At 64.3% G+C, this 53167-nt stretch carries 65 protein-coding genes (1 of these 65 cut by a window edge); 13 read left to right on the forward strand and 52 right to left on the reverse strand.

Going from position 1 to position 53167, the window contains the following annotated elements; all coding sequences use genetic code 11:
• A partial coding sequence (locus tag AABA86_RS07010; RefSeq protein WP_338306287.1) for a hypothetical protein occupies positions 1 to 187 on the forward strand: 187 nt, incomplete at its 5' end.
• A 222-nt stretch (positions 188 to 409) separates the two neighbouring features.
• Here AABA86_RS07010 and AABA86_RS07015 read toward each other — a convergent pair.
• Positions 410 to 3901 carry an indolepyruvate ferredoxin oxidoreductase family protein gene (locus AABA86_RS07015; RefSeq protein WP_338306288.1) on the reverse strand — a complete coding sequence of 1164 codons (3492 nt, stop codon included), beginning with the start codon at positions 3899 to 3901 and terminating at the stop codon, positions 410 to 412.
• Positions 3902 to 4185: 284 nt separating this feature from the next.
• Between AABA86_RS07015 and AABA86_RS07020 the strand changes: the two genes are divergently transcribed.
• A complete protein-coding gene (locus AABA86_RS07020) occupies positions 4186 to 5409 on the forward strand; it encodes a c-type cytochrome (RefSeq protein WP_338306289.1) in 1224 nt (407 codons plus the stop codon).
• Between the two features lie 149 nt (positions 5410 to 5558).
• On the opposite strand, the gene AABA86_RS07025 is transcribed toward AABA86_RS07020, so the two are convergent.
• Positions 5559 to 6203 carry a trimeric intracellular cation channel family protein gene (locus tag AABA86_RS07025; RefSeq protein WP_212248970.1) on the reverse strand — a complete coding sequence of 215 codons (645 nt, stop codon included), beginning with the start codon at positions 6201 to 6203 and terminating at the stop codon, positions 5559 to 5561.
• Between the two features lie 176 nt (positions 6204 to 6379).
• Here AABA86_RS07025 and AABA86_RS07030 point away from each other — a divergent pair, with 176 nt between their 5' ends.
• Complete coding sequence (locus AABA86_RS07030) at positions 6380 to 6772, forward strand: hypothetical protein (protein ID WP_028140977.1); 393 nt, start codon at positions 6380 to 6382, stop codon at positions 6770 to 6772.
• Between the two features lie 63 nt (positions 6773 to 6835).
• Here the strand turns inward: AABA86_RS07030 and AABA86_RS07035 are convergent, their stop codons facing one another.
• The 3 genes from AABA86_RS07035 to AABA86_RS07045 are packed head-to-tail and all read right to left on the reverse strand — an operon-like array spanning position 6836 to position 8380.
• Positions 6836 to 7645 (reverse strand): isocitrate lyase/PEP mutase family protein, encoded by an 810-nt coding sequence (locus AABA86_RS07035; RefSeq protein WP_338306290.1) that lies wholly within the window; start codon positions 7643 to 7645, stop codon positions 6836 to 6838.
• Between the two features lie 51 nt (positions 7646 to 7696).
• A complete protein-coding gene (locus tag AABA86_RS07040) occupies positions 7697 to 8047 on the reverse strand; it encodes an antibiotic biosynthesis monooxygenase family protein (protein WP_212248972.1) in 351 nt (116 codons plus the stop codon).
• A gap of 24 nt (positions 8048 to 8071) precedes the next feature.
• A complete protein-coding gene (locus AABA86_RS07045; protein ID WP_212248973.1) occupies positions 8072 to 8380 on the reverse strand; it encodes an NIPSNAP family protein in 309 nt (102 codons plus the stop codon).
• Positions 8381 to 8627: 247 nt separating this feature from the next.
• Between AABA86_RS07045 and AABA86_RS07050 the strand changes: the two genes are divergently transcribed.
• Positions 8628 to 9326 (forward strand): winged helix-turn-helix domain-containing protein, encoded by a 699-nt coding sequence (locus AABA86_RS07050; protein WP_212248974.1) that lies wholly within the window; start codon positions 8628 to 8630, stop codon positions 9324 to 9326.
• 249 nt (positions 9327 to 9575) lie between these two features.
• Complete coding sequence (locus tag AABA86_RS07055; protein ID WP_026202719.1) at positions 9576 to 9824, forward strand: GCG_CRPN prefix-to-repeats domain-containing protein; 249 nt, start codon at positions 9576 to 9578, stop codon at positions 9822 to 9824.
• A 159-nt stretch (positions 9825 to 9983) separates the two neighbouring features.
• Here AABA86_RS07055 and AABA86_RS07060 read toward each other — a convergent pair whose 3' ends face one another.
• Positions 9984 to 10259: a twin-arginine translocation signal domain-containing protein gene (locus tag AABA86_RS07060; RefSeq protein WP_338306291.1), complete on the reverse strand. Its 276-nt coding sequence runs from the start codon at positions 10257 to 10259 to the stop codon at positions 9984 to 9986.
• Positions 10260 to 10465: 206 nt separating this feature from the next.
• Positions 10466 to 10780, reverse strand: coding sequence for a hypothetical protein (locus tag AABA86_RS07065; RefSeq protein WP_338306292.1), 315 nt, complete (start codon positions 10778 to 10780; stop codon positions 10466 to 10468).
• A 130-nt stretch (positions 10781 to 10910) separates the two neighbouring features.
• Here AABA86_RS07065 and AABA86_RS07070 point away from each other — a divergent pair, with 130 nt between their 5' ends.
• Positions 10911 to 11567, forward strand: coding sequence for a glutathione S-transferase family protein (locus AABA86_RS07070; RefSeq protein WP_338306293.1), 657 nt, complete (start codon positions 10911 to 10913; stop codon positions 11565 to 11567).
• Between the two features lie 33 nt (positions 11568 to 11600).
• On the opposite strand, the gene AABA86_RS07075 is transcribed toward AABA86_RS07070, so the two are convergent.
• The gene (locus AABA86_RS07075) at positions 11601 to 11948 is read right to left on the reverse strand and encodes a hypothetical protein (protein WP_338306294.1); all 348 of its coding nucleotides are present in this window, start codon (positions 11946 to 11948) and stop codon (positions 11601 to 11603) included.
• 622 nt (positions 11949 to 12570) lie between these two features.
• Positions 12571 to 14103 (reverse strand): acyl-CoA carboxylase subunit beta, encoded by a 1533-nt coding sequence (locus tag AABA86_RS07080; RefSeq protein ID WP_338306295.1) that lies wholly within the window; start codon positions 14101 to 14103, stop codon positions 12571 to 12573.
• 138 nt (positions 14104 to 14241) lie between these two features.
• On the opposite strand from AABA86_RS07080, the gene AABA86_RS07085 reads away from it, so the two are divergent.
• The 3 genes from AABA86_RS07085 (at position 14242) to AABA86_RS07095 (ending at position 16462) form a co-directional block, all read left to right on the forward strand.
• A complete protein-coding gene (locus AABA86_RS07085) occupies positions 14242 to 14646 on the forward strand; it encodes a DUF4260 domain-containing protein (protein ID WP_338306296.1) in 405 nt (134 codons plus the stop codon).
• 153 nt (positions 14647 to 14799) lie between these two features.
• On the forward strand, positions 14800 to 15393 hold the full coding sequence (locus AABA86_RS07090) for a hypothetical protein (protein ID WP_338306297.1): 594 nt from the start codon (positions 14800 to 14802) through the stop codon (positions 15391 to 15393).
• Positions 15394 to 15469: 76 nt separating this feature from the next.
• Positions 15470 to 16462, forward strand: a complete 993-nt coding sequence (locus tag AABA86_RS07095) for a dienelactone hydrolase family protein (RefSeq protein ID WP_338306298.1) — start codon at positions 15470 to 15472, stop codon at positions 16460 to 16462.
• A gap of 40 nt (positions 16463 to 16502) precedes the next feature.
• Here AABA86_RS07095 and AABA86_RS07100 read toward each other — a convergent pair whose 3' ends face one another.
• The 5 genes from AABA86_RS07100 to AABA86_RS07120 form a co-directional block, all read right to left on the reverse strand.
• Complete coding sequence (locus AABA86_RS07100) at positions 16503 to 17159, reverse strand: carboxymuconolactone decarboxylase family protein (protein ID WP_338306299.1); 657 nt, start codon at positions 17157 to 17159, stop codon at positions 16503 to 16505.
• A gap of 66 nt (positions 17160 to 17225) precedes the next feature.
• Positions 17226 to 18044, reverse strand: coding sequence for a class D beta-lactamase (blaOXA, locus tag AABA86_RS07105; RefSeq protein WP_338306300.1), 819 nt, complete (start codon positions 18042 to 18044; stop codon positions 17226 to 17228).
• Between the two features lie 74 nt (positions 18045 to 18118).
• Positions 18119 to 18382, reverse strand: a complete 264-nt coding sequence (locus tag AABA86_RS07110; RefSeq protein ID WP_018322289.1) for an EscU/YscU/HrcU family type III secretion system export apparatus switch protein — start codon at positions 18380 to 18382, stop codon at positions 18119 to 18121.
• The gene (fliK, locus tag AABA86_RS07115) at positions 18379 to 19980 is read right to left on the reverse strand and encodes a flagellar hook-length control protein FliK (RefSeq protein WP_338306301.1); all 1602 of its coding nucleotides are present in this window, start codon (positions 19978 to 19980) and stop codon (positions 18379 to 18381) included. Before fliK ends, AABA86_RS07110 begins: the two co-directional genes overlap by 4 nt.
• Positions 19981 to 20037: 57 nt before the next feature.
• Entirely contained in the window at positions 20038 to 20832 is a 795-nt protein-coding gene (locus AABA86_RS07120) for an ATP12 family chaperone protein (RefSeq protein ID WP_212248986.1), read from the reverse strand.
• Between the two features lie 107 nt (positions 20833 to 20939).
• On the opposite strand from AABA86_RS07120, the gene AABA86_RS07125 reads away from it, so the two are divergent.
• Entirely contained in the window at positions 20940 to 21386 is a 447-nt protein-coding gene (locus AABA86_RS07125) for a hypothetical protein (protein ID WP_338306302.1), read from the forward strand.
• Between the two features lie 256 nt (positions 21387 to 21642).
• Here AABA86_RS07125 and AABA86_RS07130 read toward each other — a convergent pair whose 3' ends face one another.
• The 3 genes from AABA86_RS07130 to AABA86_RS07140 are packed head-to-tail and all read right to left on the reverse strand — an operon-like array spanning position 21643 to position 25662.
• Positions 21643 to 22872, reverse strand: coding sequence for an RluA family pseudouridine synthase (locus tag AABA86_RS07130; protein WP_212248988.1), 1230 nt, complete (start codon positions 22870 to 22872; stop codon positions 21643 to 21645).
• Positions 22873 to 22924: 52 nt separating this feature from the next.
• Positions 22925 to 24259, reverse strand: coding sequence for a replication-associated recombination protein A (locus AABA86_RS07135; protein WP_338306303.1), 1335 nt, complete (start codon positions 24257 to 24259; stop codon positions 22925 to 22927).
• A complete protein-coding gene (locus AABA86_RS07140) occupies positions 24256 to 25662 on the reverse strand; it encodes a DegQ family serine endoprotease (RefSeq protein ID WP_338306304.1) in 1407 nt (468 codons plus the stop codon). The genes AABA86_RS07135 and AABA86_RS07140 overlap by 4 nt, the downstream gene beginning before the upstream one ends.
• Positions 25663 to 25976: 314 nt before the next feature.
• Between AABA86_RS07140 and AABA86_RS07145 the strand changes: the two genes are divergently transcribed.
• A complete protein-coding gene (locus AABA86_RS07145) occupies positions 25977 to 27590 on the forward strand; it encodes an OprO/OprP family phosphate-selective porin (RefSeq protein ID WP_338306305.1) in 1614 nt (537 codons plus the stop codon).
• 195 nt (positions 27591 to 27785) lie between these two features.
• Here AABA86_RS07145 and AABA86_RS07150 read toward each other — a convergent pair whose 3' ends face one another.
• Entirely contained in the window at positions 27786 to 28163 is a 378-nt protein-coding gene (locus tag AABA86_RS07150) for a winged helix-turn-helix transcriptional regulator (protein ID WP_212248991.1), read from the reverse strand.
• 135 nt (positions 28164 to 28298) lie between these two features.
• Between AABA86_RS07150 and AABA86_RS07155 the strand changes: the two genes are divergently transcribed.
• The gene (locus tag AABA86_RS07155; protein WP_338306306.1) at positions 28299 to 29312 is read left to right on the forward strand and encodes a zinc-binding alcohol dehydrogenase family protein; all 1014 of its coding nucleotides are present in this window, start codon (positions 28299 to 28301) and stop codon (positions 29310 to 29312) included.
• 132 nt (positions 29313 to 29444) lie between these two features.
• On the opposite strand, the gene AABA86_RS07160 is transcribed toward AABA86_RS07155, so the two are convergent.
• The 34 genes from AABA86_RS07160 to rpsL all read right to left on the reverse strand — a co-directional run bounded on the left by AABA86_RS07160 (position 29445) and on the right by rpsL (position 51627).
• On the reverse strand, positions 29445 to 30233 hold the full coding sequence (locus AABA86_RS07160; RefSeq protein ID WP_212248993.1) for an SDR family NAD(P)-dependent oxidoreductase: 789 nt from the start codon (positions 30231 to 30233) through the stop codon (positions 29445 to 29447).
• A 203-nt stretch (positions 30234 to 30436) separates the two neighbouring features.
• Positions 30437 to 31276, reverse strand: a complete 840-nt coding sequence (locus AABA86_RS07165; RefSeq protein ID WP_338306307.1) for a c-type cytochrome — start codon at positions 31274 to 31276, stop codon at positions 30437 to 30439.
• 119 nt (positions 31277 to 31395) lie between these two features.
• Entirely contained in the window at positions 31396 to 31812 is a 417-nt protein-coding gene (gene rplQ, locus AABA86_RS07170; protein WP_094895374.1) for a 50S ribosomal protein L17, read from the reverse strand.
• Positions 31813 to 31977: 165 nt separating this feature from the next.
• Positions 31978 to 33009 (reverse strand): DNA-directed RNA polymerase subunit alpha, encoded by a 1032-nt coding sequence (locus AABA86_RS07175; protein ID WP_212248995.1) that lies wholly within the window; start codon positions 33007 to 33009, stop codon positions 31978 to 31980.
• 113 nt (positions 33010 to 33122) lie between these two features.
• Positions 33123 to 33512: a 30S ribosomal protein S11 gene (gene rpsK / locus AABA86_RS07180; protein ID WP_007603045.1), complete on the reverse strand. Its 390-nt coding sequence runs from the start codon at positions 33510 to 33512 to the stop codon at positions 33123 to 33125.
• 123 nt (positions 33513 to 33635) lie between these two features.
• Positions 33636 to 34004: a 30S ribosomal protein S13 gene (rpsM, locus tag AABA86_RS07185; protein WP_008549231.1), complete on the reverse strand. Its 369-nt coding sequence runs from the start codon at positions 34002 to 34004 to the stop codon at positions 33636 to 33638.
• 187 nt (positions 34005 to 34191) lie between these two features.
• On the reverse strand, positions 34192 to 35070 hold the full coding sequence (locus AABA86_RS07190; protein ID WP_338306308.1) for an adenylate kinase: 879 nt from the start codon (positions 35068 to 35070) through the stop codon (positions 34192 to 34194).
• On the reverse strand, positions 35067 to 36179 hold the full coding sequence (locus AABA86_RS07195) for a preprotein translocase subunit SecY (protein ID WP_338306309.1): 1113 nt from the start codon (positions 36177 to 36179) through the stop codon (positions 35067 to 35069). The genes AABA86_RS07190 and AABA86_RS07195 overlap by 4 nt, the downstream gene beginning before the upstream one ends.
• A 119-nt stretch (positions 36180 to 36298) precedes the next feature.
• Positions 36299 to 37630 carry a preprotein translocase subunit SecY gene (gene secY, locus AABA86_RS07200; RefSeq protein ID WP_028141002.1) on the reverse strand — a complete coding sequence of 444 codons (1332 nt, stop codon included), beginning with the start codon at positions 37628 to 37630 and terminating at the stop codon, positions 36299 to 36301.
• A 150-nt stretch (positions 37631 to 37780) separates the two neighbouring features.
• Positions 37781 to 38266: a 50S ribosomal protein L15 gene (rplO, locus tag AABA86_RS07205; protein ID WP_028141003.1), complete on the reverse strand. Its 486-nt coding sequence runs from the start codon at positions 38264 to 38266 to the stop codon at positions 37781 to 37783.
• 15 nt (positions 38267 to 38281) lie between these two features.
• The gene (rpmD, locus tag AABA86_RS07210; protein ID WP_212248998.1) at positions 38282 to 38488 is read right to left on the reverse strand and encodes a 50S ribosomal protein L30; all 207 of its coding nucleotides are present in this window, start codon (positions 38486 to 38488) and stop codon (positions 38282 to 38284) included.
• 24 nt (positions 38489 to 38512) lie between these two features.
• On the reverse strand, positions 38513 to 39109 hold the full coding sequence (gene rpsE / locus AABA86_RS07215) for a 30S ribosomal protein S5 (protein WP_018322271.1): 597 nt from the start codon (positions 39107 to 39109) through the stop codon (positions 38513 to 38515).
• 44 nt (positions 39110 to 39153) lie between these two features.
• On the reverse strand, positions 39154 to 39516 hold the full coding sequence (gene rplR / locus AABA86_RS07220; protein WP_007603036.1) for a 50S ribosomal protein L18: 363 nt from the start codon (positions 39514 to 39516) through the stop codon (positions 39154 to 39156).
• 11 nt (positions 39517 to 39527) lie between these two features.
• Positions 39528 to 40061, reverse strand: coding sequence for a 50S ribosomal protein L6 (rplF, locus tag AABA86_RS07225; protein WP_212248999.1), 534 nt, complete (start codon positions 40059 to 40061; stop codon positions 39528 to 39530).
• A gap of 16 nt (positions 40062 to 40077) precedes the next feature.
• A complete protein-coding gene (gene rpsH, locus AABA86_RS07230; protein ID WP_027535303.1) occupies positions 40078 to 40476 on the reverse strand; it encodes a 30S ribosomal protein S8 in 399 nt (132 codons plus the stop codon).
• 14 nt (positions 40477 to 40490) lie between these two features.
• Positions 40491 to 40796, reverse strand: coding sequence for a 30S ribosomal protein S14 (gene rpsN, locus AABA86_RS07235; protein ID WP_212249000.1), 306 nt, complete (start codon positions 40794 to 40796; stop codon positions 40491 to 40493).
• A gap of 46 nt (positions 40797 to 40842) precedes the next feature.
• The gene (gene rplE, locus AABA86_RS07240; protein WP_018322267.1) at positions 40843 to 41400 is read right to left on the reverse strand and encodes a 50S ribosomal protein L5; all 558 of its coding nucleotides are present in this window, start codon (positions 41398 to 41400) and stop codon (positions 40843 to 40845) included.
• Positions 41393 to 41707: a 50S ribosomal protein L24 gene (gene rplX / locus AABA86_RS07245; protein WP_007603031.1), complete on the reverse strand. Its 315-nt coding sequence runs from the start codon at positions 41705 to 41707 to the stop codon at positions 41393 to 41395. Before rplX ends, rplE begins: the two co-directional genes overlap by 8 nt.
• Positions 41707 to 42075, reverse strand: coding sequence for a 50S ribosomal protein L14 (rplN, locus tag AABA86_RS07250; protein WP_007603030.1), 369 nt, complete (start codon positions 42073 to 42075; stop codon positions 41707 to 41709). The genes rplX and rplN overlap by 1 nt, the downstream gene beginning before the upstream one ends.
• A gap of 83 nt (positions 42076 to 42158) precedes the next feature.
• Positions 42159 to 42407 carry a 30S ribosomal protein S17 gene (gene rpsQ, locus AABA86_RS07255; protein WP_007603028.1) on the reverse strand — a complete coding sequence of 83 codons (249 nt, stop codon included), beginning with the start codon at positions 42405 to 42407 and terminating at the stop codon, positions 42159 to 42161.
• Between the two features lie 13 nt (positions 42408 to 42420).
• A complete protein-coding gene (rpmC, locus tag AABA86_RS07260) occupies positions 42421 to 42627 on the reverse strand; it encodes a 50S ribosomal protein L29 (protein WP_026202715.1) in 207 nt (68 codons plus the stop codon).
• A 5-nt stretch (positions 42628 to 42632) separates the two neighbouring features.
• Positions 42633 to 43046 (reverse strand): 50S ribosomal protein L16, encoded by a 414-nt coding sequence (gene rplP, locus AABA86_RS07265; protein WP_008136349.1) that lies wholly within the window; start codon positions 43044 to 43046, stop codon positions 42633 to 42635.
• 30 nt (positions 43047 to 43076) lie between these two features.
• Positions 43077 to 43802: a 30S ribosomal protein S3 gene (rpsC, locus tag AABA86_RS07270; RefSeq protein ID WP_014494500.1), complete on the reverse strand. Its 726-nt coding sequence runs from the start codon at positions 43800 to 43802 to the stop codon at positions 43077 to 43079.
• 17 nt (positions 43803 to 43819) lie between these two features.
• Positions 43820 to 44206: a 50S ribosomal protein L22 gene (gene rplV, locus AABA86_RS07275; protein WP_008136353.1), complete on the reverse strand. Its 387-nt coding sequence runs from the start codon at positions 44204 to 44206 to the stop codon at positions 43820 to 43822.
• Positions 44207 to 44216: 10 nt separating this feature from the next.
• Positions 44217 to 44495, reverse strand: coding sequence for a 30S ribosomal protein S19 (rpsS, locus tag AABA86_RS07280; protein ID WP_008136357.1), 279 nt, complete (start codon positions 44493 to 44495; stop codon positions 44217 to 44219).
• 12 nt (positions 44496 to 44507) lie between these two features.
• Complete coding sequence (gene rplB / locus AABA86_RS07285) at positions 44508 to 45341, reverse strand: 50S ribosomal protein L2 (protein ID WP_091957434.1); 834 nt, start codon at positions 45339 to 45341, stop codon at positions 44508 to 44510.
• A gap of 12 nt (positions 45342 to 45353) precedes the next feature.
• The gene (locus tag AABA86_RS07290) at positions 45354 to 45656 is read right to left on the reverse strand and encodes a 50S ribosomal protein L23 (RefSeq protein WP_063195096.1); all 303 of its coding nucleotides are present in this window, start codon (positions 45654 to 45656) and stop codon (positions 45354 to 45356) included.
• Positions 45653 to 46273, reverse strand: a complete 621-nt coding sequence (gene rplD, locus AABA86_RS07295; RefSeq protein ID WP_020508797.1) for a 50S ribosomal protein L4 — start codon at positions 46271 to 46273, stop codon at positions 45653 to 45655. Before rplD ends, AABA86_RS07290 begins: the two co-directional genes overlap by 4 nt.
• A gap of 1 nt (position 46274) precedes the next feature.
• Positions 46275 to 46991 carry a 50S ribosomal protein L3 gene (gene rplC / locus AABA86_RS07300; protein ID WP_018322262.1) on the reverse strand — a complete coding sequence of 239 codons (717 nt, stop codon included), beginning with the start codon at positions 46989 to 46991 and terminating at the stop codon, positions 46275 to 46277.
• 52 nt (positions 46992 to 47043) lie between these two features.
• Positions 47044 to 47352 carry a 30S ribosomal protein S10 gene (rpsJ, locus tag AABA86_RS07305; protein ID WP_002712302.1) on the reverse strand — a complete coding sequence of 103 codons (309 nt, stop codon included), beginning with the start codon at positions 47350 to 47352 and terminating at the stop codon, positions 47044 to 47046.
• 83 nt (positions 47353 to 47435) lie between these two features.
• Positions 47436 to 48626 (reverse strand): elongation factor Tu, encoded by a 1191-nt coding sequence (gene tuf, locus AABA86_RS07310; protein WP_008136415.1) that lies wholly within the window; start codon positions 48624 to 48626, stop codon positions 47436 to 47438.
• Positions 48627 to 48666: 40 nt separating this feature from the next.
• Positions 48667 to 50739, reverse strand: a complete 2073-nt coding sequence (gene fusA, locus AABA86_RS07315; RefSeq protein WP_038950207.1) for an elongation factor G — start codon at positions 50737 to 50739, stop codon at positions 48667 to 48669.
• Positions 50740 to 50769: 30 nt separating this feature from the next.
• On the reverse strand, positions 50770 to 51240 hold the full coding sequence (gene rpsG, locus AABA86_RS07320) for a 30S ribosomal protein S7 (protein WP_166342284.1): 471 nt from the start codon (positions 51238 to 51240) through the stop codon (positions 50770 to 50772).
• 15 nt (positions 51241 to 51255) lie between these two features.
• Positions 51256 to 51627, reverse strand: a complete 372-nt coding sequence (rpsL, locus tag AABA86_RS07325) for a 30S ribosomal protein S12 (RefSeq protein WP_007603006.1) — start codon at positions 51625 to 51627, stop codon at positions 51256 to 51258.
• A 685-nt stretch (positions 51628 to 52312) separates the two neighbouring features.
• Here rpsL and AABA86_RS07330 point away from each other — a divergent pair.
• Positions 52313 to 53167, forward strand: partial view of an FAD-dependent oxidoreductase gene (locus tag AABA86_RS07330; RefSeq protein ID WP_338306310.1) — the 5' portion only. It continues 390 nt past the right edge of the window; only the first 855 of its 1245 coding nucleotides appear in the window; its start codon is at positions 52313 to 52315; the stop codon falls past the right edge of the window.

A 53167-nucleotide genomic window follows, 5' to 3' on the forward strand; every position in this document is an offset into this window, starting at 1 on the left:
CACTATTGCCCCCGTCGCCTTGCAATTGCTCGCAAGACTTGACGCCAGCCTGCGGGCGTCAGGACCACACGATTTTGCCGTACGCGAGACCGCGCCCGTCGTGCACGAGACATTGCCTCGTGCGACGCAGCCCGCGTCCACCGCCACCCACCCCGCGTTTCGTGACGATCGCGATACGCCCCTTTGAGAGGGATGGGATGGCGGGGTGATACGACAATTCCGAATTTCGGTAAAGCGGAATGTTTTTATGCCGGCGGATTGACCCACGGAATGGGTGTTTTGCCCGGCGCCGACGCAACGGATGGTGTCGTAGGGTGGGCAAAGCGAAAGCGTGCCCACGTCTTTTGCGCAATCATGGAGAGGTCGTGGGCACGGCGCGTTGCGCCTTTGCCCACCCTACGAGACCTCCCTACTCCGCCGCGATCTGCCGCGGCGCGGGCGGCGGGCTCGCGAGGTCCGCCGCGAGCTGGGCGTAGCGAACCTTCGCATCCGCCACCGCCTTCTCCTTCACAGGGCCGTAGCCGCGGATGCGGTCGGGGAGCGATAGCAATTCCACGGCGGTATCGATCGTGACCGGCGACAAGAGACCAAGCACGGTCGTGACGTCCTTCTCGTAGCCGGCGATCAAATCGCGCTCGAGCTTGCGGTCGGCGCTGCGGCCGAAGATGTCGAGCGCCGTGCCGCGCAGGAATTTGAGCTTCGCGAGCACGCCGAAGACGTTGAGCATCCACGGGCCGAAGGCGCGCTTCTTCGGACGTCCCAGCGCGTCGAGGCCGCCGCCGAGGATCGGCGGCGCCAGGTTGAAGCTGAACTTGAAGTCGCCTTCGAACTGATCGCGGAGCTGCTGCGCGAAGGCGCCGTCGGTATAGAGGCGCGCGACTTCATACTCGTCCTTGTAGGCCAGCAGCTTGGCGTAGTTCACCGCGACCGCGCGCGGCAACGCATCGCCATAGCCGCCCTTCGCCGCGGCATCGCGCACCTGGTCGATCAGCTTGCGGTAGCGCTTGGCGAGACGGCTGTTCTGATAGGCAGTGAGGTGCTTGGCGCGGTGCTCGATGACTTCATCCAGCGTCATCGCTTCCAGGGTCTTCGGCGCAACGACTTCATCGGTGCCCTTCAGCATGTCGGCAAGACGCGTGGGGTCGGCGACCGCAAGGCGGCCGAGGCGGAAGGCTTCCTTGTTCATCTTGATCGAGACGCCGTTGACCTCGATGGCCTGCTCGATCGATTCCGCCGACAGCGGGAACAGGCCCTTCTGATAGGCATAGCCCATCATCATCATGTTGGTGGCGATGGCATCGCCGAGCAGCTGCTCGGCCGGCTTGGTGAAATCGAAGAAGACGGAGTCCTTGTGCAGCGCCGTTTCCAAGAGCTCGTTCAGCTTGCGGGTCTGGAAGTTAAAGTCGCGGTTGAGGACGAAATCGGCGGTCGGAATGACGTGGCTGTTGATGACGCCGCGGGTCCGGGTGGAGTCGCAGAGCGAGATCGTGTCCTTGGCGACCGCGACCACCTCATCGGCGGCGAGCACGAGGTCAGCCGTGCCGGTGACGATGCGCGAACAGGTCACCTCGGCCGGATGATCCGACAGGCGGACGTGGCTGAGCACCGCGCCACCTTTTTGCGCGAGGCCCGACATGTCGAGGATCATCGAGGCCTTACCCTCGATATGGGCGGCCATGCCGAGCAGCGCGCCGATGGTGAGCACGCCGGTGCCGCCGACACCGCCGACCGCGATGTTATAGGGCTTGTCGAGTGTCGGCCGCGACGCCGGCTCCGGCAGCTCGCCGATATCGGCAAGCTCGCTAGGCGCGCGGTGGCGCGGCTTGCCGCCGTCGACGGTGACGAAGGACGGACAGAAACCCTTGAGGCAGGAATAGTCCTTGTTGCAGGACGACTGGTTGATGGCGCGCTTGCGGCCGAACTCGGTCTCCAGCGGCTCGACCGAGATGCAGTTCGACTGCACCGAGCAATCGCCGCAGCCTTCGCAGACGGCCGGATTGATCATGACGCGACGCGCCGGATCCTCCATCAGGCCGCGCTTGCGGCGGCGGCGCTTTTCGGCGGCGCAGGTCTGCACGAAGACGATCGCCGAGGTGCCCTTGTACTCGCGGCACATCTTCATGACGTTGTCGAGTTCGTCGCGGTGATACTTCTTCACGCCGGGCGCGATGGTGTCGGCAGGATAGGTGTCGGGCGCCTCCGAGACCAGATAGATCTCGCGGATGCCCTCGGCGTGGAGCTGGAAGGTGATCTGCTGCGGCGAGAGGTCCCCGTCATGGCGCTGGCCGCCGGTCATGGCGACGGCGTCGTTGTAGAGGATCTTGTAGGTGATGTTGGTCTTGGACGCCACCGCCTGCCGGATCGCGAGAAGGCCGGAGTGGAAATAGGTGCCGTCGCCGAGATTCGCGAAAATGTGGTTCTCGTTCGTGAAGGGCGCGATGCCGACCCACGGCACGCCCTCGCCGCCCATATGCGTAAAGGTCTCGGTCGAGCGGTCCATCCACAGCGCCATGAAGTGGCAGCCGATGCCGGCGAGCGCGCGGCTGCCTTCGGGAACTTTCGTCGAAGTGTTGTGGGGGCAGCCGGAGCAGAAATATGGGGTGCGGGAGACAGGTGCGACCGCCTGCATCTGGCTCGCCTGGCGGCCGTTGAACCAGTCGGCCTTGGCGCGGAGCATCGAAGCGATCTCGGGGTTGAGATCGAGCTTGAGAAGTCGCTCGGTGAGCGAGGTCGCGAGCGAGGCGACGCTGAGCTCGGCGGCGAAGGTCAGGAAGCGCTTGTCGTGCTCGTCCATCTTGCCGACGATGCGCGGGCGGACGTCGTCGCGCCAGTTGAACAGCACCTGCTTGACCTGGTTCTCGACGATCTCGCGCCGCTCCTCGACGATGAAGATCTCCTCCAGGCCGACGGCGAATTCATGCACGCCTTCCGGCTCCAGCGGCCACGGCATGCCGATCTTGTAGAGGCGAAGGCCGATCTTGGCGGCGACCTCTTCGGTGATCCCGAGCTCGCGCAGCGCCTGACGGACATCCTCGTAGCTCTTGCCCGACGCCATGATGCCGAAGCGGGCGTTCGGCGAATCCATGGTGACGCGGTTGACCCTGTTGGCGCGCGCAAAGGCGATCGCGGCAAAGCCCTTGTAGTCCTGCAGGCGGCGGTCCTGCTCGAAGCGGTCGTCGGGCCAGCGCAGATTGAGTCCGCCTTGCGGCATCTCGAAATCGGCGGGGATGATGAAGGGCTTCATCTCGTCGGTGAGGTCGATCTCGGCGGTGGTCTCCACCGTCTCCGTGATCACCTTCATGCCGACCCAGCAGCCCGAATAGCGCGACATCGCGATGCCGAGCAGACCCATCTCGATCATCTCGTGGATGCTCGAGGGATAGAGATAAGGCATCAAGGCCGACATGAAGGCGTGGTCGGATTGATGCGGGACGGTCGACGATTTTGCGCCATGGTCGTCGCCGGCAAGGCACAGGACGCCGCCGTTCTTGGCCGAGCCCGCGGCATTGCCATGGCGGAACACGTCGCCGCAGCGATCGACGCCGGGGCCCTTGCCGTACCAGATGCCGACCACGCCGTCATATTTGGCGCCGGGCGAGAGGTTGAGCTGCTGCGAGCCCCAGACCGCGGTGGCCGCGAGATCCTCGTTCACGCCGGGCTGGAACTTGATGTTGTACTGCTCGAGATGCTTGCGGGCGGCAAACAGCTGCTGGTCGTAGCCGCCGAGCGGCGAGCCGCGATAGCCGGAGATGAAGCCCGCGGTGTTGAGGCCGCTGGCACGGTCGCGCCGGATCTGGGCCATGGGCAGGCGGACCAGGGCCTGGATGCCCGTGGTGAAGACATGCCCGGTTTCCTGGGTGTATTTTTGATCGAGACTGATCGGACCCTGGTTAATGCCCATGCCGTCCTCTTTTTGCGCCCTGTTCAGGTCTTGCTGACTTAAGCCGTTGCCTTCCCGTTGTTTTTAGCTAGGGCGCGCCGACCAGTTTCGCCACTCTATGTCGGATATTTCAGGATCCGCATCACAAATCTGGACCAAAGGGAGCGCCGGGTAAAAATCGCAACTTCGTGGCCTGAAACACGCCGGGCATTTTCAATTTGTGTCACCATACCCCCACTGTGGCGAAACGAACTGATGCCCCTGTCGTGCCGAATGCGGGCGATTGGTCGCAGGAGAGACTTTCGATGCGGACGATTCTGGCTGGCTTGGCTCTTGCCGGTTTGGCGTTGTGCAGTGCGGTTGCAAGCGCAGCCCGCGCCGCCGAGCCGTCGCCGGAGCTGATCGCCTACGGCAAGACGCTGGTCGAGGCCGGCGACTGCGCGGGCTGCCACACCGCCGATCCGGCAAAACCATTCGCGGGTGGCAAGCGCATCGATACGCCCTTCGGCGCCATCTATGCGCCGAACCTGACCCCGGACCGCGACACCGGGATTGGCGCCTGGCTGGATGCCGATTTCACCCGCGCATTGCGCACCGGCGTCGCGCCCGACGGCTCGAACTACTATCCGGCGTTCCCCTATCCCTACTTCACGAAGATGACAAAGGACGACACGCTGGCGATCCGCGCCTATCTCGGCACGCTTGCGCCCATCGTCAGCCGCAACAAGCCGCCGGAACTGCGCTGGCCGTTCGGCTATCGCGGCCTGATGCGGGTCTGGAACGCGATGTATTTCAAGCCCGGCCTGTTCGAGCCGGACCAGAGCAAGAGCGCGGCCTGGAACAGAGGTGGCTATCTCGTCACCGGGCTCGGTCATTGCGGCGCCTGCCACACGCCGAAGAATTATTTCGGCGCCGACAGGGACGCGCAAGCCCTGTCCGGCAACGAGGTCGGTGGCTGGTTTGCCCCGCGCCTCGATGGCGCTTCCCGCACGGGGCTGAAGTCGTGGAGCGCGGCCGACATTGCCGAATATCTGCAGAGCGGGCGCAACGCCAGGAGCCATGCCGGCGGGTTGATGGCGGAGGTCGTCGTCGACTCGACCTCGAAGATGAGCGATGCCGATGTGCGTGCGATCGCGGTGTACCTGAAAGGCCTGCCGCCGACGCGGCGTGAGACGATCGTGACGCCGCCTGATGATGCCGAGATGAAGGCGGGCCAGGCGGTCTACGCAAAGCTCTGCATCGCCTGCCATGAAGCCGACGGCTCCGGAGCCCCACGGATCTATCCGCCGCTGCCGGGCAATGCGCTGCTGCAATCGATCAATCCGTCCTCGACTTTGCGCATCATTCTCGACGGCGCCCACACCGTGACCACCGCGCGCGCGCCCAACACCGGCGAGATGCCGCCCTACGCCAAGCAGCTGTCCAATGAGGAGATCGCGGCGGTGACGAACTACATCCGCAACGCCTGGGGCAATACCGCGCCACTGGTGACGCCGTCGCAGGTGGCGAAAGCCAGGAAGCAGGAGTAGCTCCATCCCCCGTCATTGCAAGCGCAGCGAAGCGATCCAGAGTCCCTCCGCGGAAAGATCCTGGATTGCTTCCGCCTTCGCCCAAGGCTTCGGCGGACGAGTCGCCACGCTCGCGATGACGATGTGGATGGGGTGAGGTCAGGTAACCTCTACCTGTCCTCATCCCCGGTGAACACGAATTTCGGCATCTCCCATTTGTAGCGCACCGCGAGCAGGCGGAAGCTGATACCGAGCACGAAGGTCAGGATGGTCCAGAGCTCGGCGTTGACATGGAGGCCGAAGGCGGTGGCGTAGAACAATCCCGTCACCACCGAGACGCTGGCGTAGAGTTCGGATCGGAACAGCAGCGGCACGTCGTTGCAGAGCACGTCGCGCAACACGCCGCCGGCGCAGCCGGTCACCATGCCCGAGACGATCACGATCGGCAGCGAAGCATCCATCTGCCAGGCGACGTCGCAGCCGGCCATGGTGAAGACGACGAGCCCGATGGCGTCGAGCACGAGGAAGGCGACCTTCAGCCGGTGCACGAGGCGCGCGAACAGAATGGTGAGGAAGGCCGCACCACCGGCCAGCGCCAGATAGATCGGATTGGCGACCCAAACCAACGGATAGTGCCCGAGGAAGAGATCGCGCAACGTGCCGCCGCCAAGCGCGGTGATGCAGCCGAGGAAGCACACACCTAACCAGTCCATGCTGCGGCGTCCGGCAGCAAGTGCAGCCGTCATGCCCTGGGCGGCTATCGCAACCAGGGACAGGAAATGCAGCACGGTATCGCTTGGCGGCAGACTCCACATTGGCTTGTTCCCTCGCGCTTGTCCTCGTCGCAGCCATGGAACTCGCGTCCAGTTCCCGAATGAACAGGTTCCCGATTCCCGGTGGCGGGGCAACATGCGACGAAAGCATAAGGAGGCGCGGAACAGAATCTCGCATCCACGGGTTGTCCGGGCGTCATAACCGAGGAGATCAATCGATGGCTGACGACCGTTTTCCCAACGATCCGTACCGCCCGAACCTCGCCGACGATGAGTATCTTCGCGCGGCGCGCCGGGATGGCGACCTTCAGGCCGATCCCGAGCTTGGCGAAGGCCCCGCCTCCAGCGGCAAGGTTGCGTTATTCGCCGTTGCGATTGCACTGGTGCTGGGTGCCGTGTTCTACGGCCTGAACAATACGACCACTGGCAACCAGGCCAGCAACGCGCCGGCGACGCAGACCGCACAGCAGGCGCCTCCTGCCAATCCGGCTGCGCCTCCCGGTATGCGCGACGTGACGCCGCGCAACAACACCGAGCCGGGCGTAACGACGGGTGCGGCGCCGACCAAGCCGGCCCCGGACACCCAGAAGCCGTCTGACGGCGCGAAGTAACACTTCGCAATAGCGCGTGAAGCGGCGGGACTCAAAAAGTCCCGCCGCTTTTTCGTTGCGTCCCTAGCCGAACATCTTGTTGAGCTCGCCGCCGGGATAACCGCTGCCGAGCTCGGTGAACGTCCCCTTCTCCGCCATCTCCTTTGCCGCACGCATGAAGCCGCCCCAGGCGGCGCGGGCGAGCGAGCCGCCGACGCTGATCCGGCGCACGCCGAGATCCTCGGCTTCCTTCAGCGACAGGCCGGACGCGCCGATCAAGAGATTGAACGGCTTTGGATGCACCGCCTTCACCACGGCAGTGATGTCCTCGCGGGTCTTCAGGCCCGGCGCATAGAGGCAATCGGCGCCGGCGTCGGCGTAAGCGGTAAGCCGGTCGATGACGAGCTTCAAGTCGGTCACGCCCCACAGATAGGCTTCGCAGCGGCCGACCAGCAGCGCGCCGCTGTCGCCGATCGCCTTGCGCGAGGCCTTGATGCGCTCGACCGCGAGCGCGCGATCGTAGAGCGGCTTGTCCTTGTCGCCGGTGGAATCCTCGATCGACAGGCCGGCGACGCCGGTGCGCACGCAGCGCTCGACATTGTCCGCGACCCTATCCGGCTCGACCGCAAAGCCGCCCTCGAAATCGGCGTTGACGGGGATGTCGGCAGCCGAGCTCAATGCTGCCAGATGCTGACAAACGTCCTCGACGTTGACGTGGTTGTCAGCCTTGCCGATGGTCCAGGCAAAGCCCGCGCTCGATGACGCAATCGCCTTGAAACCGAGATGCTGCAACGCCTTGGCGCTGCCGATATCGACCGGATTGGGCAGGATGAAGCAGCCGCTTTCGTGCATCTTCCTGAAGGTCGCGCGCTTGTCCGCGGTCGTGACGTGCATGTTTTTCTCCCTTGTTGGCCGCGCAGACATAGGCGCGCGTGAATACGAACGCTAGTGCGCGTCGTGCACGGCGCGGCTGTCCTTCGGCGCTTCGTCGCGATCATTCATGCCGTAGTCCCTGACGACGCTGGCAATGCGCAAATGATAGTCGGCGAAGATTTTTGCGCGGCCCTTGGCCTGGGTGCGGCGGTGCTCCATCGTGTTGCGCCAGGCCTGCACCGCCGCCTCGTCCCGCCAGAACGACACCGACAGGATCTTGCCCTTCTCGGTCAGGCTCTCGAAACGCTCGACCGAGATGAAGCCGTCGATGGTTTGCAGGATCGGCTTCAGATCGGCTGCGAGGTCGAAATAGTCCTGGCGGTGTTCCGGCTTCGGCCAGACCTCGAAGATCACGGCGATCATGGGCATCTCCTGCTGCTATTGGACCTACAATACCACCTTGCGCAGGAAGGTGCGCTCTTCGGCGAGGATGAATTTGTGTTCCTCGGCGAAATGGAAATTCGCCAATCCCTCCGCGTCCTGCCGCAGCCGGGCGCGATAGGCCTCGTACGCGGCCAGACTCTCGAAGCTGATCAGCCCGAAGGCGATGTTGTTGGTGCCCTCATGCGGCATGAAATAGCCGATCAGGTCGCCGCCGCATTTCGGGATGATGGTGAGCCAGCGCTTCGAATATTCCTCGAACTGCGCGCGCTTGAACGGATCGAGCTGGTAGCGGATGAAGACGGTGACGGACATGAAGGCGCTCCTGGGTTTCCGTCGTCACTGCAAGCCGCGAAGTCTCGTAGGGTGGGCAAAGCGACTTGTCCGCCGTAGCTCGAAGAGCGAAGGCGGAAGCGTGCCCACCTCGCTTCTTCGCAAGCACGGTTGATGGGCACGTCGCTACGCTCCTTTGCCCACCCCACGGCTTCGCTGCGCGCGCAATGACGACTTGGTGAGAGGCTACGCCCTTGCCCGACCACAATGCTTCGGCTACCATCGAAGCATGAAATCAGGACCCGACATCGCCCTGGTCGCCTCGCTGGTCGGCGATCCCGCGCGCGCCAACATGCTCACCGCGCTGATGAACGGCCGCGCGCTCACGGCGAGCGAGCTGGCGCAGGAGGCCGGGATCACGCCGCAGACCGCGAGCTCGCACCTGGCCAAGCTCGAGGCCGGCGGGCTGGTCGAGCCGGAGAAGCAGGGCCGCCACCGCTACTATCGCCTCACCGACGACGACGTTGCCAGCGTGCTCGAAGGCCTTGCAGGCCTTGCCGCGCGCACCGGCCACATGCGCGTGCGCACCGGGCCGAAGGATCCGGCGTTGCGGCGCGCGCGGATCTGCTACGACCACCTCGCCGGCGATCTCGGCGTGCAGATGCTCGATTCCCTGCGCGAGCGGAATCTGGTCAGGCAGAAGAAGCAGGACATCGAGCTGACGGCCGAGGGCGAACGCTTCCTCGCCAAGCATCTGCAGATCTCGCCCGGCATGCTCACCCATCCGCGGCGGCCCGTGTGCAAGGCCTGCCTCGACTGGAGCGAACGGCGCCATCATCTCGCCGGCACGCTGGGGGCCGCCATGATGCAGCGCTTCGCCGAGCTGAAATGGGCGGCGCGCGACGCCACGCCCGGCAGCCGCGTCGTCAACTTCACCCGCACCGGCGAGAAGCAGTTTGCCGCGCTGTTCGGCGACGGGAAGGACTAACGAGCCGGCCGCCGGCGCCAGTACCTTGTCGCGCCAAGCCGCACGCAGGGAACGTTCATGCCGCATTCAGGTCATGATTGGCAGATTTGGATCGCACCGTCTCGGCATGTTGCAAAATTTAACATGTCGAATCGTGTCTTTTGATTCATTGTGCGCCGCAAGCGCCAAGCCGCTAAAGACTTGCTCCAAAGACTTGCCCCAAAGACCTGCCCCCAAAAGACCTGCCCCAAGGACGAGAAGGAAGATCACATGAAATACCTGTTCGCCGCCGCCATGCTCGCCAGCGCGGTTGTCGGTTTCAGCGAGGCCGCCAGCGCCGCGCAGGGTTGCGGCCCGGGTTGGTATCGTGGCGCCTACGGTGGCTGCCGCCCGATGCGCGGCGCGGTCGTCGTGCGCCCCGCCCCCGTGGTGGTCGCTCCGCCCGTCGTCGTCGTGCCGCGCGCGCGCGTTTGCCCCTATGGCTTCCGCTGGTACGCCGGCCGCTGCCGCCCGTTCTGATCTCTTTGCATCGCAAGATGGCCGCGCAGGTTCAGCCTGCGCGGCCATTTTCGTTTCCGGCTTGCTGCCGACGATTCGTCCGCCGTGGAATTTGAGCGGCCTGGAATCGAAACGGGGACCGCGGCTGCGATCTCCGTCCAAGTCGCGGCTTGCCGCGGCTTACCAGTGACGGCGATGCCAGCGGCGGCGACGCCAGCCCCAATGACGGTGACCCCACCCCCGGTGGCGGCCATGCCAGTGAACCTGTTCCGGCGTCAGCTTGGCGGCTTCCTCGCCGGTGGTGACGGCAGGATGAGCAGCGGGATTGCCTTGCGGCATGCGCGCGGGATCGCCGGCCGGCTGCGGCGACAACGGCGCGGCCTGCGCGGTCGCGGCGAAGGCGGCGGCGCCCGCCGTCACTCCCAATGCAAGTTTCAAAAAGTTCCGGCGCTCCATGACATGTCCTCTAGGCTACCTGGCAAGTGATGCAGAGGGAGTGTCGCGGTCACGACATGAACCAAGGCTGAATCCTGTGTTCAGATTCAAAAATGAAGTGAGGTGGAGAATTCGTAGCCTGGATGGAGCGTAGCGCAATCCAGGATTCGTGCTTCGGGCGAAGACCCCGGATTACGCTTGCGCTCCATCCGGGCTACAGGACCGCGCTACTTCGCAAACTCCTGCGCCAGCACGAGCGTCTCGCGCGAGCGCTTGACGTCGGGCCAGTCGCGGTTGAAATCGGCGACGAGCTGCTTGAGCGCATCGCCCTTCAGCATCGCCGCAAGCTTGGCCTCGTCATCGAACTGATACATCGCCTGATGCAGCGAGGGATCGTCCAGGCTCCAGAACCGCCAGGCTTTGCTCACGCCGAATGCTTTCACCGCGTCGGGCACATGTTCCGACTCGTACCACTTGTCAAAAGCAGCGCGCTGGGCGGGATCGGCGACGTTGGCGCGGACGACGAAGAAAGCTGATGGCATCGGGTTTCCTCCTGTTGTTGGGCGCGAGCCTAGCCGGATAACCCGCCGCCGACAAAAAGAGTTGGCGCGGGTGTCGGAATGCGCGTCCGTCGCTCGTCCTTCGTTTCGAACCAGGACACGGAGACAGCAAATGGCCGACCTCACCCTGACCACCTTCAATTGGGTTCCCGAACCGCCGCGAGGATTCGTGCGCGACCTTCGCGTGCGCTGGGCGCTCGAAGAGGCCGCCTTGCCCTATCGCGTCGCCAGCGCCCCATTCGACGATCGCGGGCCTGCGCATCTGGCGCACCAGCCGTTCGGCCAGGTGCCATGGCTGACCGACGGCGACCTCTCGATCTTCGAGACCGGCGCAATCCTGCTGCATCTGAGCGGGCTCAGCGCGAGGCTGATGCCGACCGATCCGCGCGGTCGCAGCGAGACGACGGAGTGGGTATTCGCCGCGCTCAATTCGGTGGAGATGGCCAGCCTGCCCTGGGGAATGTCGAAATTCATGGGACATCCGACCGACACAGCGGCGTGGAAATTCGTCGACGACTTCCTCAAGCTGCGCCTGAAGCACCTTGAGCCGGTGCTGGCCGGCCGCGAATGGCTGGCCGGCCCCTTCTCCGTCGCCGACATCCTGATGTCGGACGTGCTGCGCGTCGTCGACGGTTTCGGCGGGCTGGCCGACAGTCCCGCCTGCCGCGCCTACGTCGCGCGCGCCACAGCCCGCCCGGCGTTCATCAAGGCCCATGCCGACCAGATGGCGCATTTCGCCGCCGCGGATAAGGCGCGCACCGGTGCGTAGGGCGGATTAGCGGAGCGTAATCCGCCCTGCACCTCACACCAATTTCAGCGGCGCATCGGCGACCACGCGCAGGTCGATGCTGCCGATCAACGCCGCACGGCGCGCCTCCGCAGCGCTGATGGCATCGTCCGTCTGCCGCAGTGTACTGACGTTCGAGCCGAGCGACACGATCCCGCCCAGCACCAACGCAATCGATCCGAGGGCTGCGGTCTGACCGAAGCCGAACAGACCGAGGATCGTGACCAACAACAGCGCCGCCCCGCCACCGATCGCGATCTTGGACGCCAGGATGTACTTCCGGCACCGCTCGGCGATCTCGGCCAGCCGCTCGATGCGATCTTCGATGTCGGAGATTTCGTCGGTTGGATCGTCTTCGGTCATTGGATTCGTGAGCGAGCAGATCGGGGGACAAACGAACTTCGGTTACAGGGCACGGTAGCGCCTAGGACACCGGCACAACGCACGCAGGGAGAGGCCCAAGCGACATAGCAGGCTCGCGCGAAGAATCACCAGGGCTGGCCGCTGCATCGGAAGCGTTGGCAGGGTCGGGCAAGACCCTGACGCGAACAGCCACTCGGTCCCGCCTTCGATCGGTGATCGCTTCGTATCGCAGACTATCCGGCCCGCTATAACCAGGTCGTGCCAGGTAGAAAATGCTTATGCCGCGGATCCAGCGCCCGATACAGGCTTGATCCCTTCCAGAGTCGCCCGCCACCTCGAAATCCTCAATACGATAACAGACGATTCCATGTTCTGGTGACTTCATGAGCAAGAGCTGGGGGAGCTCGATAGGCGCGCACGTATTGTCGGCGTCGGCGTAGCCTTCGATAACGGTCTCCTCCGACGTCCGGGCGGTGACGGACATCTCGCTGTCTTGCGCGAAGCACGGTATGTCCATCGCCAGGACTGCCGACGACACGCTCAATATCAGGCCGCACGATCCAATGGAGCGCCGCCGTAGTCTCGATCGACGACGCCAAATTGCCACCGACCTGCCCTTCCCTCACAACGGCAAATTGTCGTGCTTCTTCGCCGGCGTTTCCACTTTCTTGTCCTTCAGCATCGCCAGCGCCCGCGCGATGCGCTTCCGCGTCGAGTGCGGCATGATGACGTCGTCGATGTAGCCGCGTTCAGCGGCGATGAAGGGTGACAGGAAGCGGTCTTCGTATTCCTTGGTGCGCGCGGCGATCTTGTCGGGGTCGCCGATGTCGGAGCGGAAGATGATCTCGACCGCGCCCTTGGCGCCCATCACCGCGATCTGGGCGGTCGGCCAGGCGTAGTTCATGTCGGCGCCGATCTCCTTGGAGGCCATGACGTCGAAGGCGCCGCCATAGGCCTTGCGGGTGATGATGGTCACCAGCGGCACCGTGCACTGCGAATAGGCGAACAGCAGCTTTGCGCCGTGCTTGATCAGGCCGCCATATTCCTGCGCGGTGCCCGGCAGGAAGCCCGGCACGTCCACGAAAGTGACGATCGGAATGTTGAAGGCGTCGCAGAAGCGGACGAAGCGCGCGGCCTTGCGCGAAGCGTCGCTGTCGAGCACGCCGGCCAGCACCATCGGCTGGTTGGCGACGAAGCCGACGGTGCGGCCCGCGATGCGGCCAAAGCCGGTGACGATGTTCTTGGCGAACATGTCCGCGATCTCGAAGAAGTCGCCCTCGTCCACGACCTTCAGGATCAATTCCTTCATGTCATAGGGCTTGTTCGGATTGTCGGGGATCAGCGTGTCCAGGGACATGTCGACGCGGCCGATGTCGTCGAAGCTCGGCCATTCCGGCACGCCGTCGCTGTTGTTGGACGGCAGGAAGTCGATCAGACGCCGCATCTGCAGCAGCGTCTCGACGTCGTTCTCGAACGCGCCGTCGGCGATCGAAGAGCGCGTGGCGTGCACCGAGGCGCCGCCGAGCTCTTCGGCGGTGACGACCTCGTTGGTCACGGTCTTCACGACGTCCGGGCCGGTGACGAACATGTAGCTGGTGTTCTTCACCATGAAGATGAAATCGGTCATCGCGGGCGAATAGACGTCGCCGCCGGCGCAGGGGCCCATGATGACGGAGATCTGCGGGATCACGCCGGAGGCGAGCACGTTGCGGCGGAACACGTAGGAATAGCCGGCGAGCGCAGCGACGCCCTCCTGGATGCGGGCGCCGCCCGCGTCATAGAGGCCGATGATGGGCGCCCGCGCCTTCATCGCCATGTCCTGGAGTTTCGTGATCTTCAGCGCGTGCGTCTCCGAGAGCGAGCCGCCGAACACCGTAAAATCCTTGGCGAACACGAACGTCTTGCGGCCGTTGACGGTGCCCCAGCCGGTGACGACGCCGTCGCCGGGGATCTTGTTCTTCTCCATGCCGAACTCGGTGGAGCGGTGCTCGACGAACATGTCGAACTCCTCGAACGATCCCTTGTCGAGCAGCAGCTCGATACGCTCGCGCGCGGTCAGCTTGCCGCGGGCGTGCTGCGCCTCGATGCGCTTCTCCCCGCCGCCGAGCTTTGCGCCGGCGCGACGATCTTCAAGGGCGTCCAGGATGTGTTTCATTTGCTCCCGCCAGTTCTTAAGTGATGCGGGGTTCTAACACGGCATTTTGCGGACCGGAAAGCGCCTTTCCGCGCCGCAGGGCTGCCCTGTCCGGGCTAAAAGCGTGAGAGATTACAAAGTTTTGCCCGGGAGGCGAGCATGGACGAGAGAATGGCCGAGACCGGTGCGGCAACGGGCGGCGTCAACATCCTGCTGCGGCTGGAGGGCCTCACCCTGTTTGTCGGGATGGTGATGCTTTACTGGGCCTGGGACGGCTCCTGGCTGGTCTTTGCCCTGCTCTTCTTCGTCCCCGATCTCAGCTTCCTGGCATACCTGTCCGACGCGAAATTCGGCGCGCTGGTCTACAACGCCGCCCACAGCTACATGGCACCGGTGTCGCTGCTGACGCTGGGCTTTGGCCTCGGCTCGCCGCTCACCTTGTCCATCGCCTTGATCTGGCTCGCCCATATCGGCATCGACCGGGCCCTCGGCTATGGCCTGAAATATTCCGCCGGGTTCGGCTTCACCCATCTGGGCCGGATCGGGCGGCAAAAGGACGCCTGACGTCGGCAAATTTGGTGGCCCGGCCCGGTTGACCGGGCCTGCCGATTCAGGCTTGCTTCGACCTCGCGATCAGGCGCCGAATGTTGCGTGAGCCCAGTTGGTACGGCGGCGGTCATTACGCCTTGGCTCGAGCATCACGCAAGCATCACCGAGATGTCCGCGACGGTCGTCCCCCTGCCGCCGAACTCGTCGTCCGAAACCATCGACTTCCTGCGGCGCATGGCCAGCATGGTGTCGGGGCGGAACGGCCAGATGCTGCTGCGTGCCGCGAGCCTGATCGAGTCGCTGGCACAGCGGGCGATGTCGGCCGAGCGGCTCTATCATGAGCAGCAGGATGCGAGCACGCGCAACGCCGAGCTGCGCGAGGCCGCCGAGCTTGCCTCCGATGCCATGGTCGGCCAGATCGAGGTGCTGCGGGCGCAGCTTGCCGAGGTCACCGCGGCAGCCGCCGCCGAGCGCGCCGCCTTCGATGCGGAGCGCGGCAAGCTGATCGGCGTGATGCAGAATGCCGAGAGCCATATCGGCAAGCTCACGACCGAGCTGGACGGCTTGCGCACCTCCGTCGACAGCTTCAACGCGACCGCGGTCTCGGTGCCGATCGAGGTGCTGCGGCTGGCACGGACGCAGTTCGATTTCCTCTCCGCCGGATTTGCCCGCAAGGGCGACGTGATCTCGCAGGCGATGAGCGAGATCGGCGGCTTTGCGATCGACCAGGCGCTGACGGCGAAGAAGACCGACACCGCCTGAGACGGTCGCCCCCTTGTCAAATTGACAGTGCGCGGACGCCTTGTTCTACTGGCTCAAAATCATCAGGGAGGATCCGATGCCGACGGCATTCCGCGTCGCTGCCGCGCTCATCGCGCTTTGCGTTTCAACTGAGCCGGCAAGCGCGCAATCCCTGCCCAAGGAAGTCGCCACCCGGGCCGAGATCTCTCCGATCCCCTCGCTCACTCTCTCCGACCAGCAATTTCTCAGCGGCGATGCGGCGGCCGGCAAGCCAGTGACGGTGGCGGGCGAATTCCGCGTCGCGCAAGGCAGCGGAAAGCTTCCCGTCGTGGTGCTGATGCACGGCTCAAGCGGCGTCGGCGCCACCACCGAGGCCTGGGTGCACGCGTTCAACGCCATGGGCATCTCGACCTTCGTGATCGACGGTTTCACCGGCCGCGGGCTGACGGTGGTCGGGCCGAACCAGGCGCTCCTCGGCCGGCTCAACCTGATCGTCGACATCTACCGCTCGCTGGAAATCTTGGCGAAACACCCGCGCGTCGATCCGGACCGCATCGTCCTGATGGGCTTCTCCCGCGGCGGACAGGCGACGCTCTATGCGAGCCTCGCGCGCTTCAACAAGCTCTGGAACAAATCCGGCATCCAGTTCGCCGCCTACATCCCGTTCTATCCGGATTGCTCGACGACGTATCGGAGTGACGACGAGGTCGCGGCGCGCCCGATCCGCATCTTCCACGGCACGCCTGATGACTACAACCCCGTCAAGAGCTGCAAGGATTTCGTCGAGCGGCTCAAGGCCGCGGGGCGCGACGTGGTGCTGACGGAATATCCTGATAGCGCGCACGGGTTCGACAGCGGCCTGCTTGGTGCCAACACCGTGGCCGTATCAGCCAATTCGCAGACCGTACGCAATTGCCGAATCAGGGAAGGCGACGGCGGCGTGCTGATGAACGGCGATACCAACGCGCCCTTCACCTACAAGGACGCCTGCGTCGAGCTGAACCCGCATGTCGGCGGCAATCCGAAGACAGCCGCCGAGTCGCGCAAGGCGGTGGAGGAGTTTTTGCAGGCGCTGTTCAAGTTGGGTTAGGCGGTGGAGAGAGCTGTGCTCGCAACAACAATGACGAGTCTTACGGCTCGCCCGGCTTGAACGGCTCCTGCTTGTCCGGCGGCACCGTCTCTTCCGCCATGGCGAGCAGCATCGCGACCATCACGTAATTGCCGGCGAGCGCGGTGAGATCGACGATCTGCTGGTCGTTGAAGATCTTCTTCGCGCGCGCGTAGGTCTCGTCGGTGACCTTCCTGGATGTGGTGAGCTCAGTGACGAAATCGTAGACCACGGCCTCGTCCTCGGCCATCTTCGACGGCCGCTTGTTGGCCTTCAGCTCCGCGATGATGTCGGACGAGAGGCCTGCCTTCGCCGCCAGCGGCGCGTGCGCGAACCACTCGACCTGTGAGCGCCACTGCCGCCCGATGATCAGGATCGCAAACTCGTTGAGCTTGACCGGGACCGACGTTTCCCAGCGCAGATAGTGGAACAGGTCGAACAGGCGCTGGCCGAGCACCGGGCTGCGGATCATGGGATTGTAGGGGCCACCAATGCCGACGCTCGACACCTTCATGATCTGCTCGCCGAGCGGCTTCTGCTTGGCATCTAACTGATCCATGGTCAGCTGCGGAAAGCGCGGCTCCTTGCTGGTCGCAGGTGCTGCGAACATGGTCGCGGCAAGCCAACCGCCAACTGCGGCAAGCGTGAGCGACGACAGCCAGAGCGGTGTTGAGTTCATTGTGATCCTCCCGGTTTTCGTTCTTGGCCGGAAGGATGCTAGTCGAGCGGCGCTGGCGCGACAGCGCTATATCGCACCGATCTCGGCAAGGCAGGCTTGCGTCAGCGTCATGCGCTCGCCGACGAGACGCGGCTCCCTGCAATCCATGTTCAGCGCAAACACGGTGTGCGCCTCGCCCTTCTCGGCCCAGCCGACCATCCAGCCGAGCGACGGCTCGCCGCGCTCGGCGCCCAAGAGGCCGGACTTGGCGCGGATGACGCTGTCGCCCACCTTTGTCACCGGTAGGATGTCGGCAACGAGATCCTGGCTACGCTTGCTGACCGGCAACGTGCGGCGCCGCAGCCGGTCGACGAAATCGATCTGCTCGACCGGATCGATGCGCAAGGCCCCGGTGAGCCAGAACTGGTCGATGCCGCCGCCGATGTCACGGTTGCCATAGTCGAACTCGTCGACATACTTCTGCATCCGCTCCTGCCCGATCCGTCGCGCGATCTCCTGATAGACCGGCACCGCGCTCACGGCGATCGCACTGCGCAGCGTGTGATCCTTGTTCCAGGCTTCGATCGACCGCTTGACACCGTCCCAGGCAAACACGTCCTTGTCGGGATCAGTGACGACGCCGGTCTCCAGCGCGATCAGCGAGTTCGGGATCTTGAAGGTCGAGGCCGGCAGCTTCCCCTCGCCCGAACGCTCCTTGTCACTGGCGACGATCAGATAGTCCTCGACCTTGTAGCCGACAAAGGTGCCGGACGTGCCGAGGTCGGTGAAGCGCTTTGCAAGGCTGTCGCGGATCTCGTTGCGCGGCGGCGCGACGTGAGCGAGCGCGCGCGATGGCAGAGTGACGGCTGCGGCGAGAAGGCCGAGGGTGGAACGGCGGGTGAGCAAGAGCGATATCCGTTGAACGATGAAGGTCGCCCAACCCTGCAGCGGCTACGTGGTGAAACGATGACGGATAAGGTCTATCGCCCCCGGCCCGACAGCCGCAGCACGAACACCAGCACTTCGGCGACGGCCTTGTAGAGGTCCGGGGGAATCTCCTCGCCGAGCTCGACCTTGGACAGCGCCCCGGCCAGAACCTCGTTTTCCTCGATCGGGATGTCGTGGGCCCTGGCGATCTCGACGATCTTCTCGCCGATCGTGCCCTTGCCCTTGGCGACGACGACGGGCGCGTTGGTACCCTTTTCGTAATGCAGCGCGATGGCGAGCTTGGATGGGTCGCTCATGTCGCCCGATCCAGGAAGTGGCCGGCTCGGGCCGGTGCGGGTTGAGGTGGCGTGCCCTCGCGGACCAGAATGTCACCGGGCTTGAGCTCGGCCCGAGTCAGCGCCTGATTGAGCTCACCGATGCCGGCGCGGAGCTGCTGGACCGTCGCCGGCCGCTCCGCCCACATCCGCACGAACGTCTTGTCGCCGTTCAGCGTGATCAGCGCGTGCACGGGGCCGGCCGGCTCGACATTAAGCGAGAAGCGCGCGCGCCAGGCGCGCTTGGCAGGATCGGCGGATTCGCCAGCGCCGTCGCGCGAGATCTCGAATTGCGCCATCGCGGTGCCCCGCGGCGTTGCGAACGGGATCTCGAAATTCCACTGCGGCACGACCGGGTCGATGCGGTGGCCGCTGGCGTCGGTGCGATCGGGCAGCGAAGCGACCTGCAACAATGTCTGCCGCGCGATCGCGGCATCGGTGTCGTCGAGCAGGCGATGCACGGTTGCGGAAAGCGGCGTGTCCGGCGCGAGCGAGGGCGAGGCGATCGCCTGCGGCGAAGGCAATGCACCGCGGAACGGCGGTGGCGCCGCGCGTGCGGCTGCCTCGAAGCTATGGCCGTCGGGCACGGTCTTGTTCGAGCCGGGAACGTTGCCGGTCAGGCGCGGCAGGTTTTGCGTGGCCTCCTGCAGCAGGCTCGCGGCAAGGCCCGCGGACATGGTGCGCGGCATCGCGGCCTGCTGAGCGTTGCCAGCAACGTCCGCAAGCACGGCGGCCGCGAGATTGGCGTTGCGCGGCGTCTGCGCGATCTCGGGGCCGGACGGGGACGCGGACTGCGCGGCCCCACCTGCAGCCTGGGTCGGCGCGGTGGCGACCTGCCGTGTCCCCGTCGTCGCAGCCGGAATTGCAGCGCCCTGTGGCAGGGCGGTTTCGAGCGTGGTCAGCGTCTGGCGCAGCACCAGCAGCGCCGCCTTCAGGTCGGGCGCCGTGCCGGCGGGCGGCCTCGCGCCCGCGGCCAGCGAAGCCTCGAGGAACAAGCCGGATTTCTGGAACGCGGATTCGACATCGGCGCCATCGAGCGCCGAATTGAGCGGCGTCTGCTGCGCCAGCACGTCCAGCACCGCCTGCTTCAAGCCCGCAGGCAGATCGCTGCCGGTGACGACGGATGCCAGATTGGCGAACAGCGGCGCCTGGCTGCCCTGTTTTGTGACGGCCTCGGCCGAGGCCGCGGTGACGGCGACCTGCTCCAATGGCGTCAGCATGTTGCGCGTCGCGGTCGCGGATGGCGCCAGCGGCGGGCTTTCCACCAGCAAGGCCGCACGCGGCGTCAGCGTGATCTGATCGGCGGCTGCCTCGCCTGCCCCGTTCATCACGGCGAGCCTGATCGTGCCGTCGTTCTGCGACACCGCCAGCTGGAGATTCTGCCCCGGCGTCAGCGCCACCTCGGACATCACGTCCATCGACAGGTTGGCGATCGCGATCCGCACCAGATTGTCGGCCATCACGCTGACGACCCTGGCATCGACGACGCTGCCCGCCTGCAGCACGAGGTCGGGCGTCGTCGCATCAGCTACGGGGCTGGCGGCACTGACGGGAACGATGGAAGTGACCGGCGTCGGCATCTCAGGGGGCCCATGGAGCGCTGGCCACACCCTAAGGCCGCCGTCGTAAACCTCTCGTTAAGGACCTTCGGCTGCGGACGCCTTTACCGCCGCCAGAACCGCCACGGCGGCCTCGAAATCCCGAAGACGCGTGGCCCGGCGGCTGGCCGCCTCCTCGTCTCCGCCCCATTGGTCGATGTTCCAGTCCTCATCGACATGGGCGGCGGCCCAGACCTGGCCGGCGTCGCGCACGCCATGAGCCAGCGCCAGCGCCAGCAGCGCCGAGCCGGTCAGGGTCGTCACCACGTGGAGCGCGGCGACCGACCAGGCGTCCCCCGGCAGCGCCGTGCGCGCAGCCTCGACCGCCTCGTCAGGCTGCTTCACATGCATGACGCCCTCGGACAGGATGAAATGCGCGCCCAACGTCTCCGCGGCCCAGAACAGCACGGGATCCCAATGCGCGGCCTCGCGGGCGACCAGCCCTTCGGGATGGCCGGCACGATAGAACAGCAAATCGGACTCGAAATATTTCGCGAGGTCGTCGCTGACGAGCTCGACGCGGTCGATCACGCCCTCGACCACGCTGTTGGCGACCCGCGTCAGCGGCATGGTCACGGGATCAATCGTCTCGCTCTGGGCCGCCCATTCCGCGGCCACGGCATCGGCGAGCGTCCGCGCAGGGATCACCACCTGGCGGCCGGACGGCGTGCGGATCGGCTTGCCGTCGAGCGTGATGGCAAAACCGCCCTCGGCCTCGGTGACGCCGGCCTCCTTGTAGAAGCGCTTGCGCAGCGGCGTGCGCGCCGACGCGCGCGCCGATTCCCGCGGATCCGGCGGAGGCTGGCTTGCTGCTTCTTCGAACAATTCGCGCATGTGAGTTTTCGGTCCTGGTCGCTCGATGCTAGGCTTTTAAGATAAGACCGTTTTAAGCCAAGACCGTCTTAAGCCAAGACTTGCGACCGATAAAGCGAGCAGCGGGCATGAGGGAACTTGCGGGCCTTGTGGCCCTGTTGACGGGGCTCTGGCTGGCCGCCGCGGAGGCCGGCTTTCGCACCCCGGAATCGCTGGTCCGGAATGTCTATGCCCATTACGGCGAAGGAGCGCCGGAGCTGTCCAGGGGCCTGCCGCGGGATGCGGCCACCACCCGGCAGTTCTTCGATCCAAGCCTCCGCAGGGCCTGGTCCGCGCCGCGGGTCGAGCCCTACGACTTCCTGGTGCAGAGCCGGAGCTGGAAGCTCGGTCCGGTCGCAATCGCGGTTGTCCGCAGGCAATACGACAAGACCTACGTCGCCGCGAATTTCGACAATCGCGGCCGGAAGGTCGCGCTGAACTTCGTCCTGGTCAACGGCGCCGATGGCTGGCTGATCACGGATATCGAAAGCGCGCATGACAGCTTGCGGATGTTTCTGGAGCAGTTTCGGAAGTGATCACGCATAGTTACCAGTCGCAACCACAAACACCGCTGTCATGCTCCGCGACCCGGCTACGCCAAGGCTTCGCCGAGGTTTCGGTCTTGGGCGCGCCGAAGCTTTGGCGCAGGCGGCAGGCGGGGCATCCAGTACGCCGCGGCGGGTGTGGTGAGAGCGAGCTCCCTAACGCCGGCCTCTGGAATACTGGATCGCCCGCTTTCGCGGGCGATGACACCTGAGAACGAGGCAGACATCGCCTGCCCCATTCAGCCCCCTACTCCTCCGGCGCGTTCTCGATCGGGTCGAACCGGGCCGCATCAAGCCCCAGCAGATTCCACGACTGCTGCATGTGCGGCGGCAATGGCGCGGTGGCGTCGATCACGCCGCCGCGCGGATGCGGAATGACGATGCGGCGCGCGAGCAGATGCAGCCGGTTCTGCAGGCCGCCCGGCAGCTGCCAGTTCTCGATGTTGAAATATTTGGGATCGCCGACAATGGGATGGCCGATATGCTCCATGTGGGCGCGCAGCTGGTGGGTGCGCCCTGTCACCGGCTTCAGCGAGACCCAGGTCAGCTTGTTGCCGGCGGTCTCGACCACTGCGTAATAGGTCACCGCGTGGCTTGCGCCCTCGTCGCCATGCTGGGCGATGCGCATGATGGTGTCGTCCTCGCTCTCTTCCTTGGCCAGGAAGGTCGAGATGCGGCCCTGCTTGGGCTTCGGCAGGCCCGGCACCAGCGCCCAATAGGTTTTCCGCGCCGATCGTGAGCGGAACGCACCGGTCAGATGCGAGGCAGCGAAACGGGTCTTCGCGATTAGAAGGCAGCCGGACGTGTCCTTGTCGATCCGGTGCACAAGCCGCGGCTTCTGCCCCTTGGAGTCGCGCATCACCTCCAGCATCTGGTCGATGTGCCGCGTCGTGCCGGAGCCGCCCTGCACGGCAAGCCCAAACGGCTTGTTGAGCACGAGGACGTCGTCGTCCTCGTACAACGTCATCTCCTTCAGCGCGGCGAGCGTCTTTTGCGCGGCTTCCGACAGCGGGCTCGCAGCCTTCGGCGTGTCCAGCTTCAGGGGCGGAATGCGGACGCTCTGCCCCTCCTCCAGACGGTCCTTGCTGTCGACGCGCTTGCCATCGACGCGCAGCTCGCCTTTGCGGACGACGCGCTGGATGTGGGAGAACGACAGGCCGGGAAAGCGCGCCTCGAGGAAACGATCGACGCGCATGTTGTTCTCGTCGGCGGTCACCTTGACGGTCTGCACCTTGGTCGGCAGCAGCGCCTCGACGGGCTTTTCGGGCGCTGGTCTTTCCAGCTCAGCCCTCTCCAGCTTAGCTTTGGGCGCGCGCCGCTCAGGACGCTCCGCCGCAAAGCGCGGCGGCTTCGTCCCTGGCTTGCCGCCCGGCCGCGGTCCCGCTTTCTTTGCGGTGCGCGCCTTGAAAGGACGCGAATCGTCGCGCTCGTCACGCGAACGGGGCTTTGGGTTCATTCTCTTGATGCGGCGGCTCATGGCTGCCTGCCTACCCTAAAAGCCGGCTCCCGTCACGGCGAAATGGCCGTTTCTAGCGCGAGCCGCCCCGCTCCTTGCGCAGCTTGGCCCAGTAGTCCAGCCGCTTGCGGATCTCGCGCTCGAAGCCGCGCTCGGGCGGGTCGTAGAAGGTCTGGCGGCCGAGGGCTTCCGGGAAGTAGTCCTGCCCGGAGAAGGCGTCGGGGGTGTCGTGGTCGTATTCGTAGGCCGCGCCGTAGCCTTCCGACTTCATCAGCTTGGTCGGCGAATTGAGGATGTGTTTTGGCGGCAGCAGCGAGCCGGCCTGCTTTGCCGTCTGCATCGCAGCCTTGAAGGCGGTGTAGACCGCGTTCGATTTCGGCGCGGTGGCAAGATAGACGACGGCCTGCGCGATGGCGAGCTCGCCCTCGGGATGACCAAGAAAGTCGAAGGCATCTTTCGCAGCATTGGCGATGACGAGCGCCTGCGGATCGGCAAGGCCGATGTCCTCCACCGCCATGCGCACGACGCGGCGGGCCAGGAACAGCGGGTCCTCGCCGGCATCGAGCATGCGGCAGAGATAATACAGCGCGGCATCGGGATCGGAGCCTCGCACCGACTTATGCAGCGCAGAGATCAGATTGTAATGGCCGTCGGCCGATTTGTCGTAGATCGGGGCGCGGCGCTGCAGGATATCCTGTAACTGGGCGGCATTGAAGATCTCGTCCGCCCGCGCCGAACGCCAGACCTCCTCGGCGAGCGTCAGCGACGCCCTTCCGTCGCCATCGGCCATGCGCACCAGCACCGCGCGCGCCTCCGCATCGAGCGGCAGCTTGCGGCCCTCGACCGCCTCGGCATGCGCGAACAGCTTTTCGATCGCGGCCGCATCGAGCGAGCGAAACACCAACACGCGCGCGCGCGACAAAAGCGCCGCGTTGAGCTCGAAGGACGGGTTCTCGGTGGTAGCGCCGACCATCACCACCGTGCCGTCTTCCATCACGGGCAGAAACGAATCTTGCTGGGCACGGTTGAATCTGTGCACCTCATCGACGAACAGAAGCGTGCCCTTGCCCATCTCGCGGCGGGCGCGCGCGGCGTCGAACGCCTTCTTCAGATCGGCGACGCCGGAGAACACCGCGGAGATCTGCTCGAAATGCAAATCTGTCGCATCCGCCAGCAGCCGCGCCACCGTGGTCTTGCCGGTGCCGGGCGGGCCCCAGAACACCAGCGAGCCGAGCGTGCGCGTCTCCAGCATGCGCGTCAGCGCGCCGTCGGGACCGAGGATGTGGTCCTGGCCGACGACCTCCGACAGCGCGCGCGGGCGCAGCCGGTCCGGCAGCGGATGCGGGGCCTCGTGGTCGAGCCCCGCCGCGGCAAAGAGCGTTGGCGTCTGTGGTCGCTTCGGACTCATCCGCCCAGCGTGACGTTGATCTGCTGGCCGCCGCGCACCAGCGTGATGCGCCAGATCCGCGGGCGCTCTCCGGCCGCCTTCTCGAGGTCGCCGGTCTTGCTGATCTTCTGGTTGTTGACCGCCAGGATGATGTCGCCCTTCTGGAAGCCGACATTCGCGGCCGCACTGTCGCCGCCGAGATCGGTGATCACGACACCCTCGGTATCTGCATCCAGATGCAGCTCGTCGGCCACCGCCGGCGTGATGGTCGAAACCTTGGCGCCCTGGAACGGCGATCGCGCGGTGACGACGAGCTCGTTACGGCCCGTGTCGGGCGCGGTCTCCAGCGCCACCGTCAGCTTGAGCGGCTTGCCGCTGCGCTGCACGTCGATCTGCGCGCTGCCGCCGAGCGGACGGGTGGCGAAGCGATAGTCGAAGGCATTGGGATCATCCACGGTCTGGCCATCGATCCCGGTGATGAGATCGGACGACTTCAGGCCCGCCTTCGCGGCGGGGCCGTTCGACACCACGCTCGCGACCAGTGCGCCGGTCGGCGAGCGCAGGCCGAGACTTTCGGCGATCTCGGGCGTCACCGCCTGCAATCTTGCCCCGAGCCACGGCCGCTTCACCGCTTTGCCGCCGCTCTTGGCGGAGGCAACGACGACACGCACCATGTTGGCAGGAATTGCAAAGCCGATGCCTTGCGAGCCGCCGGAGCGCGAATAGATCGCGGTGTTGATGCCCGCGAGCTTGCCGCTCATGTCGACCAGCGCGCCGCCGGAATTGCCGGGATTGATCGCCGCATCGGTCTGGATGAAGAACTGATAATCGGTGATGCCGACCTGCGTGCGCGCCAGCGCCGAGATGATGCCGTGAGTCACGGTCTGGCCGACGCCGAAGGGATTGCCGATCGCGAGCACGACGTCGCCGACCAGCAATTCGTCGGAATTGGTGAAATCGAGGGTCGGGAATTTCTCCTTGGTGTCCTTCAGGCGCAGCACGGCAAGATCGGTGCGCGTATCCTTCAGCAGGATCTCCGCTTCGAACTCGCGCTTGTCCGACAGCGACACCTTCACCTGATCCGCGCCCTCGATGACGTGGACGTTGGTGACGACGAGGCCGGACGCATCGACGATGACGCCGGAGCCGAGCGAGCGCTGCATCTGCTCGGGCTGCTGGCCCGGCACGCCGAAGAAGCGGCGGAAGATCGGATCGTCCAGCAGCGGGTTGCGGTTCTGCACCACCTTGGCGGCATAGACGTTGACCACGGCCGGCTGCACCCGCTGCACGATCGGCGCATAGGACAGCCGCAGCTCGGCCGGCGACGACGGGACCCGACGGTCCTGCGCCGCAGCCGGGTTGAAGTGGGCGGAAAAGCCTATGCACAATGCCGTGACGACGGCGGTCCGGATCGATCGAAACATTCCTACCTCTTGGAAAAGACGCCGGAATATAGGCGCGTTCGTTCCCCAATAGAAGGGCGCCGGGCGGCAATATTCGGCCTCCGTCCGACGTCTGCGGCCTGCAAGCCAAGCGTGCGAAACGGCGATTTGTCTCGCCTCGTGGATTGGCATGACGCGCATCATCTTGCATCCTTGCTCACGGTGGATTCGGTTGCGGCGAATTTGCATCAGTGGGAACCACGCAATCGACGCGCGTCGTCGCGGGGCAGTCATCAATCGTTCCTAGCCTCACCGCCTGCGACTTGGGGAAACTGGTCAAACGATGGAGTCATGACGTGAGCAGGACAAGGATTGCAGCCACGGCGATTGGCCTCGCCGGCGCGTTGGCGGCCTCGCAGGCCCAGGCCCAATCAGCAAGCAGCAGCGAACAGGAGATCGCACTGCTCAAACAACAGTTGAAGATGCTGGAGCAGAAGCTCGACAAGCTCCAGAGCCAGACCGCCGCGAACGCGGCGGCCACGGCAAAAGCCAAAGCCGAAGCAAAGGCCGAGGCCAAAGCCGAAGCGCGTTCGGAGGCGAAGGCGGTGGTGGCCAACGCGAACGCGGCGATCCCCGTCAAGGGGCCGGCGCCTGCATCCGGCGTGGTCGTGACCATGCCGAACAACCGGCCGACCATCTGCACCGCCGACCAGGCCAATTGCGTCGCCATCACCAGCCGTCTGCACTGGGATGTCGGCGGCTATGACTATCGTCCCAACACGGCAGCGACCGTGCCGCAGAAGCTCGACAGCGGCCAGAACGTCCGCCGCGCGCGCATCGGCGTCACCGGCAAATTCTTCAATGATTGGAACTTCGCACTAGTCTACGATTTCGGCGGCTCGTCCGACGGTTTTGGCGGCACGGCCCCTGGATCACTGCCGGGCGGCGGCGTCTCCGGCGTCGAAAACGCTTATCTCAGCTACACCGGCTTGAAGCCGTTCGGCGGCAAGATGGCGATCGAAGCCGGCATCATGGACGTGCCCTACACGCTCGATGAGGCCACGAGCTCCAACGAGATCATGTTCATGGAGCGCGCCTCGGCCGGCATCATCGCCACCAACATCGCTGCCGGCGACTTCCGCTCCGCAGCCGGTACGCGCTGGTACAACGACCAGCTCTGGATCGGCGGCTATGTCACGGGGCCGTCGACCGGCGCAATCCACTCGGCTTCGAGCGCGGCGCCGGCGGGCACGAGCGAGCAATATGGCGCTGTGGCGCGCGTTGCCGGCAACCCCATCAGCGGCAAGGACTACTCGGTGCATATCGGTGCCGACGCCCAGTGGCTGATCCAGCCGCCGCGCAATCTCATCGCCAACACGCAAACCGTCACGCTCAGCGATCGTCCGGAATTGCGTCTCGACCCGACCACGCTGATCTCGACCGGCGCAATTGCGAATGTCTCGGGCGCGCAAGTCTATAGTGTCGAAGCGGCCGCAACCTACGGTCCGCTCATCGTTCAGGGCGAATATTTCTGGTACAATGTCGACCGGACCGCCAACACCGGCGTGCCGCTGGTCGGCGCACCCAGCCTGAAATTCCAGGGTGGCTACGCGCAGGCCGGCTACGTGCTGACGGGCGAAGGCCGCAGCTACAACGCGGCGAACGCAGCCTATAGCGGCGTCAAGCCGGCGCATCCGTTCTCGCTCGAAGGCGGTGGCTGGGGTGCGTGGGAGATCGCGGGGCGCTTCTCGACGGTCGACCTCAACAATCAGTTGGGCACAGCGACCGGCATCGCCGGCGGCCGGCAAACCGTCTACACGCTGGCGCTCAACTGGTACGTCAACGGCAACGTCCGCTTCATGCTCGACTATCTGCATGGCACGGTGTCGAGGCAAGCCTCGCCGGTCGCGACCGCAGATGTCGGCTCGAAGTTCGATGCGGTCGCGATGCGCACGCAGTTCGCGTTCTGAGGCCATGGACGTCGTCCCGGGGCGCGCGCGAGCGCGAACCCGGGACCCATAACCACAGGGAGTAGCTTGGCGAAGACTCGGAGTTACCAGCTCGCGCTATAACTCCTCCCTGGGGTTATGGGTCCCGGCCCCCCGTGCGCAATTGCGCACTAGGCCGGGACGACACCGAAAATGCAGCGCCAACTTCTCTACAATTTACGCCGCGCGCTTCGGCTTCTTCACCACAGCCGGCGCCGGTGCGCAGGACTGACGCTGCTGATGGCTCTCGCCCCAGGCCTTCAGGATATCGATCACCGGTTTGAGGCTCTCGCCGAGCTCGGAGAGGCAATACTCGACGCGCGGCGGCACCTCGGCATAGACCTTGCGGATGACGAGCTTGTCCTCCTCCAGCGCGCGAAGCTGCTTGGTCAGCATGCGCTGGGTGATGCCGGGCATCCGGCGGCGCAATTCGCCGAAGCGCTGGGTGCCGCTCTGCAGGTGATAGAGGATCACGCCCTTCCACTTGCCGTCGATCAGATCCAGCGTCGCTTCGACCGAGCAGCCCGGGCGCCGGGCAAAATTGCTCCGTTTCATGCTTGTTTTCCCAATAGTATCCAAACAGGGACTATATCCCCAAATTTACAGTACTTGCCAAATTGGAGCTAGCGGGACAGTTAGCAGGCCAGGCGCGCCCATGCCAAGCTGCGCGCCATCTGATGGAGACAAGCCATGAAAGCCGTCGGCTACAAGAAATCGCTTCCGATCGAGGACGCGGATTCGCTGATCGATTTCGAGACCGCAAAGCCCGAGCCCAAGGGGCGCGACATCCGCGTCGCCGTGAAGGCGATCTCGGCCAATCCGGTCGATTACAAGGTGCGCAAGCGCGCCGCGCCGCCCGAGGGCGAGACCAAGATCCTGGGTTATGACGCGGCCGGCGTGGTCGATGCCGTCGGGCCCGAGGTCACGCTGTTCAAGCCGGGGGACGAAGTGTTCTACGCCGGCTCGATCCTGCGCCAGGGCACCAACTCCGAATTCCACCTGGTCGACGAGCGCATCGTCGGCAACAAACCGAAGAGCCTGTCATTTGCGCAGGCCGCCGCTCTTCCCCTCACCTCCATCACCGCCTGGGAATTGCTGTTCGACCGGCTCGGCGCGGTGCCCGGCAAGAGCGTCGATCCGCGCACGCTGCTGATCACGGGCGGCGCCGGCGGCGTCGGTTCGATCCTGATCCAGCTCGCCCGCCGCCTCACCGGATTGACGGTGGTTGCGACCGCGACGCGGCCGGACTCGCAAAAATGGTGTCTCGATCTCGGCGCGCATGCGGTGATCGACCACGGCAAGCCGATGAAGGAGCAGATCGAAAAACTGAAACTGCCGCCGGTAGCCCTGGTGGCGAGCCTCACCTTCACCGATCAGCACTACAAGGCGATCGCCGAGTTCATGGCGCCGCAGGGTCGGTTCGGCCTGATCGACGATCCCCCGGAATTCACCATGAGCACGTTCAAGGGCAAGGCGATCTCGGTGCATTGGGAATCGATGTTCACGCGCTCCTCGTTCCAGACATCAGACATGATCGCGCAGCATCATCTGCTGAACGACGTCGCCGACCTCATCGACAAGGGCGTGCTGCGCACCACGCTCGACCAGACTTTCGGTACGATCAACGCCGCCAACCTCAAGCGCGCGCATGCGCTGCTGGAGAGCGGCAAGTCGCGCGGCAAGATCGTGCTCGAGGGGTGGTAGGCGAAGGTCTCGTAGGGTGGGTTAGCGCGGCGTAACCCACCTCTTCTGCGTCCGCGAATAGTACCAGTGGTGGGTTACGCCGAGCAGATGCGCTTCGCGCATCTGCAGGGCTAACCCACCCTACCGCCTCACCTAGGCGATGGTATTGACGATGCCGCCCTCGGCCCGTAGCGCCGCACCATTGGTCGCGGACGCCTGCTTCGACGCAACATAGACCACCATGTTGGCGATCTCGTCGACACTGGCGAAGCGTTGCAGCAGCGAGCTCGGACGATGCTGCTTGACGAAATTGGCTGCGGCCTCGTCCACAGACTGGCCGTTCTGCTTTGCGAGATCCTTCACAAAGGTCTCGACGCCCTCCGACATGGTCGGGCCCGGCAACACGGAATTGACGGTGACGCCGGTGCCGCGCGTGAGCTGCGCGAGGCCGCGCGCGACCGAGAGCTGGGCCGTCTTGCTCACGCCGTAGTGGATCATCTCGACGGGAATGTTGAGCCCGGACTCCGAGGAGATGAAGACGATGCGGCCCCAATTGCGCTTGAGCATGCCCTTCAGGTAAGCGCGCGACAGCCGCACGCCGCTCATGACGTTGACCTCGAAGAAGCGGCTCCAGTCCTCGTCCGGAATTTCGAAGAAATCCTTGGGCTCGAAGATACCGGCGTTGTTGATGAGGATGTCGACCTCGCCAAGCGCCGCGACGAGCGCCTTGCAGCCCGCTGCGGTCGAGACGTCGGCGGCGATACCGCGCACCTTCGCGCCCGTCCCTTCCAGCTTGCGCACCGCCGCATCGACCTTGTCCTGGCCGCGCCCGTTGATCACGACGCTCGCGCCGGAGGCTGCGAGGCCTCTGGCGATGGCGTGGCCGATGCCGGCGGTCGAGCCGGTCACGAGGGCGGTCTTTCCGGAAAGGTCGATGTTCATGCGATATCTCCTCTGATGTTGAAGCGCATATCGTGCGGTGCACGGGAGGATGCAATCGACGCTCACCGACGCGTGAGGATTTCGTCGCACCGAAAGGATCGTAGGGTAGGCAAAGCGCAGCGTGCCTACCCCGCCAGGGCGGTGTACAGATGGAGCGGTGGGCACGGCGCGCGAGGAGCGAGCCTTTGGCCACCCTACGGCACCTATTTCTTCGGCGGCAGCGTCCGGACGAACGCGACGAGGGCATCGAGATCCTGTGCCGTCATGCTGGCATAGGCAGCATAGGCCATCGGCGGCTTGAGCTTGTGGCCGTCACGCGCGATGCCTTGCGTAATCGCACGTTTGATTTCGTCGTCGCTCCAATGCCCGAGGCCTGCGGTGGGATCTGCGGTGATGTTGGGAGAGACGGAATCGCCCCAAGGTCCCCTGAAGGTCCGGCCGCCCTTGCCGCTTGCTGACGCGAAATCGTGCACGGCCGAGGGGCCTTCAGGCGTGTGGCATTCCAGGCAATGGGCGATGGTCAGGAGATAACGGCCGCGCGCGAGCTTGTCGGTCAGCTCCGCATCGGTTGCCTGCTGGCCGGCATAGGTCGGCATCTCCGGCTTCAGCGCGGTCTTGTATTCCGGCGCCGGTGTTTCATGGCGCACCGGCGGCACGGAGCCCAGGTATGCCGCGAGCGCGTCGAGATCGCGGCTCGTCAGCACCGTGTAGAACGCGGTCGGCATGATCGGCGCGACCCTGGTTCCGTTCGGCCTGATGCCGCTGACGAGAAACCGCTTCAGCTCGGCTTCACGCCAGCTGCCGATGCCGGTGTCCTTGTCCGGCGTGATGTTGGAGCCGGAGACCTTGAACGCCGGCGCGTCGAAGATCTGGCTGCCGCCCGAGAGTGCGCGCGAGAGATCGAGCCCTTGCGGTCCGCGCGGCGTGTGGCAGTTGTGGCAGACCATCACGCTGTTGACGAGATAGGCGCCGCGCTCGACCAGCGTTTCGCCCGAGGCCGGCGACATCGCAAGCGCCAGCGCAACCCCAAACACAATCCTCATTGCAGCCCCCGGGCCAGAATCGCGTTCAACAAATCGGTGCGCGGCATGAGATGTCGCCGCGCCATACAAAAAAGCGGCGCCCAAGGGCGCCGCTTTCGAAAACTCAAGGACCGATCGGCTTACGCCGCCTCGGCTTCCTTCTCCTGCACCGGACCGGAATCCTGGCCCTTGGCGTCGACGTCGCGATCGACGAACTCAATCACGGCCATGGCGGCGTTGTCGCCATAGCGGAAGCCGGCCTTGATGATGCGGGTGTAGCCGCCCTGGCGGTCCTTGTAGCGAGCCGCCAGCACGTCGAACAGCTTCTTGACCTGGTCCTTGTCGCGCATCTCGGAGATGGCCTGGCGGCGCATGGCCAGCCCGCCCTTCTTGCCGAGGGTGACGAGCTTCTCGACGATCGGACGGAGTTCCTTCGCCTTCGGCAGCGTGGTGACGATCTGCTCGTGCTTGATCAGCGCGGCGCACATATTGGCGAACATCGCGCGGCGATGCTCGGCAGTGCGGTTGAGCTTCCGATGAACCTTGCCGTGACGCATGTGACTATTCCTTACGTAAAAACTGCCGCGACGGTTCGTCGGACATGTTGCTCAGGTGGGCTGCCTGCGTTCGCCCATGGTGTCGTTCCGGACAGCGCGAAGCGGCGATCCGGAATCTCGAGGTTCCGGGTTCGGCTCTGCGAGCCGGCCCGGAACGACGAATTCTCAGTAGTGATCCTCGAAGCGCTTGGCGAGCTCGTCGATGTTCTCCGGCGGCCAGCCCGGCACTTCCATGCCGAGATGCAGACCCATCTGGGCCAGCACTTCCTTGATCTCGTTCAGGGACTTGCGGCCGAAGTTCGGAGTGCGGAGCATTTCCGCTTCGCTCTTCTGCACGAGGTCGCCGATGTAGACGATGTTGTCGTTCTTCAAGCAGTTGGCCGAACGCACCGACAGTTCGAGCTCGTCCACCTTCTTGAGGAAGGCCGGGTTGAAGGCGAGGTCCGGGATGATCTCCTGGGCGACTTCCTTGCGCGGCTCTTCGAAGTTGACGAACACGTTGAGCTGGTCCTGGAGGATGCGCGCGGCATAGGCCACGGAATCATCCGGCGTCAGCGCGCCGTTGGTCTCGATCGTCATGGTCAGCTTGTCGTAGTCGAGGATCTGGCCCTCGCGGGTGTTCTCGACCTTGTAGGAGACCTTGCGAACCGGCGAGTACAGGCTGTCGACCGGAATCAGGCCGATCGGCGCATCCTCGGGACGGTTGCGCTCGGCGGGCACGTAGCCCTTGCCGGTGGCGACCGTGAACTCCATGCGGATCTCGGCGCCCTCGTCGAGCGTGCAGATCTGGAGGTCCGGGTTGAGCACGACGACGTCGCCGACGGTCTGGATGTCGCCGGCGGTGACGACGCCCGGGCCCTGCTTCTTCACGACCATGCGCTTGGGGCCTTCGCCCTGCATCTTGATCGAGATGTCCTTGATGTTGAGCACGATGTCGGTGACGTCCTCACGGACGCCCGCGATCGAGGAGAACTCGTGGAGCACGCCGTCGATGTGCACCGACTGCACCGCCGCGCCCTGGAGCGAGGAGAGCAGGATGCGGCGCAGCGCGTTGCCGAGCGTCTGGCCGAAGCCGCGCTCGAGCGGCTCGGCGACGATGGTCGCGAAACGCGAGGGATCGCTGCCGGGCTGAATCTGGAGCTTGTTCGGCCGAATCAGTTCTTGCCAATTTTTCTGGATCGTCACTGTTTCACCCATACAGGCCAGTCGAACTGCCGTTGCAGACACTGGCGTTGGAGAAAGGCCGCAGGTCGCACCTGCGGCTTCTTACAAAAGTCATTGCGGGCGCCGATGCGCCCGCAACCTCTTAATCAAACGCGCCGACGCTTGCGGGGACGGCAACCGTTGTGCGGGATCGTGGTCACGTCACGGATCGAGGTCACCGTGAAGCCTGCGGCCTGAAGCGCGCGGAGCGCCGATTCGCGGCCCGAACCGGGACCTGCGACTTCGACTTCCAGCGTGCGCATGCCGTGCTCCTGGGCCTTCTTGGACACGTCCTCGGCGGCAACCTGCGCGGCGTACGGGGTCGACTTGCGCGAGCCCTTGAAGCCCATCGTGCCGGCGGAAGACCAGGCAATCGTGTTGCCCTGCGCGTCGGTGATGGTGATGGTCGTGTTGTTGAACGACGAGTTCACGTGCGCGACGCCGGAGGCGATGTTCTTGCGCTCACGACGACGAACGCGGGTGGCTTCCTTGCCCATAGATTACCTTTCCTGAAGATCTCAAACGCCGCCGTAATGCCAGCGGCTACACCTGTGGAACGAAAGGCGCGTGGCGAACGGGTCATCCCTGTTCGCCACACGCCGCGATTTGGATTCGAAAACTTACTTCTTCTTGCCGGCGATGGCCTTGGCCGGACCCTTGCGCGTGCGCGCATTGGTATGGGTGCGCTGGCCGCGCACCGGCAGGCCGCGACGATGACGCAGGCCGCGATAGCAGCCGAGGTCCATCAGACGCTTGATGTTGATGCCGACCTCACGACGCAGGTCGCCCTCGACGAGATAGTCGCGGTCGATCACTTCGCGGATCTGCAGCACTTCGGCGTCGCTCAGCTGATTGACGCGACGATCCACGGGGATCTTCACCTTCTCCAGGATCTCACCGGCGATCTTCTGGCCGATGCCGTGGATGTACTGGAGCGCGATCAGCACGCGCTTGTTGGTCGGGATGTTCACGCCGGCAATACGGGCCACGGCCTTCTCTCCTGTTGCCGATCCCTCGTCAGGAACCGGTCTTTAAGTGCTTGGTTTCTCGGGCAGGTGTTCACAAACGCGAACACGACGCCCACCCCTGGTCTTCCTGGGGCCCGGCATCGTTTGAAACTATCCGACTTGGATGCGGGGCTTATTAGGGGATTCAGGGGGCTTTCGTCAACCGCTGCTAGCGCTTAGCTCGCTTTTTCGTGACCTTTTTTGCGGCCTTTTTGGCACCCTTCTTGACAGCCCTCTTGGCGGTCGTTTTGGCTGCCTTTCTGGCCGCTTTCCTGGTCGCCTTCTTCGCACCTTTGACGGCTTTCTTAACGGCTTTCCTGGCCGCCTGTTTGGCGGTCTTGGCCGATTTGGCGGCCTTTTTGGCTGCTTTCGCCGGTTTTTTGGCCGTTTTCTTCGCCGCCTTGGTCTTTTTAGCCGGCGCAGCCTTGGCCGCGCTCTTGGTATGGGTCTTGGGTTCGACCGCCCCCAGCGCCAGGAGCTGGCGGTGGATGGCGCGGGTGACCTCGTCGATGGCCATCATGCCGTCGATGGTCGAGAGCTTGCGCCGCTCGGAATAATAGTGAATCAGCGGTTCCGTCTGGTTGCGGTAGTTGGCTAACCGCTTGGCCAGGACCTCCGGGGTGTCGTCGAGTCGGACCTCCTCCCCGCGCTCACGCATCTGGGCGACGCGGGTCTCGACACGGTTCAGGAGCGCGCTCTCGTTGACGCGGAGCTCGATCACGGCGTCGAGCTTGAGGTGCTTGTGCTTGAGCAGCTCGTCCAGTGCCTCGGCCTGCGGCACGGTGCGCGGGAAACCGTCGAGGATGAAGCCGTTGCGGGCATCCGGCTGGTCGATTCGATCGGAGATGATTCCGACCACGACCTCGTCGGGCACGAGAGCACCGCTGGCCATAATCTCCTTGGCCTTCAGCCCGACCGGCGTACCGGCCGCGACCGCGGCACGCAGCATCTCGCCGGTCGAGAGCTGGACGATGCCATAGCGTTGCACCAGCAACTGCGCCTGGGTCCCCTTGCCCGACCCCGGCGGTCCCAGAAGTATAATTCTCATCGGCGTACGCCCCCCGGATTGGTGAGCGATACGTCGCGCACCTGTGTTTTGATATCAAGAGCGGTGCAAACCACAACCAGCGCCCCACCGCCATTGATCATCATACTATAAGGCAGCCCGATCCCGTAAAGCTCGAAGACCTCCGGAATCAACTGCAACACAGTCAGGTAGACGGCTCCGACGACTGTCGTCAATGACACGACGCGGTCGAGATAGTCGGCGGTCGCCTCGCCCGGCGCGACACCGGGAATCGTGCCGTCGCGCGCGGCCAGGGATTTGGCCGCGTGCTCGGGATCGACGACGTAGGCGGTGTAGATGAAGGCCAGCACAAAGATCGCAACCGATCCAAGGACCAAATGGGCCAGCATGCCAAACCCAAGTTGCCGGTAGGCGGCTGCGACCCACGGCGTATCGGCACCAAAGATGTAGGCCAAACCAGCCACCGGCAGAAACAGGATCCACGGCGCCACGGTGGCCGGCACCAGAAAACCTGCGCTGTTGATCTTGATCGGGAGAACCGCTGCTCGCGCGGGCAGCAGGCGATCTCCAAGTCTGCCTCCAAATCTGCCTCCAAGTCTGCGCTCGGCGAACTCGACACGGACATTGCGTCGCGCACCTTCGACGAAGACGATCAGGGCGACGACCCCGATCCAGACCAGCGCGTGGAACAGCACGACACTGCCCGATACCTGGCCGTCCTGCAGAAGGCGTGCGATGCCGGCGATGTCGACCGGGACATGAACGAGAATATTGACGCTGAGCAGCAGCGCCAGACCATTGCCGATGCCGTGGCGGGTGATCTGTTCGCTGAGCCAGACCAGGACGAACACGCCACCCACGATCGAGGCCGTGGCCGCGAGCACGGGCCATGCGTCGGGATCGGGGACCAGCGCCGGAATTGTCCGGATGGTCGAGGCGTAGCCGTAGGCCTGGAAGGTGGTGAAGACCAGGGTCACGATCAGCGTGTAGCCGGAGATCCTGCGCCGGCCGCGCTCGCCCGACCTCTCGAGTGAGCTCAAGCGCCGCGATACCAGCGAGACAAGCCGGACCACGATCGCGGCCGTCAGATAGGGAAGGATACCGAGCGCGAAGATCGAAAAGCGAACCACATGTTCGCCTGAGAACGACGGGCTCGGCGCCCCCATCCCGACGAACGGGACCTAGGTGCCAAGCCTGAAAAGGAGCAGCGCGCCAATCGTGAAAGCGATCCGGCGCGCGAGCTCCCTGCTCATCTACGGCGGCCGCGCAGCTTCGACTTGCGGATCAGGCCTTCATACTGATGCGCCAGCAGATAGCCCTGTACCTGCGCCACCGTATCCATGGTGACGCTGACCACGATCAGCAGCGAGGTACCGCCGAAGTAGAACGGCACCGAGGCGTAGGAGATCAGGATTTCCGGGATCAGGCAGACGATCGCCAGATAGACCGCGCCGAGCACAGTGATGCGCGAGAGCACGTAGTCAATGTATTCCGCGGTGCGTTCGCCGGGACGGATGCCCGGAATGAAGCCGCCGTGCTTCTTCAGATTGTCTGCGGTCTCGGTCGGGTTGAACACGATCGCGGTGTAGAAGAAGGCGAAGAACACGATCAGCGCCAGATACATGATCAGGAACAGCGGACGGCCATGGCCGAGCTGGGTGGTGATCCACTGGAACCATTCCGGCCCACTGCCCGCGTTGAAGTTCGCCACCGTGGTCGGCAGCAGCAGCAGCGACGACGCGAAGATCGGCGGAATCACGCCGGAGGTGTTGAGCTTGAGCGGCAGATGCGAGGACTGGCCCTCGAACATCTTGTTGCCGACCTGGCGCTTCGGATACTGGATCAGGAGGCGACGCTGCGCGCGCTCCATGAACACGATGAAGGCAATCACGGCGACCGCCATGATGATGACGACCAGGATCAGGCCGGTCGACATCGCGCCCTGACGGCCGAGCTCGAGCATGTTGGCGAGCGCGGCGGGCAGCTCGGCGACGATGCCGGCGAGAATGATCAGCGAGATGCCGTTGCCGATGCCGCGCGAGGTGATCTGCTCGCCCAGCCACATCAGGAACATGGTGCCGCCGGTCAGCGTGATCGCCGTGGACAGGCGGAAGAACAGGCCGGGGTCGCTGACGACGTTGCCGGCGCCCTCGAGGCCCACCGCGATGCCGTAGGACTGGAACGCGGCCAGGATCACGGTGAGATAGCGGGTGTACTGGTTCAGCAGCTTGCGGCCGGACTCGCCTTCCTTCTTCAGCGCCTCGAGTTGCGGCGAGACGGTGGTGAGGAGCTGGATGATGATCGAGGCCGAGATATACGGCATGATGTTCAGCGCGAAGATCGCCATGCGGTGGATGCCGCCGCCGGCGAACATGTTGAACATGCCGAGGATGCCGCCCGCCTGGGAACGGAACACCTGCTCCCAGATATTGGGATCGATGCCGGGGAGCGGGATGTAGGTCCCGAGCCGATAAACGAGCAGCGCCCCCAGGGTGAACCAGATGCGCTTCTTCAGTTCGTCAGCCTTGGCAAACGCACCGAAATTGAGATTGGCTGCCAGTTGTTCCGCTGCAGAGGCCATCTTGGACTTTCTCCCGCCGCCTATTGCGCCGTCATGCCCGCGGCCGGGCTACATTATACCGGACACCGGACATTATCTGGGGCTCGGCTTCGATAAGTCCACGTCCCGCACGCGTAAAGGCCCGCGAGCCGCGGGCCAATGACGCAGTTGTTACGCCGCCTCGCCTTCTTCCTTGGCAGGGGCGAGGATCTTGACCGAGCCGCCGGCCTTCTCGACCGCGGCGATCGCGGTCTTGGTGGCGCCGTGGACTTCGATGTTGAGCTTGGACTTGAGCTCACCGCGGCCGAGCAGCCGCAGGCCACCCTTAGGCCGGCGCAGCACGCCGCCCTTCACCAGGGCCTCGACGTTCACGACGCTGCCGGCGTCGATCTTCTTGGCATCGACCGCTTCCTGGAGCCGGTCGAGATTGATCTCGGCGAACTCGACGCGGAAGATGTTGTTGAAGCCGCGCTTGGGCAGACGGCGATGCATCGGCATCTGGCCGCCTTCGAAACCCTTGATGCGCACGCCCGAACGCGCAGTTTGACCCTTGCCGCCGCGGCCGGACTGCTTGCCCTTGCCCGAACCGATGCCACGGCCGACGCGCATACGCTTCTTGCGCGAGCCGGCGTTGTCGGCGATATCGCTGAGCTTCATCGCCCTTCTCCTTATTTACTTCTCGTCGACGATGCGGACGAGATGGTGAACCTTCTCGATCATGCCGCGGACAGCCGGAGTATCCGGCAGTTCACTGGTGCGGCCGATCTTGTTGAGCTTGAGCCCGATCAGCGTCGAGCGCTGCGAGTGATGGCGGCGGATCGCGCTGCCCGTCTGCTCGAGCTTGATCGTCTTTGCGGTCGTAACGGCACTCTTGGCCATGGGAGTCTACTCCGAAAGCTTCCGTTAGTCGGCAGCCGCCTCGGCATCGCCACCGATACGGCGCGACTGCAGAGTGGACACCTTGATGTTGCGGCGGGCTGCGACCGAACGCGGCGAATCCTGATGTTTCAGCGCGTCGAAGGTCGCGCGAACCATGTTGTAGGGGTTCGACGAGCCGATCGACTTGGCGACCACGTCCTGGACGCCGAGCGTCTCGAACACGGCGCGCATCGGGCCGCCGGCGATGATGCCGGTACCGGCCGGAGCTGCACGCAGGTAGACACGGCCCGCGCCATGACGGCCGGCGATGTCGTGATGGAGCGTGCGGCCCTCGCGCAGCGAGACGCGGGTCAGATTGCGCTTGGCGGACTCGGTGGCCTTGCGGATCGCCTCCGGCACTTCGCGCGCCTTGCCGTGACCGAAGCCGGCGCGGCCCTTCTGGTCGCCGATCACGACCAGGGCTGCAAAACCGAAGCGCTTGCCGCCCTTGACGACCTTGGCCACGCGGTTGATGTGGACGAGCTTGTCGACGAACTCGCTGTCGCGCTCCTCGCGCTCCCTGCGTTCACGTCCGCCGCCGCCGCGTTGATCGCGTCCACCACGTTGTTCGCGTTCTGCCATTTTTCCAATCCTTCAGAGGCTTGCGCCTCAATCCTCAAATTCTGTTAGAAGCTCAGCCCGCTCTCACGCGCTGCATCGGCAAGAGCCTTGACGCGCCCGTGATAGAGGTAGCTGCCGCGATCGAACACGACTTCCTTGACGCCCTTCTCGGCGGCGCGCTCGGCCAGCAGCTTGCCGACCGCCTTCGCCGCATCGATGTCGGCGCCGGTCTTGCCGCCGTCGCGCATCGACTTCTCGAGCGAGGAGGCAGAGGCCAGCGTCTCGCCCTTCAGGTCGTCGATGACCTGGGCGTAGATGTGCTTGGACGAGCGGAACACCGACAGGCGCGGACGGCCGCCACCGGAGCGGCGCAGCTTCAGCCGTACACTGCGCTTGCGCCGGGCATTCGTAACCTTGGCTTTCGACATGACCGGCTCCGTTACTTCTTCTTGCCTTCCTTGCGGAAGATGAATTCGCCAACATACTTCACGCCCTTGCCCTTGTAGGGCTCCGGCGGACGATAGGAGCGAATCTCGGCGGCGACCTGGCCGACGCGCTGGATGTCGCTGCCGGTTACCGTGATCTCGGTCGGCTTCGGCACCGTGATCGTGATCCCCTCCGGGATCGCATAGACCACGTCGTGGCTGTACCCGAGCGCGAGCTGCAGGTTCTTGCCCTGCATCGCGGCGCGGTAACCGACGCCGGTGATCTCGAGCTTCTTCTCGAAGCCCTTGGTAACGCCTTCGACCAGATTCGCGACCTGGGCGCGAGCGGTACCGTACAGCGCCCGCGCGCGGTTGGTCTCGACCCGCGGGTTCACCTTGACCTGGCCGTTCTCGAGCTTCACCTCGACGTCGTCATGGACGACGAACTGAAGCTGGCCCTTCGGCCCCTTCATCTTGACGATCTGCCCATCGACGGTCGCGGTCACACCCGACGGAACCGGAACAGGCCTTTTGCCAACTCGTGACATGGATCAAAAATCCTTCTCAGAACACCGTGAAGAGAACTTCACCGCCCACGTTCGCTTCACGCGCACTGTGGTCGGCCATGATTCCCTTCGGCGTCGACAACACCGAAATGCCGAGCCCGTTGTTGACCCGCGGCAGGTTCTTCACCGAGGCGTAAACGCGACGCCCGGGCTTGGAGACACGTTCGATCTCGCGGATGACGGGCTCGCCGTCGAAATACTTCAGCTCGATCTCGATCTCGCTGCGGCCCGAGGAATGCTCGAGCGTGGCGTAACCGCGGATGTAGCCCTCGGACTTCAGCACTTCGAGGACGTTCTCGCGCATCTTCGAACCAGGCGTGGAGACCTTGCTCTTGGCGCGCATCTGCGCGTTGCGGATACGGGTGATCAGATCGCTGATTGGATCGTGCGTAGACATCTAAACGACCCTCCTTACCAGCTGGACTTCACGAGGCCCGGGACCATGCCCTTGGAGCCAAGTTCGCGCAGCGCGATGCGGGACAGCTTGTTCTTGCGGTAGTTCGAGCGCGGACGACCCGACAGCTCGCAACGCAGGCGGATGCGGGTTGCCGACGAGTTGCGCGGCATTTCCGCCAGCTTCAGGGTGGCGGCGAACCGCTCCTCCATCGGCAGCGTCTTGTCGGCGATGATCGCCTTCAACCGCTCGCGCTTGGGGGCGGCGTTCTTCACCATCCGCTTGCGCCGGTTGTTCTTCTCGATTGAACTCTTCTTTGCCATGCTTGGCTCCTGGGTATCCGCGTTTGAGAGGCTTTAGGTCAGCGTCTCACTGCCGGAACGGGAAATTGAAAGCGGTCAACAAGGCCCTCGCCTCTTCGTCGGTCTTGGCCGTGGTGCAGACGGTGATGTCCATGCCGCGGGCTTCCGTGACCTTGTCGAAGTCGATCTCGGGGAAAATGATGTGCTCCTTGATGCCGAGCGAGTAGTTGCCGCGGCCGTCGAAGCTCTTCGGGTTCAGGCCGCGGAAGTCGCGGACGCGCGGCAGCGCGACCGTCACCAGGCGATCGATGAACTCGTACATGTGGGCCTTGCGCAGCGTGACCTTGCAGCCGATCGGCTGGTTCTCACGCAGCTTGAAGGTCGCGATTGCGATACGCGAATAGGTCACGATCGCCTTCTGGCCGGCGATCTGGGTCAGCTCGGCAGCGGCGGTCTCGGCCTTCTTGCGGTCGTTGACGGAATCGCCAACGCCCATGTTCAGCACGACCTTGTCCAGGCGCGGAACCTGCATGACGTTCTCATAACCGAACTTCTCGGTCATGGCCGTGCGGATCTTCGCGTCGTATTCCGCGCGCAGGCGCGGCGTGTAAGCGGCCTCAGCCATCGATCTCAGCTCCCGAGCTCTTGGCGATGCGGACCTTCTTGCCGTCCGCCAGAATCTTGAATCCGACGCGGGTCGGCTTTCCATCCTTGCCGACATACGCGATGTTGGACAGTTGGATCGGCGACTCCTTCGAGATGATGCCGCCCTCCTGGGCCTGCGTCTGCTTCTGGTGACGCTTGACCATGTTGATGCCGCGCACCAGCGCCGTGCCGGCGTCGGGACGCACTTCGAACACTTCGCCGGTGCGGCCCTTGTCGCGGCCGGTCAGCACGACGACCTTGTCGCCCTTGCGGATCTTGGCAGCCATCACAGCACCTCCGGCGCGAGCGAGATGATCTTCATGTGGTTCTTCGCGCGCAGCTCGCGCGGCACGGGCCCGAAGATACGGGTGCCGACCGGCTCGGACTGGTTGTTGATCAGGACGGCGGCGTTGCGGTCGAAGCGGATGACCGAACCGTCGGCGCGGCGGATGTCCTTGCGGACGCGCACCACGACGGCCTTCATCACGTCGCCCTTCTTCACCTTGCCACGCGGAATTGCTTCCTTGATCGAAACGACGATGATGTCGCCGATCGTGGCGTAGCGGCGCTTGGAGCCCCCGAGCACCTTGATACACATGACACGGCGTGCGCCAGAATTGTCGGCCACGTCGAGGTTGGTCTGCATCTGAATCATTGATGCACCTCGTCCTCTTCTCTTTGCGCCAGCCCAGCCGGCGCTCAACATTTCCCTGAAGTCAGTCGGCTAAAGCCGACAGATCAGGCGCTTTTCTTGTGTTCGCCCCGGATCACGACCCAGCGCTTCAACTTCGAAATCGGCTTCGATTCCTCGATCCACACCATGTCGCCCGGCTTGAACTCGTTGCTCTCGTCGTGCGCGTGGTAGTTCTTCGAACGGCGGATCGTCTTCTTGTAGATCGGGTGCGTGAAGCGGCGATCAACGCGCACCACGATGGTCTTGGCTTGCTTGTCGCTGACGACCACGCCCTGCAAAGTACGTTTCGGCATCTTCGTAAGCCTCTTACTTCTTCTTCGCGCGCGTCTGCGCGGCGACGGTCTTGATCCGGGCGATGTCACGGCGGGCCTCGCGCAGGCGCGAGGTGTTCTCGAGCTGCCCGGTGGCGCGCTGGAAGCGCAGGTTGAAGCGCTCCTTCTTCAGGTTCAGGACGGCGTCGTCCTGCTGGTCGGGGCTCATCGCGCGGATGTCTTCGATCTTCATCTGGGCCATGGCCATTACTCCGCAATGCGCTCGACGAAGCGCGTCTTGATCGGCAGCTTGGCGGCCGCCAGGGTCAGCGCCTCACGCGCCGTCTGGGTGTTGACGCCGTCGATCTCGAACAGCACCCGGCCCGGCTTGACGCGGGCGACCCACAATTCCGGCGAACCCTTGCCGGAGCCCATGCGGACTTCGGCCGGCTTCTTCGACACCGGAACGTCGGGGAACACGCGGATCCAGACGCGGCCGGCGCGCTTCATGTGGCGGGTCAGCGCGCGGCGAGCGGCTTCGATCTGGCGCGCGGTGACGCGCTCAGGCTCGGTCGCCTTCAGGCCGAACTGGCCGAACGCCAACGTCGCGCCCGAAGACGCAACGCCGTGGATGCGGCCCTTATGCGCCTTCCGGAACTTCGTTTTCTTAGGTTGCATCATGGCTTTAAGCCCTCAAATTCCTGTGCGGCTTTAGGCTGCAGCCGTATCGCGGCGCTGACGGCCACCACGATCACCACTGCCACCCGTCTCGCCTTCGGCCATTCTCTTGTCCTGGGCCATCGGATCGTGCTCGAGGATCTCACCCTTGAAGATCCAGACCTTGACGCCGCAGGTGCCGAAGGTCGTGAACGCGGTCGCAACGCCGTAGTCGATGTCGGCGCGCAGCGTGTGCAGCGGCACGCGACCTTCGCGGTACCACTCCATGCGCGCGATTTCCGCACCGCCCAGACGTCCCGAGCAGTTGATGCGGATGCCTTCCGCGCCCAGACGCATCGCCGACTGAACGGCGCGCTTCATGGCACGGCGGAACGCCACGCGGCGCTCGAGCTGCTGCGCGATCGACTCGGCCACCAGCGTCGCATCGAGCTCCGGCTTGCGGATTTCGACGATGTTGATGACGACGTCGGACGAAGTGATGTCCGCGACCTTCTTGCGCAGCTTGTCGATGTCGGCGCCCTTCTTGCCGATCACCACGCCCGGACGAGCCGAGTGGATGGTGACGCGGCACTTCTTGTGCGGACGCTCGATCACGATGCGGGCGACGGCCGCCTGCTTGAGCTCCTTGTGCAGGATCTCACGGATCTTGACGTCTTCGTGCAGCAGCTTGCCGTATTCCTGCTTGCCGGCGAACCAGCGGGAATCCCAGGTACGGTTGATGCCGAGACGCAGACCGATCGGATTGATCTTTTGACCCATCGTGTTCTCCTGCGCCCTTAAGCGGCTGCTTCGGCTTCGACCTGACGAACGATGATCGTCAGCTGCGAAAACGGTTTGTAGACACGGCCCGAGCGGCCACGGCCGCGGGCTGCGAAGCGCTTCATCACGAGGCCATTGCCGACGAAGGCCTGCGCCACGACGAGATCGTCGACGTCGAGATCGTGGTTGTTCTCGGCATTGGCGATAGCCGATTCCAGGCACTTCTTCACGTCGACCGCGATCCGCTTGCGCGAAAACTGCAGATCGGCGAGCGCAGCAGCTGCCTTCCGGCCGCGAATGAGCTGGGCGACCAGGTTGAGCTTCTGCGGGCTCACCCGCAGCATCCGGGCGACCGCCTTGGCCTCGTTTTCGGCGAGGCTCCGTTCGCGCTTAGGTTTGCTCATCGTTTAATCCTCAAGCCTTCTTGGCTTTCTTGTCGCCGGAGTGGCCATGGAAGGTCCGGGTCGGCGAGAACTCGCCGAACTTGTGACCGACCATTTCCTCGTTGACGGCCACCGGCACGTGCTTCTGACCGTTGTAGACGCCGAAGGTCAGGCCGACGAACTGCGGCAGGATCGTCGAGCGACGGCTCCAGATCTTGATGACGTCGTGACGGCCGGACGCACGGGCGGCATCTGCCTTCTTGAGCAGAGAACCCTCGACGAACGGGCCTTTCCAGACTGAACGAACCATGTCCGGCGTTCCTTACTTCTTCCGCTTGTGGCGGCTTAGGAGAATGAATTTGTTGGTCGACTTGTTGGTGCGGGTCTTCTTGCCCTTGGTCGGCTTGCCCCACGGGGTGACCGGGTGGCGACCGCCCGAGGTACGACCTTCACCACCGCCGTGCGGATGGTCGATCGGGTTCATCGAAACACCGCGGTTGTGCGGCTTGCGGCCCAGCCAACGGTTGCGGCCGGCCTTGCCGATCGAGGTGTTCATGTGATCCGGGTTCGACACCGCGCCGATCGTGCCGCGGCAACGGCCGTGCACCAGGCGCTGCTCGCCCGAGTTCAGGCGGATGATCACGTAGTCCTGGTCACGGCCGACGAGCTGGGCATAGGTGCCCGCGGAACGGGCGAGCTGGCCGCCCTTCCCGATCTTGAGCTCGATGTTGTGGATGATCGTGCCGACCGGCATGTTGCCGAGCGGCATGACGTTGCCCGGCTTCACGTCGACATAGTTGCCGGCGATGATGGTGTCACCCACGGCGAGGCGCTGCGGCGCCAGGATGTAGGCCTGCTCGCCGTCCTGATACTTGATCAGCGCGATGAAGCCGCTGCGGTTCGGATCGTATTCCAGCCGCTCGACGGTCGCGGGAACGTCGATCTTCTCACGCTTGAAATCGACGGTGCGCAGCGTCCGCTTGTGACCACCGCCGCGGAAGCGCACGGTGATGCGACCGGTGCTGTTGCGGCCGCCCGAGGAGTGCTTGCCCTCGGTCAGCGCCTTGACCGGCTTGCCCTTGTAGAGGGCCGAACGATCGACCATGACCAGCTGGCGCTGGCCCGGCGTCGTGGGATTGAATGTCTTCAGTGCCATCGTCGTGCGACCTTACAGACCGGTGGTCACGTCGATCCGGTGACCCTCTTCGAGAGTCACGATCGCGCGCTTGGAGTTCGACTGCGAGCCGAGATTGCCGCGGAAGATCTTGGTCTTGCCCTTGCGGACCAGCGTGTTGACGCTCTTGACCTTGACGTCGAACAGCTTCTCGATCGCTTCCTTGATCTGCGGCTTGGTCGCCTTGGCGGCGACCTTGAACAGCACCTTGTTGTGCTCCGAGGCGATCGTGGCCTTTTCGGTCACGACCGGCGACAGGATCACGTCGTAGTGGCGAGCCTCGATGTTCTTCGTCATTTGAAGCGCGCCTCCAGCGCATCGATGGCGGCCTTGGTCAGAACGAGCTTCTGACGGCGCAGGATGTCGTAGACGTTGATGCCCTGGATCGGCAGCACGTCCATGTTCGGGATGTTGCGGGCCGCAGCGGCGAAGCCGTTGTTGAGCTCGGCGCCGTCGATGATCAGCGCGTTGGTCAGACCCAGACCCGAGAAGTGACCGAGCAGCGCCTTGGTCTTGGCGGCTTCCAGCGCGGCCTTCTCGATCACGACGAGATCGCCGTCCTTGGCCTTGGCCGAGAGCGCATGCTTCAGCGCCAGCGCGCGGACCTTCTTCGGCAGGTCGGTGGCGTGCGAACGCACCACCGGACCGAAGGCACGGCCGCCGCCACGGAACTGCGGCACGCGGGCCGAGCCGTGACGAGCACCACCGGTGCCCTTCTGCTTGTACATCTTCTTGCCGGTGCGCCAGATCTCGGCGCGGCCCTTGGCCTTGTGCGTGCCGGCCTGACGCTTGTTGAGCTGCCACTGCACGCAACGCGCAATGATGTCCTGGCGCGGCTCGAGGCCGAAAATGGTGTCGGAGAGCTGGACCGAGCCGGCTTCCTTACCTTCGAGGGTGGTGACCTTCAATTCCATCTCACGCACCCTCTTGCTGGGCCGCAGCCTCGGCTTCGCCACCGGCAACCTTGAACTTGCCGGGCTTCGGAGCTTCCTTCGGCAGCGGCTTCTTGACGGCGTCGCGCACGCGGATCCAGCCGCCCTTGGAGCCGGGAACGGCGCCTTCGACGAGGATCAGGCCACGCTCGACATCGAGCTGAACGACGCGAAGGTTGAGCGTGGTGATGCGGTCGACACCCATGTGGCCGGGCATCTTCTTGTTCTTCCAGGTCTTGCCGGGGTCCTGACGGCCACCGGTCGAACCGATCGAGCGGTGCGAGACCGAGACGCCGTGGGTGGCGCGCAGACCGCCGAAGTTCCAGCGCTTCATGCCGCCGGCGAAGCCCTTACCGACCGAGGTGCCGGTGACGTCGACGAACTGGCCGACGACGAAGTGGTCGGCGAGGATCTCGGCGCCGACCGGGATCATGGCATCCGCGGTGACGCGGAATTCCTCGACCCGGCGCTTCGGCTCGACCTTGGCGACCGCGAACTGGCCGCGCTCCGCCTTGGGCATGTAAACGGTCTTGCGGGCACCAGAACCAAGCTGGAGCGCGACGTAACCGTTTTTCTCTTCGGTACGGTGGCCCACGACCTGGCAATTGCCGAGCTTCAGCACGGTCACGGGGATATGTTCGCCGGCCTCTGTAAAGACCCGCGTCATCCCGACCTTTTGTGCGATCACTCCGGAGCGCATCGGCTTGCTTCCTGTTCTTTCTGTCCGCTTGCGCGAACGGGATCCAAAAATCTTAGAGCTTGATCTCGACGTCGACACCGGCGGCCAGGTCGAGCTTCATCAAAGCATCGACGGTCTGCGGGGTCGGATCGACGATATCGAGCAAGCGCTTGTGAGTGCGCATCTCGAACTGCTCGCGGCTCTTCTTGTCGACGTGGGGCGAACGGTTGACGGTGAACTTCTCGATGCGGGTGGGCAGCGGAATGGGTCCGCGGACCTGCGCGCCGGTGCGCTTCGCCGTGTTCACGATCTCGCGGGTCGACGTATCGAGGATACGATGGTCGAACGCCTTGAGACGGATACGAATGTTTTGGCCGTTCATTGCCGTGGTCTCTCTTCAGTGGGGTGGCGAATAGCGAATAGCGAATGTCACCATTCGCTACTCGCCGATCCCTATTCTCGTAATTACTCGATGATCGAGGCGACGACGCCGGCGCCGACGGTGCGGCCACCTTCGCGGATCGCGAAGCGGAGCTTCTCTTCCATCGCGATCGGCACGATCAGGTGCACTTCCATCGCGATGTTGTCGCCCGGCATCACCATCTCGGTGCCTTCCGGCAGGTGCACGACACCGGTCACGTCGGTGGTGCGGAAGTAGAACTGCGGACGGTAGTTGGTGAAGAACGGGGTATGGCGGCCGCCCTCTTCCTTGGTGAGGATGTAAGCCTCAGCCTTGAACTTGGTGTGCGGCTTGACCGAACCCGGCTTGCACAGCACCTGGCCGCGCTCGACGTCTTCGCGCTTGGTGCCGCGGAGCAGCGCACCGATGTTGTCGCCGGCCTGGCCCTGATCGAGCAGCTTGCGGAACATTTCGACGCCGGTGACGGTGGTCTTCTGGGTCGCACGAAGACCGACGATCTCGATTTCCTCGCCGACCTTGACGATACCGCGCTCGACACGGCCGGTCACGACGGTGCCGCGGCCCGAGATCGAGAACACGTCTTCAACCGGCATCAGGAACGGCTGGTCGATCGGACGCTCCGGCTGCGGGATGTACTCGTCGACGTTCTTCATCAGCTCGAGGATGGCGTCGTGGCCGAGCTTCTTGTCGGAATCTTCGAGAGCGGCGAGCGCCGAACCCTTGATGATCGGGATCTTGTCGCCCGGGAAGTCGTACTTCGAGAGCAGCTCGCGGACTTCGAGCTCGACGAGCTCGAGCAGTTCCGGATCGTCGACCATGTCGCACTTGTTGAGGAACACGACGAGCGCCGGCACGCCGACCTGGCGGGCGAGCAGGATGTGCTCGCGGGTCTGCGGCATCGGGCCGTCAGCGGCCGACACGACCAGGATCGCACCGTCCATCTGGGCGGCGCCGGTGATCATGTTCTTGACGTAGTCGGCGTGGCCGGGGCAGTCGACGTGGGCGTAGTGGCGGTTCGGCGTCTCGTACTCGACGTGCGCGGTCGAGATCGTGATGCCACGCGCCTTCTCTTCCGGCGCCTTGTCGATCTGGTCGTACGCGGTGAACGTCGCACCGCCGGCTTCGGCGAGAACCTTGGTGATCGCCGCGGTCAGCGACGTCTTGCCATGGTCGACGTGACCGATGGTGCCGATGTTGCAGTGCGGCTTGTTACGTTCAAACTTTGCTTTGGCCATTTGACTCTCCGTTCAATCGTCAGTTCGTGACCGACGACAATCAGGCAAACTTCTTCTGGACTTCTGCCGACACGTTGGCCGGCGCTTCTGCGTAGTGGTCGAACTGCATGGTAAAGGTTGCGCGACCCTGGCTCATCGAGCGCAGGTTATTCACGTAACCGAACATGTTCATGAGCGGCACCATCGCATTGATGACGTTGGCGTTGCCGCGCATGTCCTGACCCTGGATCTGACCGCGCCGCGAATTCAGGTCGCCAATGACCGAGCCGGTGTAGTCTTCCGGGGTCACCACTTCGACCTTCATGATCGGCTCGAGCAGGACGGACTTGCCCTTCTGCAAGGCTTCGCGGAATGCCGCGCGCGATGCGATTTCGAAGGCGAGCGCCGACGAGTCGACGTCATGATACTTGCCGTCGACGAGCTGAACCTTGACGTCGACCACGGGGAAGCCCGCGACGACACCAGAGCTCATCACGCTGTTGAGGCCCTTTTCCACGCCGGGGATGTATTCCTTCGGAACCGCACCACCGACGATCTTGGACTCGAACTCATAGCCCTTGCCGGGCTCGTTCGGCTCGACCACGATCGACACTTCCGCGAACTGACCGGTACCGCCGGTCTGCTTCTTGTGGGTGTACTTGACCTCGGCCTTCTTGGTGACGCGCTCACGGAACGCAACCTGGGGCGCGCCGATGTTGGCGTCGACCTTGTAGGTCCGCCTGAGGATGTCGACCTTGATGTCGAGATGGAGTTCGCCCATGCCCTTGAGGATGGTCTGGCCGGACTCCTGGTCGGTCGACACGCGGAAGGACGGATCCTCCGCAGCGAGCTTGGCCAGCGCCACGCCCAGCTTTTCCTGGTCGGCCTTGGACTTCGGCTCGATCGCGATCTCGATGACCGGCTCGGGGAATTCCATCTTCTCGAGGATCACCTGCTTGTCGGGATCGCACAGCGTGTCACCGGTGCGCGCTTCCTTCAGGCCGGCCAGCGCGACGATGTCGCCGGCATAGGCTTCCTTGATGTCTTCGCGGTTGTTCGCATGCATCAAGAGCATACGCCCGATGCGCTCCTTCTTCTCGCGGGTCGAGTTCACGACGCCGGTGCCGCTCTGCAGAACGCCGGAGTAGATGCGGCAGAAGGTGATGGTGCCGACGAACGGGTCGTCCATGATCTTGAACGCGAGCAGCGCGAGCGGCTCCTTGTCGTCCGCCTTGCGCACGACTTCGTTGCCGCGATCGTCGGTGCCCTTGATCGCGGGCACGTCGATCGGCGACGGCAGATAGTCGACGACGGCGTCGAGCAGCGGCTGAACGCCCTTGTTCTTGAAGGCCGAGCCGCACAGCACGGGATAGAACGCGCCGGTCAGGACCGCTTTGCGGATCAGCCGCTTCAGCGTCTCTTCGTCCGGCTCCTTGCCGTCGAGATAGGCTGCCATGGCGTCGTCGTCGAGCTCGACGGCGGCTTCCACCATCTTCTCGCGGTATTCCTTGGCCTGCTCGACCAGATCTTCCGGGATGTCGACATAGTCGAACTTCGCGCCGAGCGATTCATCGTTCCAGATGATGCCCTGCATCTTCACGAGGTCGACGAGACCCTTGAAGTTGTTCTCGGCACCGATCGGAAGCTGGATCGCGATCGGCTTGGCGCCGAGGCGGTCGACGATGTCGGCCAAACACTTGAAGAAATCGGCGCCGGTCTTGTCCATCTTGTTGGCGAAGACGATGCGCGGAACCTTGTACTTGTCGCCCTGGCGCCAGACCGTCTCGGTCTGGGGCTCGACGCCCTGGTTCGAGTCGAGCACGCAGACGGCGCCGTCGAGCACGCGCAGCGAACGCTCGACTTCGATGGTGAAGTCGACGTGGCCGGGGGTGTCGATGATGTTCAGGCGCTTGCCGGCCCAGAACGCGGTGGTCGCAGCCGAGGTGATCGTGATGCCACGCTCCTGCTCCTGCTCCATCCAGTCCATCGTCGCAGCACCTTCGTGCACTTCGCCGATCTTGTGGCTCTTGCCGGTGTAATAGAGGATGCGCTCGGTGGTCGTGGTCTTGCCGGCATCGATATGCGCCATGATACCGAAGTTGCGGTAATTCTCTATGGCATGAACGCGGGGCATGAGGTGTTCCTTAGATTCCGTGTGTCGCCGTTACCAGCGATAGTGCGAGAAGGCGCGGTTGGCTTCCGCCATCCGGTGCACGTCTTCACGCTTCTTGACGGCGTTGCCACGGTTGTTCGACGCGTCCAGGAGCTCAGCCGAGAGCCGCTCGGTCATGGTCTTCTCGTTGCGGTCGCGCGCAGCCGAGATCAGCCAGCGAATGCCCAGCGCCTGACGGCGGGTCGAACGAACTTCGACCGGAACCTGGTAGGTCGCGCCGCCGACGCGGCGGGAGCGCACTTCGATCGTCGGCATGACGTTCTCGAGTGCCTGCTCGAACACGCCGAGCGGGCTCTGCTTGGTCTTGGCTTCGATGATACCGAACGCACCGTAGACGATGCCTTCGGCGACCGACTTCTTGCCGGCGTACATCACCGAGTTCATGAACTTCGTGACGATGATGTTCCCGAACTTCGGATCGGGAAGGACTTCGCGCTTTTCCGCTGAGTGGCGACGAGACATGGACCTGGTTCCCGCTTACTTCGGACGCTTCGCGCCGTACTTCGAACGACGCTGCTTACGGTTCTTGACGCCCTGGGTATCCAGAACGCCGCGGAGGATGTGGTAGCGCACGCCGGGCAAGTCCTTGACGCGACCGCCGCGGATCATGACCACCGAGTGCTCCTGGAGGTTATGGCCCTCACCGGGGATGTAGCCGATCACCTCGAAGCCGTTGGTCAGGCGCACCTTGGCAACCTTACGAAGCGCCGAGTTCGGCTTCTTCGGGGTCGTGGTGTAGACGCGGGTGCAAACACCACGCTTCTGCGGCGACTGCTGCAGCGCCGGCACCTTCTTGCGCGACTTCTGCACTTCACGCGGTTGAGCGATCAGCTGGTTGATCGTCGGCATCCTGGCCTTACCCTTTGTTCTGTCGCAGACCCTTCCGGATCCGCTGTCTTGCCGCAGCCCGCTCCCGGGACTGCAAATTCTTTCGAGCTACCCGCCCGACGAGGCCGCCTTCCGCGGAACAATCCGCACAAAGCGAAATCGCGCCAACCGCCCCATCAACGGGCGGAAAGCGCTTCGACGCCACAGAGGACCGCAGTATTGAGGCCGGCGGCATAAAGCCGCGGCCCGCGCACTGAGGTCATGCATCCGAATTCGATCTCAAGAGAACAAGCTCAAGAGAACTAGAATCGCACTGGCATTGCCTAGCTATGATCGACAGCGTTTGAGCGGCATTCGTCGAGGTTGGTGCCCGCCTTGAGCGATCCCTTGTGGCTTTAGTCCTAGGGGATCTAGCGGGTGGCCCGTTCCGACGCTGGCGATGCTCACCGCCTGTCGTTAAGTGAGGCGCTTTCTATGCGTGAGAATCGATCAAGTCAAGGCGAAACGACAGTCACGAAGCGCTTCAGGAGCCTGTCAAAATCGCTGTTTGCCGCGCTCGCCGCACCACTCCGATATGGGAACGGACTCTCGGTTCCGCCAGCCTGAGAATTATTATACCCGGGCGAAAAGTACTTTTATGACCAGGGCTAAGGCTTTTTTTCCTGTTGATGCGCCAATCTGGGCCCTTCGGCAGGAAATGGGCGCCATGCGGTACACCGACATTGCCATCATCGGCGGGGGATTGGCAGGCTCGACGGCCGCCGCCATGCTCGGCCGGGCCGACATTTCGACCGTCCTGATCGATCCGCATGAGAGCTATCCGGCGGACTTTCGCGTCGAGAAACTCAGTGGCCGGGAGCAGGTTGGGCGATTCCTGAAGACCGGAATCGCAGAATCAGTGCTGCGCCGCGCGACCTTTACCGGCGAGAACTGGATCGCCCGCTTCGGCCGCCTGCTCGACAAGGCGCCGAGCCGGCAGTTCAACATCCGCTACGATTCTCTGGTCAACGCCGTCCGCGACGAAATCCCCGATTCCGTCGAGCGCATCTGCGCCAAGGCCATCGCCGTCGAGACGAGCGAGGAGCGGCAGAGGGTTGCGCTCTCCAATGACGAGACGATCTCTGCCCGCCTGGTGGTGCTCGCCAATGGCTTGAATGTCGGCCTGCGCCACCAGCTCGGTATCACCCGAAAAGTCATCAGCGCCTGCCATTCGGTCTCGATCGGGTTCGACATCGTTCCGGTCGGGTGCCCAGCATTCGCCTTCCCGGCTCTGACCTACTTCTCCGAACGTCCGAGCGACCGCATCCCGTACATCACGCTGTTTCCGGTCGGCACGCGGATGCGTGCCAATCTGTTCGTCTATCGCGCCTTCGACGATCCCTGGCTGCGCGAGCTGCGCCGCGCCCCGACCGAGACGCTGGACGCAGCCCTGCCCCGGCTCAAGGCCATCACCGGCCCGTTCGAGATCGCGGGCGAGATCAAGATCCGCCCGGTCGATCTCTATGTGAATGATTGCCGCGGCCAGCCCGGCCTCGTGCTGGTGGGCGATGCCTTCGCGACC

It is taken from the genome of Bradyrhizobium sp. TM233, assembly GCF_036247965.1.
GTDB classification, from domain to species: domain Bacteria; phylum Pseudomonadota; class Alphaproteobacteria; order Rhizobiales; family Xanthobacteraceae; genus Bradyrhizobium; species Bradyrhizobium ottawaense.

Bases quoted from the DNA above. Each gene is read 5' to 3' on its own strand.
- AABA86_RS07015 (WP_338306288.1), bottom strand. From the start codon at position 3,901: ATGGGCATTAACCAGGGTCCGATCAGTCTCGATCAAAAATACACCCAG.
- AABA86_RS07020 (WP_338306289.1), top strand. From the start codon at position 4,186: ATGCGGACGATTCTGGCTGGCTTGGCTCTTGCCGGTTTGGCGTTGTGC.
- AABA86_RS07025 (WP_212248970.1), bottom strand. From the start codon at position 6,203: ATGTGGAGTCTGCCGCCAAGCGATACCGTGCTGCATTTCCTGTCCCTG.
- AABA86_RS07030 (WP_028140977.1), top strand. From the start codon at position 6,380: ATGGCTGACGACCGTTTTCCCAACGATCCGTACCGCCCGAACCTCGCC.
- AABA86_RS07035 (WP_338306290.1), bottom strand. From the start codon at position 7,645: ATGCACGTCACGACCGCGGACAAGCGCGCGACCTTCAGGAAGATGCAC.
- AABA86_RS07040 (WP_212248972.1), bottom strand. From the start codon at position 8,047: ATGATCGCCGTGATCTTCGAGGTCTGGCCGAAGCCGGAACACCGCCAG.
- AABA86_RS07045 (WP_212248973.1), bottom strand. From the start codon at position 8,380: ATGTCCGTCACCGTCTTCATCCGCTACCAGCTCGATCCGTTCAAGCGC.
- AABA86_RS07050 (WP_212248974.1), top strand. From the start codon at position 8,628: ATGAAATCAGGACCCGACATCGCCCTGGTCGCCTCGCTGGTCGGCGAT.
- AABA86_RS07055 (WP_026202719.1), top strand. From the start codon at position 9,576: ATGAAATACCTGTTCGCCGCCGCCATGCTCGCCAGCGCGGTTGTCGGT.
- AABA86_RS07060 (WP_338306291.1), bottom strand. From the start codon at position 10,259: ATGGAGCGCCGGAACTTTTTGAAACTTGCATTGGGAGTGACGGCGGGC.
- AABA86_RS07065 (WP_338306292.1), bottom strand. From the start codon at position 10,780: ATGCCATCAGCTTTCTTCGTCGTCCGCGCCAACGTCGCCGATCCCGCC.
- AABA86_RS07070 (WP_338306293.1), top strand. From the start codon at position 10,911: ATGGCCGACCTCACCCTGACCACCTTCAATTGGGTTCCCGAACCGCCG.
- AABA86_RS07075 (WP_338306294.1), bottom strand. From the start codon at position 11,948: ATGACCGAAGACGATCCAACCGACGAAATCTCCGACATCGAAGATCGC.
- AABA86_RS07080 (WP_338306295.1), bottom strand. From the start codon at position 14,103: ATGAAACACATCCTGGACGCCCTTGAAGATCGTCGCGCCGGCGCAAAG.
- AABA86_RS07085 (WP_338306296.1), top strand. From the start codon at position 14,242: ATGGACGAGAGAATGGCCGAGACCGGTGCGGCAACGGGCGGCGTCAAC.
- AABA86_RS07090 (WP_338306297.1), top strand. From the start codon at position 14,800: ATGTCCGCGACGGTCGTCCCCCTGCCGCCGAACTCGTCGTCCGAAACC.
- AABA86_RS07095 (WP_338306298.1), top strand. From the start codon at position 15,470: ATGCCGACGGCATTCCGCGTCGCTGCCGCGCTCATCGCGCTTTGCGTT.
- AABA86_RS07100 (WP_338306299.1), bottom strand. From the start codon at position 17,159: ATGAACTCAACACCGCTCTGGCTGTCGTCGCTCACGCTTGCCGCAGTT.
- AABA86_RS07110 (WP_018322289.1), bottom strand. From the start codon at position 18,382: ATGAGCGACCCATCCAAGCTCGCCATCGCGCTGCATTACGAAAAGGGT.
- fliK (WP_338306301.1), bottom strand. From the start codon at position 19,980: ATGCCGACGCCGGTCACTTCCATCGTTCCCGTCAGTGCCGCCAGCCCC.
- AABA86_RS07120 (WP_212248986.1), bottom strand. From the start codon at position 20,832: ATGCGCGAATTGTTCGAAGAAGCAGCAAGCCAGCCTCCGCCGGATCCG.
- AABA86_RS07125 (WP_338306302.1), top strand. From the start codon at position 20,940: ATGAGGGAACTTGCGGGCCTTGTGGCCCTGTTGACGGGGCTCTGGCTG.
- AABA86_RS07130 (WP_212248988.1), bottom strand. From the start codon at position 22,872: ATGAGCCGCCGCATCAAGAGAATGAACCCAAAGCCCCGTTCGCGTGAC.
- AABA86_RS07135 (WP_338306303.1), bottom strand. From the start codon at position 24,259: ATGAGTCCGAAGCGACCACAGACGCCAACGCTCTTTGCCGCGGCGGGG.
- AABA86_RS07140 (WP_338306304.1), bottom strand. From the start codon at position 25,662: ATGTTTCGATCGATCCGGACCGCCGTCGTCACGGCATTGTGCATAGGC.
- AABA86_RS07150 (WP_212248991.1), bottom strand. From the start codon at position 28,163: ATGAAACGGAGCAATTTTGCCCGGCGCCCGGGCTGCTCGGTCGAAGCG.
- AABA86_RS07155 (WP_338306306.1), top strand. From the start codon at position 28,299: ATGAAAGCCGTCGGCTACAAGAAATCGCTTCCGATCGAGGACGCGGAT.
- AABA86_RS07160 (WP_212248993.1), bottom strand. From the start codon at position 30,233: ATGAACATCGACCTTTCCGGAAAGACCGCCCTCGTGACCGGCTCGACC.
- AABA86_RS07165 (WP_338306307.1), bottom strand. From the start codon at position 31,276: ATGAGGATTGTGTTTGGGGTTGCGCTGGCGCTTGCGATGTCGCCGGCC.
- rplQ (WP_094895374.1), bottom strand. From the start codon at position 31,812: ATGCGTCACGGCAAGGTTCATCGGAAGCTCAACCGCACTGCCGAGCAT.
- AABA86_RS07175 (WP_212248995.1), bottom strand. From the start codon at position 33,009: ATGGGTGAAACAGTGACGATCCAGAAAAATTGGCAAGAACTGATTCGG.
- rpsK (WP_007603045.1), bottom strand. From the start codon at position 33,512: ATGGGCAAGGAAGCCACCCGCGTTCGTCGTCGTGAGCGCAAGAACATC.
- AABA86_RS07190 (WP_338306308.1), bottom strand. From the start codon at position 35,070: ATGAGAATTATACTTCTGGGACCGCCGGGGTCGGGCAAGGGGACCCAG.
- secY (WP_028141002.1), bottom strand. From the start codon at position 37,630: ATGGCCTCTGCAGCGGAACAACTGGCAGCCAATCTCAATTTCGGTGCG.
- rplO (WP_028141003.1), bottom strand. From the start codon at position 38,266: ATGAAGCTCAGCGATATCGCCGACAACGCCGGCTCGCGCAAGAAGCGT.
- rpmD (WP_212248998.1), bottom strand. From the start codon at position 38,488: ATGGCCAAGAGTGCCGTTACGACCGCAAAGACGATCAAGCTCGAGCAG.
- rpsE (WP_018322271.1), bottom strand. From the start codon at position 39,109: ATGGCAGAACGCGAACAACGTGGTGGACGCGATCAACGCGGCGGCGGC.
- rplR (WP_007603036.1), bottom strand. From the start codon at position 39,516: ATGTCGAAAGCCAAGGTTACGAATGCCCGGCGCAAGCGCAGTGTACGG.
- rplF (WP_212248999.1), bottom strand. From the start codon at position 40,061: ATGTCACGAGTTGGCAAAAGGCCTGTTCCGGTTCCGTCGGGTGTGACC.
- rpsH (WP_027535303.1), bottom strand. From the start codon at position 40,476: ATGTCTACGCACGATCCAATCAGCGATCTGATCACCCGTATCCGCAAC.
- rpsN (WP_212249000.1), bottom strand. From the start codon at position 40,796: ATGGCAAAGAAGAGTTCAATCGAGAAGAACAACCGGCGCAAGCGGATG.
- rplE (WP_018322267.1), bottom strand. From the start codon at position 41,400: ATGGCTGAGGCCGCTTACACGCCGCGCCTGCGCGCGGAATACGACGCG.
- rplX (WP_007603031.1), bottom strand. From the start codon at position 41,707: ATGGCTGCCAAGATCCGCAAGGGCGACAAGGTCGTCGTGCTGACCGGC.
- rplN (WP_007603030.1), bottom strand. From the start codon at position 42,075: ATGATTCAGATGCAGACCAACCTCGACGTGGCCGACAATTCTGGCGCA.
- rpsQ (WP_007603028.1), bottom strand. From the start codon at position 42,407: ATGCCGAAACGTACTTTGCAGGGCGTGGTCGTCAGCGACAAGCAAGCC.
- rpmC (WP_026202715.1), bottom strand. From the start codon at position 42,627: ATGGCCCAGATGAAGATCGAAGACATCCGCGCGATGAGCCCCGACCAG.
- rplP (WP_008136349.1), bottom strand. From the start codon at position 43,046: ATGATGCAACCTAAGAAAACGAAGTTCCGGAAGGCGCATAAGGGCCGC.
- rpsC (WP_014494500.1), bottom strand. From the start codon at position 43,802: ATGGGTCAAAAGATCAATCCGATCGGTCTGCGTCTCGGCATCAACCGT.
- rplV (WP_008136353.1), bottom strand. From the start codon at position 44,206: ATGAGCAAACCTAAGCGCGAACGGAGCCTCGCCGAAAACGAGGCCAAG.
- rpsS (WP_008136357.1), bottom strand. From the start codon at position 44,495: ATGGTTCGTTCAGTCTGGAAAGGCCCGTTCGTCGAGGGTTCTCTGCTC.
- rplB (WP_091957434.1), bottom strand. From the start codon at position 45,341: ATGGCACTGAAGACATTCAATCCCACGACGCCGGGCCAGCGCCAGCTG.
- AABA86_RS07290 (WP_063195096.1), bottom strand. From the start codon at position 45,656: ATGACGAAGAACATCGAGGCTCGCCACTACGACGTGATCCTGTCGCCG.
- rplD (WP_020508797.1), bottom strand. From the start codon at position 46,273: ATGGAATTGAAGGTCACCACCCTCGAAGGTAAGGAAGCCGGCTCGGTC.
- rplC (WP_018322262.1), bottom strand. From the start codon at position 46,991: ATGCGCTCCGGAGTGATCGCACAAAAGGTCGGGATGACGCGGGTCTTT.
- rpsJ (WP_002712302.1), bottom strand. From the start codon at position 47,352: ATGAACGGCCAAAACATTCGTATCCGTCTCAAGGCGTTCGACCATCGT.
- tuf (WP_008136415.1), bottom strand. From the start codon at position 48,626: ATGGCCAAAGCAAAGTTTGAACGTAACAAGCCGCACTGCAACATCGGC.
- fusA (WP_038950207.1), bottom strand. From the start codon at position 50,739: ATGCCCCGCGTTCATGCCATAGAGAATTACCGCAACTTCGGTATCATG.
- rpsG (WP_166342284.1), bottom strand. From the start codon at position 51,240: ATGTCTCGTCGCCACTCAGCGGAAAAGCGCGAAGTCCTTCCCGATCCG.
- rpsL (WP_007603006.1), bottom strand. From the start codon at position 51,627: ATGCCGACGATCAACCAGCTGATCGCTCAACCGCGTGAAGTGCAGAAG.